Annotated in this window: 47 protein-coding genes and 1 pseudogene (1 of these 48 running past the window's edge); 18 read left to right on the top strand and 30 right to left on the bottom strand. The window is 74.7% G+C overall.

What is annotated here, in order from left to right:
* Positions 1 to 886, top strand: partial view of a cyclase family protein gene (locus IF43_RS0130215; protein ID WP_030208006.1) — the 3' portion only. Its footprint begins 41 nt before the window's first position; 886 of the gene's 927 nt are visible here — the last part of the coding sequence; its start codon lies off the left edge, out of view; its stop codon occupies positions 884 to 886.
* A 49-nt stretch (positions 887 to 935) separates the two neighbouring features.
* Here the strand turns inward: IF43_RS0130215 and IF43_RS0130210 are convergent, their stop codons facing one another.
* Together IF43_RS0130210 and IF43_RS38790 are read right to left on the bottom strand one after the other, a co-directional pair.
* Positions 936 to 1604: a hypothetical protein gene (locus tag IF43_RS0130210; protein WP_030208005.1), complete on the bottom strand. Its 669-nt coding sequence runs from the start codon at positions 1602 to 1604 to the stop codon at positions 936 to 938.
* Positions 1605 to 1713: 109 nt separating this feature from the next.
* The gene (locus IF43_RS38790) at positions 1714 to 2775 is read right to left on the bottom strand and encodes a hypothetical protein (RefSeq protein ID WP_158939562.1); all 1062 of its coding nucleotides are present in this window, start codon (positions 2773 to 2775) and stop codon (positions 1714 to 1716) included.
* A 110-nt stretch (positions 2776 to 2885) separates the two neighbouring features.
* Between IF43_RS38790 and IF43_RS0130200 the strand changes: the two genes are divergently transcribed.
* Positions 2886 to 3389 carry a hypothetical protein gene (locus IF43_RS0130200; RefSeq protein ID WP_030208003.1) on the top strand — a complete coding sequence of 168 codons (504 nt, stop codon included), beginning with the start codon at positions 2886 to 2888 and terminating at the stop codon, positions 3387 to 3389.
* Positions 3386 to 3592 (top strand): DUF5988 family protein, encoded by a 207-nt coding sequence (locus tag IF43_RS0130195; RefSeq protein WP_030208002.1) that lies wholly within the window; start codon positions 3386 to 3388, stop codon positions 3590 to 3592. Before IF43_RS0130200 ends, IF43_RS0130195 begins: the two co-directional genes overlap by 4 nt.
* A 195-nt stretch (positions 3593 to 3787) precedes the next feature.
* Here IF43_RS0130195 and IF43_RS0130190 read toward each other — a convergent pair whose 3' ends face one another.
* The 4 genes from IF43_RS0130190 to IF43_RS0130175 all read right to left on the bottom strand — a co-directional run bounded on the left by IF43_RS0130190 (position 3788) and on the right by IF43_RS0130175 (position 7833).
* Entirely contained in the window at positions 3788 to 4216 is a 429-nt protein-coding gene (locus IF43_RS0130190; protein ID WP_030208001.1) for an ATP-binding protein, read from the bottom strand.
* Positions 4217 to 4517: 301 nt separating this feature from the next.
* Positions 4518 to 5465, bottom strand: a complete 948-nt coding sequence (locus tag IF43_RS0130185; RefSeq protein ID WP_051796442.1) for an acyl-CoA dehydrogenase family protein — start codon at positions 5463 to 5465, stop codon at positions 4518 to 4520.
* A gap of 5 nt (positions 5466 to 5470) precedes the next feature.
* Complete coding sequence (locus IF43_RS0130180) at positions 5471 to 6625, bottom strand: acyl-CoA dehydrogenase (RefSeq protein ID WP_030207995.1); 1155 nt, start codon at positions 6623 to 6625, stop codon at positions 5471 to 5473.
* Positions 6625 to 7833, bottom strand: a complete 1209-nt coding sequence (locus IF43_RS0130175) for an amidohydrolase family protein (RefSeq protein ID WP_030207991.1) — start codon at positions 7831 to 7833, stop codon at positions 6625 to 6627. The genes IF43_RS0130180 and IF43_RS0130175 overlap by 1 nt, the downstream gene beginning before the upstream one ends.
* A 172-nt stretch (positions 7834 to 8005) precedes the next feature.
* Here IF43_RS0130175 and IF43_RS0130170 point away from each other — a divergent pair, with 172 nt between their 5' ends.
* A complete protein-coding gene (locus IF43_RS0130170) occupies positions 8006 to 9553 on the top strand; it encodes a class I adenylate-forming enzyme family protein (protein WP_030207989.1) in 1548 nt (515 codons plus the stop codon).
* 280 nt (positions 9554 to 9833) lie between these two features.
* Here the strand turns inward: IF43_RS0130170 and IF43_RS0130165 are convergent, their stop codons facing one another.
* Positions 9834 to 10352, bottom strand: coding sequence for an EF-hand domain-containing protein (locus IF43_RS0130165; protein WP_030207988.1), 519 nt, complete (start codon positions 10350 to 10352; stop codon positions 9834 to 9836).
* Positions 10353 to 10606: 254 nt separating this feature from the next.
* Here IF43_RS0130165 and IF43_RS0130160 point away from each other — a divergent pair, with 254 nt between their 5' ends.
* Both IF43_RS0130160 and IF43_RS0130155 read left to right on the top strand, forming a co-directional pair.
* Entirely contained in the window at positions 10607 to 11191 is a 585-nt protein-coding gene (locus IF43_RS0130160) for a sigma-70 family RNA polymerase sigma factor (RefSeq protein ID WP_030207987.1), read from the top strand.
* A gap of 227 nt (positions 11192 to 11418) precedes the next feature.
* Positions 11419 to 12612: a zf-HC2 domain-containing protein gene (locus IF43_RS0130155; protein WP_030207986.1), complete on the top strand. Its 1194-nt coding sequence runs from the start codon at positions 11419 to 11421 to the stop codon at positions 12610 to 12612.
* 83 nt (positions 12613 to 12695) lie between these two features.
* Here the strand turns inward: IF43_RS0130155 and IF43_RS0130150 are convergent, their stop codons facing one another.
* Positions 12696 to 14141 carry a PLP-dependent aminotransferase family protein gene (locus tag IF43_RS0130150; protein ID WP_051796440.1) on the bottom strand — a complete coding sequence of 482 codons (1446 nt, stop codon included), beginning with the start codon at positions 14139 to 14141 and terminating at the stop codon, positions 12696 to 12698.
* A gap of 47 nt (positions 14142 to 14188) precedes the next feature.
* Between IF43_RS0130150 and IF43_RS0130145 the strand changes: the two genes are divergently transcribed.
* Positions 14189 to 14713 carry a carboxymuconolactone decarboxylase family protein gene (locus IF43_RS0130145; RefSeq protein WP_030207981.1) on the top strand — a complete coding sequence of 175 codons (525 nt, stop codon included), beginning with the start codon at positions 14189 to 14191 and terminating at the stop codon, positions 14711 to 14713.
* A gap of 117 nt (positions 14714 to 14830) precedes the next feature.
* On the opposite strand, the gene purU is transcribed toward IF43_RS0130145, so the two are convergent.
* On the bottom strand, positions 14831 to 15715 hold the full coding sequence (purU, locus tag IF43_RS0130140; RefSeq protein WP_030207978.1) for a formyltetrahydrofolate deformylase: 885 nt from the start codon (positions 15713 to 15715) through the stop codon (positions 14831 to 14833).
* A gap of 109 nt (positions 15716 to 15824) precedes the next feature.
* The gene (locus tag IF43_RS0130135; RefSeq protein WP_078910572.1) at positions 15825 to 16352 is read right to left on the bottom strand and encodes a hypothetical protein; all 528 of its coding nucleotides are present in this window, start codon (positions 16350 to 16352) and stop codon (positions 15825 to 15827) included.
* Positions 16353 to 16450: 98 nt separating this feature from the next.
* Here IF43_RS0130135 and IF43_RS0130130 point away from each other — a divergent pair, with 98 nt between their 5' ends.
* Positions 16451 to 17782: an ABC transporter substrate-binding protein gene (locus IF43_RS0130130; protein ID WP_030207970.1), complete on the top strand. Its 1332-nt coding sequence runs from the start codon at positions 16451 to 16453 to the stop codon at positions 17780 to 17782.
* Between the two features lie 23 nt (positions 17783 to 17805).
* On the opposite strand, the gene IF43_RS43780 is transcribed toward IF43_RS0130130, so the two are convergent.
* The gene (locus tag IF43_RS43780; protein ID WP_051796438.1) at positions 17806 to 18735 is read right to left on the bottom strand and encodes a hypothetical protein; all 930 of its coding nucleotides are present in this window, start codon (positions 18733 to 18735) and stop codon (positions 17806 to 17808) included.
* Positions 18736 to 19593: 858 nt separating this feature from the next.
* A complete protein-coding gene (locus tag IF43_RS0130120; RefSeq protein WP_030207967.1) occupies positions 19594 to 20976 on the bottom strand; it encodes a hypothetical protein in 1383 nt (460 codons plus the stop codon).
* A gap of 272 nt (positions 20977 to 21248) precedes the next feature.
* On the opposite strand from IF43_RS0130120, the gene IF43_RS0130115 reads away from it, so the two are divergent.
* The 3 genes from IF43_RS0130115 to IF43_RS0130105 all read left to right on the top strand — a co-directional run bounded on the left by IF43_RS0130115 (position 21249) and on the right by IF43_RS0130105 (position 24547).
* On the top strand, positions 21249 to 21926 hold the full coding sequence (locus IF43_RS0130115) for a bifunctional DNA primase/polymerase (protein WP_030207963.1): 678 nt from the start codon (positions 21249 to 21251) through the stop codon (positions 21924 to 21926).
* Positions 21927 to 22052: 126 nt separating this feature from the next.
* Positions 22053 to 22877, top strand: a complete 825-nt coding sequence (locus IF43_RS0130110) for an ABC transporter ATP-binding protein (RefSeq protein WP_030207961.1) — start codon at positions 22053 to 22055, stop codon at positions 22875 to 22877.
* A 95-nt stretch (positions 22878 to 22972) separates the two neighbouring features.
* Entirely contained in the window at positions 22973 to 24547 is a 1575-nt protein-coding gene (locus IF43_RS0130105) for a transporter (RefSeq protein WP_107048623.1), read from the top strand.
* Positions 24548 to 24748: 201 nt separating this feature from the next.
* Here IF43_RS0130105 and IF43_RS0130100 read toward each other — a convergent pair whose 3' ends face one another.
* Positions 24749 to 25651, bottom strand: coding sequence for an alpha/beta fold hydrolase (locus IF43_RS0130100; RefSeq protein ID WP_030207959.1), 903 nt, complete (start codon positions 25649 to 25651; stop codon positions 24749 to 24751).
* A gap of 528 nt (positions 25652 to 26179) precedes the next feature.
* A complete protein-coding gene (locus tag IF43_RS0130095) occupies positions 26180 to 26872 on the bottom strand; it encodes a metal-dependent transcriptional regulator (RefSeq protein ID WP_030207956.1) in 693 nt (230 codons plus the stop codon).
* Between the two features lie 377 nt (positions 26873 to 27249).
* On the opposite strand from IF43_RS0130095, the gene IF43_RS0130090 reads away from it, so the two are divergent.
* Positions 27250 to 28005, top strand: a complete 756-nt coding sequence (locus IF43_RS0130090; RefSeq protein WP_030207955.1) for an SIS domain-containing protein — start codon at positions 27250 to 27252, stop codon at positions 28003 to 28005.
* Between the two features lie 117 nt (positions 28006 to 28122).
* Here IF43_RS0130090 and IF43_RS0130085 read toward each other — a convergent pair whose 3' ends face one another.
* Positions 28123 to 29394: a PAS domain-containing protein gene (locus IF43_RS0130085; protein WP_030207953.1), complete on the bottom strand. Its 1272-nt coding sequence runs from the start codon at positions 29392 to 29394 to the stop codon at positions 28123 to 28125.
* Between the two features lie 390 nt (positions 29395 to 29784).
* Positions 29785 to 30423, bottom strand: coding sequence for a pyridoxamine 5'-phosphate oxidase (gene pdxH, locus IF43_RS0130080; protein ID WP_037890700.1), 639 nt, complete (start codon positions 30421 to 30423; stop codon positions 29785 to 29787).
* A 348-nt stretch (positions 30424 to 30771) separates the two neighbouring features.
* On the opposite strand from pdxH, the gene IF43_RS0130075 reads away from it, so the two are divergent.
* The gene (locus IF43_RS0130075) at positions 30772 to 31878 is read left to right on the top strand and encodes a citrate synthase 2 (RefSeq protein ID WP_030207947.1); all 1107 of its coding nucleotides are present in this window, start codon (positions 30772 to 30774) and stop codon (positions 31876 to 31878) included.
* Positions 31879 to 32058: 180 nt separating this feature from the next.
* On the opposite strand, the gene IF43_RS0130070 is transcribed toward IF43_RS0130075, so the two are convergent.
* From IF43_RS0130070 to IF43_RS0130025, 10 genes are all read right to left on the bottom strand, one after another.
* On the bottom strand, positions 32059 to 32685 hold the full coding sequence (locus IF43_RS0130070; protein ID WP_234332587.1) for a TetR/AcrR family transcriptional regulator: 627 nt from the start codon (positions 32683 to 32685) through the stop codon (positions 32059 to 32061).
* A complete protein-coding gene (locus tag IF43_RS0130065; RefSeq protein ID WP_030207939.1) occupies positions 32682 to 33434 on the bottom strand; it encodes an enoyl-CoA hydratase family protein in 753 nt (250 codons plus the stop codon). The genes IF43_RS0130070 and IF43_RS0130065 overlap by 4 nt, the downstream gene beginning before the upstream one ends.
* Before the next feature lie 115 nt (positions 33435 to 33549).
* The gene (locus IF43_RS0130060; RefSeq protein ID WP_030207935.1) at positions 33550 to 34752 is read right to left on the bottom strand and encodes an acyl-CoA dehydrogenase family protein; all 1203 of its coding nucleotides are present in this window, start codon (positions 34750 to 34752) and stop codon (positions 33550 to 33552) included.
* A complete protein-coding gene (locus IF43_RS0130055) occupies positions 34749 to 36827 on the bottom strand; it encodes a biotin carboxylase N-terminal domain-containing protein (protein WP_078910570.1) in 2079 nt (692 codons plus the stop codon). The genes IF43_RS0130060 and IF43_RS0130055 overlap by 4 nt, the downstream gene beginning before the upstream one ends.
* A gap of 5 nt (positions 36828 to 36832) precedes the next feature.
* The gene (locus tag IF43_RS0130050) at positions 36833 to 38431 is read right to left on the bottom strand and encodes an acyl-CoA carboxylase subunit beta (RefSeq protein ID WP_030207929.1); all 1599 of its coding nucleotides are present in this window, start codon (positions 38429 to 38431) and stop codon (positions 36833 to 36835) included.
* A 66-nt stretch (positions 38432 to 38497) separates the two neighbouring features.
* Entirely contained in the window at positions 38498 to 40294 is a 1797-nt protein-coding gene (locus IF43_RS0130045; protein WP_078910569.1) for an acyclic terpene utilization AtuA family protein, read from the bottom strand.
* A complete protein-coding gene (locus tag IF43_RS0130040) occupies positions 40287 to 41093 on the bottom strand; it encodes a TIGR03084 family metal-binding protein (RefSeq protein WP_051796433.1) in 807 nt (268 codons plus the stop codon). Before IF43_RS0130040 ends, IF43_RS0130045 begins: the two co-directional genes overlap by 8 nt.
* Positions 41094 to 41448: 355 nt before the next feature.
* Entirely contained in the window at positions 41449 to 42450 is a 1002-nt protein-coding gene (locus IF43_RS0130035) for a DMT family transporter (protein WP_030207920.1), read from the bottom strand.
* Positions 42451 to 42505: 55 nt separating this feature from the next.
* Positions 42506 to 44509 carry a serine/threonine-protein kinase gene (locus IF43_RS0130030; RefSeq protein ID WP_234332588.1) on the bottom strand — a complete coding sequence of 668 codons (2004 nt, stop codon included), beginning with the start codon at positions 44507 to 44509 and terminating at the stop codon, positions 42506 to 42508.
* A gap of 197 nt (positions 44510 to 44706) precedes the next feature.
* Positions 44707 to 47541, bottom strand: a complete 2835-nt coding sequence (locus tag IF43_RS0130025) for an FAD-binding and (Fe-S)-binding domain-containing protein (RefSeq protein WP_234332586.1) — start codon at positions 47539 to 47541, stop codon at positions 44707 to 44709.
* Positions 47542 to 47745: 204 nt separating this feature from the next.
* Between IF43_RS0130025 and serC the strand changes: the two genes are divergently transcribed.
* The 3 genes and pseudogenes from serC (at position 47746) to IF43_RS0130010 (ending at position 49607) form a co-directional block, all read left to right on the top strand.
* On the top strand, positions 47746 to 48864 hold the full coding sequence (gene serC, locus IF43_RS0130020) for a phosphoserine transaminase (RefSeq protein WP_030207909.1): 1119 nt from the start codon (positions 47746 to 47748) through the stop codon (positions 48862 to 48864).
* A 109-nt stretch (positions 48865 to 48973) separates the two neighbouring features.
* Positions 48974 to 49153, top strand: a pseudogene (locus IF43_RS0130015) (XRE family transcriptional regulator); the annotation flags it as partial.
* Positions 49140 to 49607 (top strand): NUDIX hydrolase, encoded by a 468-nt coding sequence (locus IF43_RS0130010; RefSeq protein ID WP_030207907.1) that lies wholly within the window; start codon positions 49140 to 49142, stop codon positions 49605 to 49607. The pseudogene IF43_RS0130015 and the gene IF43_RS0130010, both read left to right, overlap by 14 nt.
* A 91-nt stretch (positions 49608 to 49698) precedes the next feature.
* On the opposite strand, the gene IF43_RS0130005 is transcribed toward IF43_RS0130010, so the two are convergent.
* Positions 49699 to 50727, bottom strand: coding sequence for a membrane protein (locus tag IF43_RS0130005; RefSeq protein ID WP_030207906.1), 1029 nt, complete (start codon positions 50725 to 50727; stop codon positions 49699 to 49701).
* 76 nt (positions 50728 to 50803) lie between these two features.
* Here IF43_RS0130005 and IF43_RS0130000 point away from each other — a divergent pair, with 76 nt between their 5' ends.
* Positions 50804 to 51487, top strand: a complete 684-nt coding sequence (locus tag IF43_RS0130000; RefSeq protein ID WP_030207903.1) for a GDSL-type esterase/lipase family protein — start codon at positions 50804 to 50806, stop codon at positions 51485 to 51487.
* 95 nt (positions 51488 to 51582) lie between these two features.
* Here the strand turns inward: IF43_RS0130000 and IF43_RS0129995 are convergent, their stop codons facing one another.
* Together IF43_RS0129995 and IF43_RS0129990 are read right to left on the bottom strand one after the other, a co-directional pair.
* Positions 51583 to 52005 carry a hypothetical protein gene (locus IF43_RS0129995; protein ID WP_030207902.1) on the bottom strand — a complete coding sequence of 141 codons (423 nt, stop codon included), beginning with the start codon at positions 52003 to 52005 and terminating at the stop codon, positions 51583 to 51585.
* A complete protein-coding gene (locus IF43_RS0129990) occupies positions 51998 to 55222 on the bottom strand; it encodes a M36 family metallopeptidase (RefSeq protein ID WP_030207901.1) in 3225 nt (1074 codons plus the stop codon). The genes IF43_RS0129995 and IF43_RS0129990 overlap by 8 nt, the downstream gene beginning before the upstream one ends.
* A gap of 155 nt (positions 55223 to 55377) precedes the next feature.
* On the opposite strand from IF43_RS0129990, the gene IF43_RS0129985 reads away from it, so the two are divergent.
* Positions 55378 to 56367: an aldo/keto reductase gene (locus tag IF43_RS0129985; RefSeq protein WP_030207896.1), complete on the top strand. Its 990-nt coding sequence runs from the start codon at positions 55378 to 55380 to the stop codon at positions 56365 to 56367.
* Between the two features lie 212 nt (positions 56368 to 56579).
* Here the strand turns inward: IF43_RS0129985 and thpR are convergent, their stop codons facing one another.
* Positions 56580 to 57137: an RNA 2',3'-cyclic phosphodiesterase gene (gene thpR / locus IF43_RS0129975; RefSeq protein ID WP_030207894.1), complete on the bottom strand. Its 558-nt coding sequence runs from the start codon at positions 57135 to 57137 to the stop codon at positions 56580 to 56582.
* Between the last annotated feature and the right edge of the window lie 201 nt (positions 57138 to 57338).

Raw genomic sequence — 57338 nt, 5'->3', positions numbered from 1 at the left:
GAACAACTGGGGCCGCTGGGGCGCCGACGACGAGGTCGGCACCCTCAACCACATCACCGCCGACGTGGTGCGGGCCGCCGCCGCCACGGTCACCGGCGGCCGCCGGGTCCCGCTCGCCCTGCCGCTGAAGGAGGACGGCGTCCAGGCCGGCCTGATCCCCGGCCGGATCAACCCGCTGCACACGATGGTGCAGATCAACCAGGAGCTCTTCGGCCCCGGCACGGTGGCCTGCTCCGACGACGCCGTGACCATGGGGCTCCAGGCCGCCACCCACTGGGACGCGCTCACGCACGTCTCCCACTCCGGGCGGATCTACAACGGCCGCCCGGCCTCCACCATCACCCCGCACACCCGCGCGCAGTTCAGCGGCATCGACAAGGCCACGCCGATCCTGTCCCGTGGCGTCCTGCTGGACGTGGCGGCCGCCAAGGGCCTGGACCGGCTGCCCGGCGGCCACGCCGTGACCCCCGAGGACCTCGCCGAGGCGGAGGAGTTCGGCCGCGTCACCGTCCGGGCCGGGGACGTCGTCCTGGTCCGCACCGGCCAGATCCAGGTCTACCTGGCGGGCGACAGGCACGGGTACGGGTTCCCCTCACCGGGGCTGTCGATCCGCACGCCGGAGTGGTTCCACGCGCGGGACGTCGCCGCGGTCGCCAACGACACCCTGGCCTTCGAGATCTTCCCGCCGGAGATCGACGACCTGTGGCTGGGCGTGCACGCGCTGGACCTGGTGGAGATGGGCATGCACCAGGGCCAGAACTGGAACCTCGAGGCGTTGTCCACAGCCTGTGCGGAAGAGGGCCGGTACGCGTTCCTGCTGAGCGCGATGCCGGAGCCGTTCGTCGGCGGCACGGGGACACCGGTGGCGCCGGTGGCCGTGCTCTAGGGGTGTCGATGGCGTCGATGGCGTCGACGGTGTCGATCCGCGGGGTCGTTCACCCGGCCTGCCGCTCCGCCGCCCCGCGCAGCCGGGCCCGGACGTCGCGCCCCGTCCGTGCCATCCCCAGGAGCACGAACCCGCAGTACACGGGCGCGGCGACCGCCAGGGACGGGTGCCACAGGTCGGCCCCGTCCAGGAACACGTACACGACGAACAGGTGCACAAGCCAGGGTCTGAGGTAGAACCCCCCGCCCGGAACGAACCCCGTCAGCACCTGGTGCGCCACCAAGAACACCAGCACGTAGGCCCACAGCGGATCCACGGCGTACGTCAGCCAGGCCACGACCCCGAACACCGGGACCGTGACGAACAGCAGGATGCCCGCCCGCCAGGCCGCCTCCAGCGCGAACCGGCGCCGGACGGAGGCCGCGGAGCGGGCCCTGCCCGATCTCCAGCGCAGGAAGGAGAGGCGGCCGACCCTGATCAGCTCGTAGGTCTTGTCCTCGTCCGTCTCCGGGTCGTACGCCCTCGCGGCCAGACAGCCGTTCCAGCTGCGGAACACCGCCCCTTCCGGAAGCACGTACAGGTACAGGTACGTGCGGGCCAGCATGCCGATCACCACGACGTGCCCCTGAGCGATCAGGAAGAGCAGCACCGCGCCGGCGAGCCAGCCGGCGCTGACCAGCACGCCGGCGGACAACCACTGCCTGAGGTACTCGAACACCGGGGCTCCCCCCGCTCAGGGCCGACGCACGGCCGACGCAGAACCGAGACCGAACCTGCAGTCACAGGCACCGGCCGCCGGGGCGGCCGAGATCGACCGAACACCCCGGTCAGCCGTTGCCGGAGTCGGCGCCCGAGCCGGCGCCGGAGCCGGCGCCGGAGCCGAAGGCCGAGCCGGGACCGGAGTCGAAGGCCGAGGCGGCATCGGAGCCGTCGCGCGCGTGGGACGGAGAACGGAAGGGGAACTCCAGACCGTCACCGCCCACGCCGCCCACGCCGCCCCCGCGCCCGCCGTCGCCCCCGCCGCGCACCTCGTCCGCGATCCACCGCCAGACCCGCTCGGCCAGGCCGGGGCCGTGCTCCGCGGCCAGCGCGGTCAGCGCGCCCGCCCCGAGCAGCCAGCCCAGCACCGCCCCGGCGCCGGCCCGCTGCGGCGGGGACGGCATCCCCGCCGCCAGGGCCAGGGCCGTGAGGCAGGCGCCGGCGCCCCGCGGATCCGCCAGGTCGTCCAGCAGGGCCAGCACCCCGGGCGCGACCTGCCCGCCCGCCAGCGCCCGGACGAGCGCGTCCGGCGCCGCGCGGGTCTCGCGGGCCCGGTCCACCAGCGCGGCGAGCCGGGGCGAGGTGAGCGCGCCGAGCTCGCTGCGCCACTCGGCGGGCAGCCGCGGCGCCTGCACCACGGGCCACAGCGCGAACACCGCGAGGTCGACCACGAGCGCCTCGGGCAGAGGGTCGGCGGACGGCCCGGGCCCGGCCTCCGCCAGGTACCGGGCGGCGCCGGCCGCGATCAGGCGGCGCAGCTGGTCCACGCCGTCCCGCCGGCCCGCCGTACCGGCCAACTGGTCCGCGAGGGCGTCCAGCTCCCGCCGCCGGCCCGCGATCTCGCGCCGGCCGCCGGGCACCTCCCCGGCCTCGACGAGCGCGCGGTAGTCGACGGCCAGCCGATCGATCCACAGCCGCAGCTCGGGCAGCCCGGGCGGGACCGCGCCCCCGCCCCCGTAGTGGTGGTGGTGCTCGACGTGGTGGTGCTCGACGTGGTGGTGCTCGACGTGCTGCGAGCCGCCGACGACCTGGTGGACCTGCGCCCGCCCGCGCGCCCGCGCGACGAGCCGGACCTCGTCGTGCGCCGCACCGGCGTCTTCCGGACCCGACTCGGGCACGCGCTCGCTCATGCGGCCAGTCTGCCCCCGCCGCCTCACCGGATGCAGCCAATCCCGCACAACATCCGTGCACGTGTGCGATGTTGGGTCTCCGACCAGCCCTCTAACCAGGCAGGTGAGCGATGTCGGGTCCGGTGCGCTGGACGCTCGCGGGTTCGGCGTCCGTGGTCGCGTTCGCGCTGGTGGTGTGGCTCGTACGGGCCGCCTCCTGGGGCGCCCTGCCGACCGACGACGGGGACCGCTGGGCGGTGGCCACCGCCGCGGGGGCCGTCGTCGCGGCCGCCGTCCTCTACGCCCTCACCTGGTGGACCTCCCGCGCCGCCGGCACCCCCGCCGCGCCTCCCCGGGGCGTCGTCCAGGAAGCCCGCGCGAGCGGCCGGGCGGTGATCGACCAGGCCGCCCACCGGCGCGGCCCCCGTCCGGGCGACGCCCACGCGGACGACGCCCACGCGGACGACGCCCACCCGGACGGCCGGCGCCCCGGGGGACCGAGCCGCCGGCGTCCCGCGGCGCCGGTCACCCAGCGGGCCACCGCCCGCGGCCGCGCCCGCATCACCCAAACCGGCGGCGACACGGCCGCACCGCCGCAGGATCCGGACCCCGGATCCCTAGGCTCCGCTCCATGAGCGACTCATCGAAGGCCCTCCTGGAGGGCGGCCCCGCCGACCTCGCGGACCGCATCGTCCCCGCCCCCGAAGCCGGCGCCGACCTCAAGCTCGCCCACCTCGGCGGCTACGAGCACTTCCGCCGCACCGACCGCACCCGGTCCACGCCCGAGGGCGAGCTCCCCGTCTACGAATGGTGGGAGCGCACCGAGCTCCCGGGCTGAGCCCCGTCCGACCGGTCCGGACCACGCCCGCGTCGCGGGCGCGCGGAACTGCGGGTGGCGGCGAGCGGTCGTGCTCGCCCCGAGCGCGGCACGGCGGGCCGCCACCCCACGACCCGCACTCGCCAAGGGCATGTCCCTCGGCGTCCCCTCGCGACGAATCGCACGTATCAAGGGTGATCAAGACTTGACGGCCCGTCAACACCTCGTAAGAGGGACGTCCACCGCTTCCGAGGTCTTCTCGCTCCGGTCGACCTCGCACCAGATGCGCTTGCCGGCGCCCTCGGGGGCCCAGCCCCAGCGGTCCGCGAGGCCGTCGACCAGCTCCAGCCCGCGCCCGTTGGTGTCATCGCCCTCGGCGTGCCGGGGGGCGGGTGGCTGGGCGCTGCTGTCCGCGACCTCCAGCCGGACGCCCGGGCCGCCGAAGAGCATCCGCAGCACGGCCGGGCAGCCGGTGTGCACCACGGCGTTGGTGACGAGTTCGGAGATCAGCAGGATCAGCGTCTCGGCGAGCGGCTCGTCGACCCCTATGCCGCACCCGACCAGCCGGGACCGTGCCCATCTGCGCGCGCGGCCCACTTCGGCGGGATCCGCACCGACTTCCAGCTGAACCTGAAGCACCTGCACCGCTCACACCATCCGAACCGGCGGACACTTCGCCTCGCGACCGAACGGGATCACCGACCGTGACCCCCCTGCGGAGCAGCATGGTTGACATACAGTCACCACAACAAGCGCTTCGGGCATATTCCAGCGCGAAGGAGTAGGCGTAGTGCATACTGTGCGACGCGCGCGCCGCTCAACCTGTCGCATTCGTGGGAGCGTACCGGAGCGACCCTGTGACTCCGGGCCGTAACGAGGGGAGCGAAGGACACAAACCGATATCAACTCTCCGTAATCGGACATGCGTCCCGCCCCGTCCCACCCGTTACACCCGTGGCACCGAGGGTGCCGACGACGCCGATTCCGGCGAACCGGCCGCGAGTTCCGCCGCCAGCAACTCCTCCGCCTCCCCCGCCGTCCACCACTGCCGGGCCCGCAACCAGGCCCGCTTCAGGTGCAGGTGGACGTCGGCCTCCCAGGTGAACCCCATCCCCCCGTGCACCTGGAGGCAGTCCCGCGCGTTGCGTACGGCGGCCTCGTCCGCCAGCAGCTTCGCCCCGGCCGCCTCCCCCACCGTGCCCGTCACCGCGGCCGCGTACACCGCGGCACGGGCCAGCTCGGCCCGTACCAGCATGTCCGCACACAGGTGCTTGACCGCCTGGAAGCCGCCGACGGGCTGCCCGAACTGCTCCCGCTCGCCCGCGTACCGCACCGCCAGCTCGCAGCTGCGCGCCGCGCTGCCGAGCTGGAGGGCGGCCGTGAGCAGCGCGCCCTGCGCCCGCCACCGCCCGGGCACCACCGCGCCCCGCACCCGGTGCAGCGGGGTCAGCGGGTCCACCGCGGCCACCGGCTCGCCGCGCACGGGCCCCGGCTCCCCCAGCACCGCGTCGGAGTCCGCGAGATGGGCGGCGTACCCTCCCCCGACGGCCCCGATGTCCACGGCCGTCACGACCGCCTCCCCCGTGGCCGCCCCCGGCACCAGCGCGCCCGCCGCCGCCAGTTCGGTGGCCACGAGCGGGCCCGGCAGCAGTGCGCGGCCCGCCTCCTCGAAGACCAGCACCGCCTCCGGCAGCCCCAGCCCGAGCCCGCCCGCGGCCTCCGGCACGCGCAGCGCGAAGAACCCGGCCTCCCCGAGGTCCCGCCACGGCCCCCGCGGGAACCCGGCACCCCGGTCGAGGGCCGCCCGCAGCGCGTCCGGGCCGAAGCGGGCCGCGAGCAGCTCCCGCATCCCCGCGCGCAGCGCGAGCTGGTCCTCCGACAGCTGGAAGTGCACCGGGCTCACCGTCCCTTCGGGAGGCCGAGGATCCGCTCGGCGACGATGTTGCGCTGGATCTGCGAGGTGCCGGCGGCGATCGTGTACGACAGGGACGACAGCCGGTCCAGGACCCACTCCTCGTCCAGCACCAGCCCGTCCGCGCCCAGCACGTCGGCGGCCGCGTCGTACAGCTCCTGGCGGGCGTGCGAGTAGCGCAGCTTGAACACCGAGCCGCCGGTGCCCGGTACCCCGCCCGAGGCCTCGGCCTCGCTGACGTTCCACTGCGTGAGCCGCCACAGCGCGGCGAACTCGGCCGCCAGCCGACCCAGTCGGCGGCGCAGCACCGGATCGTCCCAGCTGCCGTTCTCCCGGGCCCGCCGGGCCAGTTCGTCCAGCGTCCGGCGGCAGGCCACCACCTCGCCCACGAAGGCGGTGCCCCGCTCGAAGGAGAGGGTGACCATGGTGACGCGCCAGCCGTCGTTCTCGGCCCCGACCCGGTGGGAGACCGGCACCCGCACCTCGTCGAGGAACATCTCGGCGAACTCGGCCGACCCGGCGAGCGTCCGCAGCGGCCGCACCGTGACGCCGGGCACGTCCATGGGCATGGCCAGCCAGCTGATGCCCCTGTGCTTGGGCGCGTCCGGGTCGGTGCGCACCAGCAGTTCGCACCAGTCGGCCACCTCGGCGTGCGAGGTCCAGATCTTGGAGCCGGTCACGACGTAGTCGTCCCCGTCCCGCACGGCGCGCGTGCGCAGCGCGGCCAGGTCGGAGCCGGCCCCGGGCTCGCTGAAGCCCTGGCACCACACCTCCTCCCCGCGCAGCACCGGCGGCAGCCAGCGGGCCCGCTGCTCCGCGGTGCCCTCGGCGGCGATGGTGGGCCCGGCGTGGAGCAGGCCAACGAAGTTCGCACCGACGTACGGGGCGCCGGCGCGCTCGGTCTCCTCCAGGAAGATCAGGTGCTGGGTGGGGGTGGCACCGCGCCCGCCGGCGTCGGCGGGCCAGTGCAGTCCGGCGTACCCGGCGTCGTACAGCCGCCGCTGCCAGCCGAGGTCGTACGCGCGCCGGCCCGGCCAGTCGTCCGGGGAGGGCCGGGGCGGCAGCTCGGGCAGGGACTTGGCGAGCCACTCGCGCAGCCGGGCCCGGAACTCCCGCTCCTCCTCGGTGTAGGTGAGGTCCACTAGCCCACCTTGCGGCGGTCGCGGTCCAGGTCGAGCTCCAGCATGCGGATGGCGTTGCCGCGCATCAGCTTGTAGACCGTCTCCTCGTCGAGGCCCTTGACGTGGTCGAGGGCGACCTCCTTGGTGTGCGGGAAGGTCGAGTCCACGTGCGGGTAGTCGGTCTCGAAGGTGGCGTTGTCCCGCCCGACGACGTCCAGGGAGGCGACCCCGTGCTTGTCGCGGAAGAAGCAGCAGAAGATCTGCCGGTAGTAGTACGTGGACGGCGGCTCCGGGATCAGGTCGCGCACCCCGCCCCAGGCCCGGTGCTCCTCCCACACGTCGTCCGCGCGCTCGAGCGCGTACGGGATCCAGCCCATCTGGCCCTCGCTGTAGGCGAGCTTGAGCCGCGGGAACCTGACCAGCACCCCGCTGAAGAGGAAGTCCATCATCGAGGCCATCGCGTTGTTGAAGCTCAGCGAGGCCTGCACGGCCGGCGGGGCGTCGGGCGAGGCCGCCGGCATCTGCGAGGACGACCCGATGTGCATGTTGACGACCGTGCCGGTCTCCTGGCAGACGGCGAAGAAGGGGTCCCAGTAGCCGGAGTGGATCGAGGGCAGCCCCAGATGGGTCGGGATCTCGGAGAACGTCACCGCCTTGACGCCGCGGGCCGCGTTGCGCCGGATCTCGGCCACGGCCAGGTCGATGTCCCACAGCGGGATGATGCACAGCGGGATCAGCCGGCCGCCGCTGTCGCCGCACCACTCCTCGACCATCCAGTCGTTGTACGCGCGCACGCAGGCCAGGGCCACCTCCTTGTCGTGCGCCTCGGCGAAGGTCTGGCCGCAGAAGCGCGGGAAGGTCGGGAAGCACAGGGAGGCCTCGACGTGGTTGAGGTCCATGTCCTTCAGCCGCTCCGCGGGGTCCCAGCAGCCGCGCCGCATCTCGGCACGGGTGATGCCCTCCAGCGTCATCTCGTCGCGGTCGAAGCCGACGGCGGCGATGTTGCGCTTGTAAGGGAACCTGAGGTCCTCGTAGATCCACCAGTCGGCCGGGGGGCCGTCCGGGTCCATGGTGATCCGGTACTTGCCGCCGACGTACGCCAGCTCCCCGATGCCCGCCGTGACGGCCCGGGGGCCGCGGTCCCGGTACCGGGCGGGCAGCCAGCTCTCGAAGAGGTGGGCGGGCTCGATCACGTGGTCGTCGACGCTGATGATCCGGGGCAGTTCCATGGGTCCCCCTCGGCAATATCTGATGGATCGTCAGAAACAAGCTAGACCCGCGACCCCTGGACCGACAAGCGGCGGCGCCCTACGCTTCCGAGTCGATCTGACACAACGTCAGGTAAGTGCGGGGCGTGCGTCGCCCGCACCATCCGCCACGCCTCGTGGAGGGGTCTCTGCCATGACGGACACCGCGACCGCGCACGCCCTCGCCCAGGCCCCCACCCTGTGGGACCTGGTCACCCGCCGCGCCGCGCTCAGCCCCGACACCCCGGTGCTCGTCGAGGCCGCCGCCGACCCGGCCGACGACCGCCGGCTCACCTTCGGGGAGCTGCGCGACCGCGCCGAGCGCACCGCCGCCGGCCTCCACGACGCGGGGGTGCGGCCCGGGACGGTCGTCGCCTGGCAGCTGCCGACCCGCATCGAGACGGTCGTCCTCTCGGTGGCACTGGCCCGCCTCGGCGCCGTCCAGTCCCCGGTCATCCCCTTCTACCGCGACCGCGAGGTGGGCTTCGCACTGCGCGAGTCGGGCGCCGCCCACTTCGCCGTACCGGGCGAGTGGCGCGGGTACGACCACACCGCGATGGCCCGCCGGCTCGGCGCGCCGGGGGTGTTCGAGGCGTACGCCGACCTGCCCGGGGGCGACCCCGCGGTCCTCCCCCCACCGCCCGCGTCCGGCACCGACGTCCGCTGGATCTACTGGACCTCCGGCACCACCTCCGACCCGAAGGGCGTCCTGCACACCGACCGCTCCCTGATCGCCGGCGGCTCCTGCCTCGCCCACGCCCTGCGCCTGGGCGCCGACGACGTGGGCTCGATCGCCTTCCCGTACGCGCACATAGGGGGCCCCGACTACCTCGTGATGCTGCTCCTCTACGGCTTCCCGGCCGTGCTCTTCGAGAAGTTCGCGATGCCCGACGCCCTCGACGGCTACCGCCGCCACGGCGTCACGGTCGCCGGCGGCTCCACCGCCTTCTACTCGATGTTCCTCACCGAGCAGCGCAAGCACCCGCAGCAGAAGCTCATCCCCTCGCTGCGCCTCCTGGCGGGCGGCGGCGCCCCCAAGCCCCCGGAGCTCTACCACGCGGTGGTCCGCGAACTGGGCTGCCAGCTGACCCACGGCTACGGCATGACCGAGGTCCCGATGATCACCATGGGCGCCCCCGACGACACCGCCGAGAACCTCGCCACCACCGAGGGCCGTCCCCCGTCCGGCATGGAGATCCGCATCACCGACCCGGAGGGCAGGCCGCTGCCCGCGGGTACGGACGGCGAGGTGCGGCTGCGCGGCGAGGCGGTCTGCCGCGGCTACCTCGGCGGCCGGGAGGACCCCTTCGACGCCCACGGCTTCCTCGTCACGGGCGACCTCGGGCACCTGACCCCCGACGGCCACCTCGTCCTGACCGGCCGCAGCAAGGACGTGATCATACGCAAGGGTGAGAACATCTCCGCCAAGGAGATCGAGGACCTCCTCCACCGCCTCCCGGGCGTCGGCGACGCGGCCGTCATCGGCCTGCCCGACCCCGAGCGGGGCGAACGGGTGTGCGCGGTGGTGGAGCAGCCCGCGGGGGCCGAGCCGCTGACGCTGGCGACGGTCACGACCCACCTGCGCACCGCGGGCCTGGCCCCGCACAAGCTGCCCGAGCAACTCGAACTGGTCGAGTCCCTCCCCCGCAACGACGCCTTGCGCAAGATCCTGAAGTACAAGCTCAGGGAGCGCTTTTCCTAGGCTCCGGACACCCCGGCCGGCCGACTCCTCGGCGGTGCCGGTGGGTCGTGTGGTGTGTGGGGGAGGCACTTGACAGGGGTGGCAGGCTGGTCCGGAGGCAGGCCCGGGCCGAGGGTGGCCGAAGGCCAGGGCGAAGCCCCGAAGCCCTCGGGGTGGACCTGCCGCAGGGGCTGCAGGCCACCCCTGTCAAGCGCCGAGGGCACCCACACACCACACGACCCACCCCCGAAGCGAGCCCGCCGGGAGCCCCGGCCCCGCGCCGAGCCCCCGGTACGCGCCCCTAGGCGTCGGGGAGTTCGACGCCGCAGTAGCCCGCGAACGCGGTGAGGATCTCCGCCTCCGAGATCCGCCCGTCCCCGTCGGAGTCCAGGGCCGCGGCCACCTGCTCGGCCAGCTCCGGGTCCGTACCCAGCACCCGCAGCACCCGGGCCGCCGCCTCCGGGCTCGCGCCGCCGCCCTCCGGGGCGGCCACCACCAGCACCGCGTGCAGGAACGGCCGGGCGATCTCGGCGAAGCGGTCGGGGCTGTCCCGCAGCCGCTTCGCGGCTCCGGTCACGAACTCCTCCCGGGTCACCCGCTGGTCGCCGTCCACGTCCGCGATCCCGGCCATGCCCTGCCAGAAGGCCTCCGCGCCCGCGAACACGGCCTGCCCCTGCTCGGAGCGCGCGGTGGTACCGAATTCGGCCAGCACGGCCTTGGCCGCCGTACTGAAGTCCTCACGGTCGATGTAGCCGTTGCCGTCCTGGTCGAAGGTGGCGAATCGGGCGGCGATCTTGCGCTCGTATTCTGCGCTGTCCATAGCGGAGTTCCGCCTTCACATGTGCGGTGGGTGCGTTTCAGTCAGGACGGAGCGTACGGCCTGGGTGGCGTACGCGTTAAGCGAAGGCAGCACCCAAGTGGCCGCACCGGGCCCGCGCACGGGGAGCGCGCCGGGGCGCGCGGGCCCGTGGCTAGCACGAACACTGCCCATACGGGGGAGGTTCGGCCAAAACAGGCGCGGAGCGGCGCGTGGCCGTTACATTCGACAGGTCGACATCTGGGCTGGGGGCCGCCATGGCGAAGGACGCACCACCGCGCTGGGACCGCAGGATGCAGCAGCGGCTGGCGCGCGGCGAAGCGGCCGCGCTCGGGGAGTTGTACGACCGGTTCGCGTCCCTGGTGCACAGCCTGGCACACCGTGTGCTCGGTGACGAGAAGGCCGCCGACCGGATCACCCGCGAGGTCTTCGGCTACATCTGGGAGAACCCCGACGCCTACGATCCCAAGCAGGGCTCGATGCGCTCCTGGATCGCCCGCATCACCCAGGGCCAGGCCGTCGCCCGGCTGCGGCAGGCGGAGACCGCCTCGCTCGCCGAGGGCGGCGGCGGCTCGCGCGAGGAACTGGAGCAGAAACTGCGTACCGCCTCGGCGGCCGCACGGGCCGACTACATCGTGACGTCCATGCCCGCGCCGCTGCGCAAGGCCCTGGAACTGGCCTACTTCCAGCGCCGCGACTACCGGCAGGCCGCCGCCGACCTCGGCGTGACCGAGGACGAGGCCCGCCGCCGGCTGCGGCTCGGCCTGCAACTGCTGTCGACCGCCAACGCCCAGCCGCGCGACGGGTCCGCCCCGCCCTCCGGATTCGGACGCGGCCGGTGAGCGCGCACAGCCGCCGGCGCGGCGAGGACGAGGAGCCCGGGGGCGTGCCGGAGGGCACGCCCGAGGGCGGTACCGGCGACACCCACGGCGGCGCGGGCCACGGCGGTGCGTCCGGAGCGGGCGCCGGTACGGGCTTCCCCGCCGGTACGGGCTTCCCCGCCGGTACGGGCTTCGGCGCCGGTACGGGCTTCGGCGCCGGCGGGCCGGGCGACGGGACCGGCGGCCCCGTGGACCCGCGCCGGGACGGGGGCGGCGGCGCCCCGCGCATACCGGGACCACGGTGGGCCGCCGACGACCTCGACGTACTGCCCACGCCCCCGCCGCCGCCCACCCACGGCGTCCTCAAGTCCCTGCTCGGCGCCTGGGCCCTGGCCGCCTGCTCCGCCGAGGAGACCCAGGCCGTCGAGTCGCACCTCACCGAGTGCGCACCCTGCGCCGAGGAGGCCCTGCGGCTGCGCGACGCGGTGGCGCTGCTGCACCCCGAGGAGAGCCTCGACCTCGACCCGCTGCTGCGCTCGCGCGTCCTGGAGGGCTGCCTCGGCCGGCGCCCGGCCCGCATCCCGGTGCCGACCTGGGCCACCCCGTACGACGCGGAGACCGCCCGGCTCGACGCCCTGCTGCGCGACTTCGGCGAGTCCGAATGGCACGCGCCGGTCCGGCTCAAGTGGTTCGAGGACGAGCGCCTGCAGTCCCGCAAGACCACCGTCGCCGGCGTGATCGGGCACCTGCTCACCGTCGACGGACTGGTCGCCACCGCGCTCGGGCTGGACGACCCGCTGGGCGCGGACGCCCCGCACGACCCCACCGAGCGGACCGAGCGGTACTGGTCCTCGGGCGTCCACCCGGCCACCCGGCGGGTGCGCACGCCCTGGCGCGAGCAGGGCCACACCCTGGTCCGTACGGTCTCCTTCGCGGGGCGGGGCGTCGCGGAACTCGACGTCCGCTACGGCGACTTCTCCCTGCCCCTGGCCGACGCGTTCCTGGAGCGGGCCTTCGAGTGCTGGGTGCACGCCGGGGACATCGCCGACGCGGTGGACTACCCGTACGAGCCGCCGTCCGGGGCGCACCTGCACAAGATGATCGACCTCGCGGCCCGGCTGCTGCCCGCCGTCCTCGCCGAACGGCGCCGGGCCGGCCTCGCGGCGCCCGCCCGCCGGCTCACCGCCGCGGGCGCCCCGGGACGGACCCTGCACCTGGAGATCGAGGGCCTGGGCGGCGGTGCGTGGGAGATCGCGCTGGACTCCCCGGCCGCGGCCACCTCCGAGGACCACACGGTCGCCCGCGTGGCCCTCGACGCCAACGAGCTCTGCCAGCTCGCGGCCGGCCACATCGCCCCGGAGGAGGCCGCCTTCGGCCAGTACGGCGACCGCGAAGCCATCCGCGACGTCCTCTTCGCCACGGCCTCCCTGAGCCGCCTGTGACCCCGGGGGCTGCGCCCCCGACCCCGCGCCTCACCCGTCGGCGGGGCTGGACTTCCCGCCCCGCCGGCGACGAGGAGCCTCCCTCACGCCACCGAAGCCAACGCCGCGCACAGCGCGTCGAGCGCGGCCGGGTAGGCGTGGTCCGCCGGCGTGGCGTACCCGATGACCAGCCCGTCGCGCGCGACCTGCGTCGCCGCCGGGTGCCGGAAGGAGGACAGCGGCTCCACGGCGACCCCGTGCGCCCGGGCGGCGGCCACCGCGGCCGCCTCCGTCCCCGCCGGCAGCGTCAGCACCGCGTGCAGCCCGGCCGCCACGCCCGACACCGAGACGTGCGGGGCCCGCGCGGCCAGCAGGGCCGTGAGCCGGTCCCGCCGCCCCCGGTACCGCTGCCGCATGCGCCGGACGTGCCGGTCGTACCCTCCCGAGGCGATGAACTCCGCCAGCGTCAGCTGGTCCGGCACGCTCACCCAGGCCTCGCGCTCGCCCTTCGCGTCCAGGACCGCGTCCACCAGGTCCTCCGGCAGCACGATCCACCCCAGCCGCAGCGCGGGCGACAGCGACTTGCTCACCGAGCCCATGTGGACCACCCGCTCGGGGTCCAGGCCCTGCAGGGCCCCGATCGGCTGCCGGTCGTACCGGAACTCCCCGTCGTAGTCGTCCTCCAGGATCAGCCCGCCCCCGGCCCGCGCCCAGGCCACCGCAGCCGACCGCCGCTCGCGGTGCAGCGGCCCGCCGGTCGGGAACTGGTGGGCGGCCGTCAGCAGCACCTGCCGCACCCGCGGCAGGTCGGCCAGGGCCGTGGTGTCCGCGCCCCGCTCGTCGATCGGCAGCGGCACGTGCGGCACCCCCGCCCGGTCCAGCAGCTCCCGGTGGAAGGACAGCCCGTACGCCTCCACGGCGAGCGGCCCCGCCAGCACCCCGCCCCCGTACAGCAGCCGCAGCGCGTGCCCGAAGCCCGCCGAGACCACGATCCGCTCGGGGTCGGTCCGTACCCCCCGGGCCCGGCCCAGGTAGTCCGCCAGCGCCCGGCGCAGCTCGGTCCGGCCGCGGGGGTCGCCGGGGCCGAAGGCCTCGTTGGGGGCGCCGTTCAGGGCGCGGCGGGCGGCCGACAGCCAGCCGGCCCGCGGGAACGAACCGGCGTCGGGCTGACCCGGCAGCAGGTCGTGCACGGGCCCGGCGGGGGCGGCCCCGGCCGGGCGGGGCCGCCGAACCGGGGCGGGCGGCGCGGCCCGCTCCGCGACCCGGGTGCCGGAGCCCTGCCGGGCGGTGAGCCAGCCCTCGGCGACGAGCTCGGCGTACGCGTCGGCGACGGTGTTGCGGGCCAGCCCGAGGTCGGCGGCCAGCGAGCGGTACGGGGGCAGCCGGGCCCCCGAGGGCAGCCGGCCGTCGCGGACGGCGGCCCGCAGGGCCTCGGCGAGGGCGGCCCGGCGGCCGCCCCCGGCGGGCAACTCGAGGTGCAGGTCGGCGCCGGTCCGCTCGGCCGAGTCCAGCCATCCGCCGGCGGGAGGATTGACCTTGTTTTTCGGCATGGAAATGCACCCTACTGGCGGTCGCCCGGCCCCGTAGATTGATCTTCATGACGACGAACACGCTGCAGACGCAGAAGGCGGCCACGACGACCACCACCCCCTCCCCCGAGTTCCCCGCCCAGACCCGGCTCGACCTCGCCAGGACCGCGCCGAAGGTCTACCGGGCGCAGATCGCCTTCGACGCCGCGATCCGGGAGGGCCTGGAGCCCTCCCTGGTCGAGCTCGTCCAGATCCGCGCCTCGCAGCTCAACGGCTGCGCCTACTGCCTCCACATGCACACCTCGGACGCCGCGAAGGCGGGCGAGAGCCAGGAGCGGCTGCACATGGTGGGGCTGTGGCGCGAGGCGGAGCACTTCTTCACCGCGGAGGAGCGGGCGGCGCTCGCCCTGGCCGAGGCCGTCACGCTGATCGCCGACGCGGGCGTCCCGGACGCGGTGTACGCGCATGCGGTCGAGGTCCTCGGCGAGGAGAAGACCGCCAAGGTGATCGGCGCCGTGTGCTCCATCAACACCTGGAACCGGTTCGCCCTCGCGACCGGCAAGGTCGCCGGCACGGACGAGCGCAAGCAGTAGCCGGACCACGGCCGGAGAGGCCGGAGAGGCCGGAGAGGCCGGAGAGGCCGGAGAGGCCGGAGAGCCCGGCCGAGGGGCCCGTCCGCGCCCGCGCGGACGGGCCCCTCGGGCTCCGGCTCAGGCGAAGACCACCGTGCGGCTGCCGTTGAGCAGCACCCGGTGCTCGCTGTGCCACTTCACGGCGCGGGCCAGGGCCTGGCACTCGACGTCGCGGCCGATCGCCACCAGGCCGTCGGGCGTGACCTCGTGGCCGACGCGCTCGACCTCCTGCTCGATGATCGGGCCCTCGTCGAGGTCGGCGGTCACGTAGTGGGCGGTGGCGCCGATCAGCTTCACCCCGCGCACGTGCGCCTGGTGGTACGGCTTGGCGCCCTTGAAGCTCGGCAGGAAGGAGTGGTGGATGTTGATGATCCGGCCGCTGAGCTCCTTGCAGAGCGCGTCCGAGAGCACCTGCATGTAGCGGGCGAGGACGACGAGTTCCACGCCCTCGGCGCGGACCAGCTCCAGCAGCTGCGCCTCCGCCGCCTCCTTGGTGTCCTTGGTCACCGGGATGTGGTGGAAGGGGATGTCGTAGGAGCCGACGAGTTCGGCGAAGTCGGTGTGGTTGGAGACCACGGCGGCGATCTCCACCGGCAGGGCGCCGATCCGGGCCCGGAAGAGCAGGTCGTTCAGGCAGTGCCCGAACTTCGACACCATCAGGATGATCCGCATGCGCTCGTCGGCGCGGTGGATCTGCCAGTCCATCTGGAAGGTGTCGCCGATCGCCGCGAAGCTGGCGCGGAGCTTCTCCAGGGTCACCGGCGGCTCGGCCGAGAAGTGCACCCGCATGAAGAAGAGGCCGGTCTCGTGGTCGCCGAACTGCTGGCTGTCCTCGATGTTGCATCCGGTCATGAAGAGGTAACTCGACACGGCGTGCACGATGCCCTGCTTGTCGGGGCAGGACACGGTCAGGACGTACTGCTCGGGCCTCGCAGCCGGGGAGGCGCTCTTCGGGTCGCTCATGACGCCCAAGACTCCCACACCCGGGGCCCCTGCACCCAGCCCGGTCCGAGGGGCGGGAAAGCGGGGGCTCACATGGGGAAACGGGCGCTCGGACGGGCCGCCGGAGCGGTCACGCGGCCCGCGTCATGATGCGCAGCAGCTCGAGGGAGCGCGGCGGCGCGTCCGGGTCCTCGCCGTCGGCCGCCGCCAGCCGTACGTGCGCCTCGCGGGCGGCGCGGACGGCCTCGGGCCAGCCGTGGTGCTCCAGGTACGCGGAGACCGGGGCGTCGGGGCCGACCTGGTGGAGTATGCGCAGCACGCGCAGGACCGCGACGTCGACCAGGGCGGCCTCCTGCGAGTCCCGGAAGATCGTGCCGACGTACTTCTCGGCCGACCAGCTGTCGAGCCAGGTGTCCTCCACCAGCCGGTACACGGCGTCGGTGACGTCTCCGTAGCCCTCCCGGCCGGCCAGCCAGCACTCTTCCTGGAAGGACGGGTCGGAAAGCATGTGGAGCGCCGAGCGCACGTTGCTGCGCCAGCGCCACCAGGGCATGTCGTTGAGCGGCATGCCGCCCATGGTGGAGGAGCGGCGGCCGCGACGGGAAGGGTTATTCGAACCTGGGACGGATGTCACGGTTGTCGATCGTACGTGCCCCATTCGGGCGATCTTGACGCCCCCGTAGTTCATCTTCATGTCACCGTGCGTTGACTGGACATCACTCCTTCGTTACCCATGAGGCGGAATTGTGCATGCCCATGACTGGTAGGCGACGCACCTTCCCTTTCCGCTTGTCCACCTTCGCGGCACGCACCGCACTGTGCACGGCGGTCTGTGCGTCCCTCGTCACCGGATGCGGGGCGCTCCCCGGAAGTTCGGGGGGATCCGGGGAGCCCCTCACCGTCATGACCTGGGCGCCCGACCAGACCAAGGCCACCAACATGCCCGGTATGCCCGCCATGGCCCGCGCCTACGGGCGCTGGGTGAACGCCACCGGCGGCATCAACGGCCGCAAGCTCAACGTCATCACCTGCAACGAGCACAACACCCCTGAGGGCGCCGCCGACTGCGCCCGCCAGGCGGTCAAGGCCGGCGCGGTCGCGGTCGTCGGCTCCTACAGCCAGCACGGCCGCGCCTTCATGGCCCCGCTCGAAGCCGCCGGCATCCCGTTCATCGGCGGCTACGGCGTCTCCGACGAGGAGTTCCAGAGCACCCTGTCGTACCCGGTCAACGGCGGTCAGCCCGTGCTCCTCGCGGGCGCCGGCCGGCAGCTGGCCAACCAGTGCGAGAAGGTCGCGCTGGTCCGCCCCGACACCCTGGCGGGCGACACCATGCCCATCCTGCTCAACGCCGGGCTGCGCTCCGGCAGCGCCGAGGAGGCCGGGGACGTACGGGCCGCCGAGGACGCCACCGACTACAGCCGCCCGGCCCTCCAGGCGCTCGACGAGGCCGGCGCCGACCCGGAGCTGCCCGCCCGGCTCGGCCGGTCCGCGGCCCGGGCCAAGGCCTCGAAGGGATGCGTGACGGCGGTGCTCGGCGAGCGGACCGAGACGTTCTTCGACTCCTTCCGGCGCGTGGAGAACCAGGACCTGAGGGTGAAGGTCGCCTCCGTCCTCGGCAGCGTCAGCCAGAGCCTGATCGACCGCACCGGCGGCAAGGAGGGCCCCTTCGAGGGCGCGTACGTCACCGGCTGGTACCCGGTGGCCACCGACGACAAGTGGGGGCCCATGCAGAGGGTGATCAACGAGCACGCCTTCGGCGACAACCGGATCGACCCGGCCGACATCGGCGTGCAGACCACCTGGATCGCCTACACCGTCTTCTCCGAGATCATCCGGAGCATCGGCGACGAGGACGTCACCGCCCGCCGGGTCGCCCTGGCCCTGGACCGGTCCAACGGCGTGCGCACCGGCGGCCTCACACCCGAACTGCGCTGGCGCTACCAGGACATGCGCGCGGTCGGCGGCTTCCCGCGGATCGTGAACGGCCGCGTGACCTTCCAGCGCGTCACCGGCGGCCGGCTGGTGGCCCAGGGCGCGGGCGCGATGGACATGACGGCGACGCTGGAGAAGGCCCCCGCGGCCGGCTGAGCGACGGCCCGGGGCCACCGCCCTCAGAGCTTCGTGCGGTCGCGCTTGGTCAGGTCGTACTTGGCCGCGATGCGGTTCCACAGCACGGCGGCCTGCTCCTTGTACGCGCTCGCCTGGCCGCTGGCCTTGTTCCCGTCACGGGTGTTGCCGGTGGTCCGGGCGTGGCCGCCCTTGCAGTACTTCTTGCTGCCGTCGACCTGGTCGGCCCACTCCGCGTAGTTCTTGTCGGCGGAGGCCGAGTACTTCCACGCCTTGGTCAGCGCGGACGCCAGCTTGTCGTGGTCCGGGAGCTGGTCGACCTTGAGCTCCTCCAGGCGCGTGATCAGCTCCTCCCGCTGGCGGGCCGCGTCGCGCAGGTCGGAGCCCGCCTGCTCCAGGTCGTCGCACTTCTTGATGTTGTCGACGGCGGCGATCACCTGGTCGCGGCTGCCGCCGCTGTCCTCCAGCAGCTTGTCCAGCTGGACCGCCTGCGCCCGGGCCGGGTCGACCGGCTGCTCGCCGGTGTCCGCACTGGCGGACGGCTTCGCGGTGTCCGACATGGCGCTGGTCGGGTCGTTGGCCTTGGAGTTGCCTCCGTTGCCCATCATCGCGCCGACGCCGAGGCCGACCACGGCGAGGCCGAGGACGCCGGCCGCGATCAGCCCGACCGGGGCCCGGCGGCCCTCGGGCTCGTCGCCGTAGTACGGCTCCTGCGGCGGGGGCGCGTGGTGGTACCCGGGCTGCGGCGGCCGGCCCTGCTGCGGGTGCGGACGGGGCGCGGGCGGGCCGGGGGCGACGGGCTCGTCGATCTTGGGGAGCTGCTGAGTGGAACCGGGGGCGTCGCTCGGGTAGCCGTAGCCGCCGGTGGCCCCACCGGGGCCGCCCGAGGTGCGGAACAGCCCGTCGAACTCGGCGGGCGGACCTCCCGGGGCACACGGGCGGGATGTACTGCGTCGCCGCCGCGTCCGAGCCACCCGGCACGGGCGGGATGTACTGCGTCGCCGCCGCGTCCGAGCCACCCGGCACGGGCGGGATGTACTGCGTCGCCGCCGCGTCCGAGCCACCCGGCACCGCGCCCGGGGCCGGTACGCCCTGGTCGACGGGCGGGATGAGGGCGGTGGCGTCCGCGTCGGAGCCCATGTGCTGGGCCTGCGGGTCGGCGAAGGGGTCCGCGAACGGGGCGCCGTAGGACTGGCCCCCGTACGACGGGTCGGCGACGGGCGGCTGCGGCCGGCCCGGGGCGCCGTACCCGGACGCCTGTGGGGCGCCGTACGCGTCGTAGCCCTCGTACCCGGTCTGCTCGTAGCCGGCCTGCTCGTACCCGGTCGGCTCGTACCCGGTCGGCTCGGGATAGGGCTGCGGGTAGCCGTACGCCGCGGGCTGGTGCGGCTGCTGCGGGAGCGGCGGCATCGGCGGGACCTGCCCGCCGAACCCCTCCCCCTGACCGGTGAAGCCGTCGGACTGCGGGGCGAAGCCGTCCGGGGCCGGCGGCTCCGCACCCGGCCGGGCACCGCTCTGAGGGCCCCACTGGCCGCCCCACGGGGTACCGCCGACCGGCGCGCTCTCGCGCTCCTCGGGGGCTCCCGGCAGCCACGGTCCGGACCCGTCGGCGGGCAGCACGATGCCCTCGTAGGCGGGCCGCGCGGACTGCTGCTGCGGCTCGCCCCCCTGTCCGCTCTGCGTCACCGGGACTCCCTCTCGACCTACGGAATCGTCGGTTTACGCTACCGGGTCGGTTCCGCGGCCTGCCACGCGCCCATGATCGAACTCAAGGCGACACGCGGCAGGACCTGCGGTGAACTGAGATCCCGTCACGGCGGTCAGGAAGGCGCTCAGGCCGCCTGGAGCTCCAGCCGCGCGGTGAACTCCCGGACGGCCGCCTCCTCCCTGTACGGCTCCAGCCTGCGCCGGAAGTCCTCCAGGTACTCCGCGCCGCGGTTGCTGCGCAGGGTGGCGAGCAGTTCCACGGCCTGCCCGCCGGTGGCGCAGGCCTGCTCCACCTCCCGGGCCTGGACCTGCGCCGTCGCCAGCAGCAGCAGCCCGATGGCCCGTCTGCGGGCCTTCGACTCGGGCAGGGTCCGCAGGAGTTCCTCCGCCCGCCGGCCGGCGGCCTCGGACTGGCCCAGGTCGCGGTGGCAGTGGGCGAGCTCGTCGGCGAGGTAGGCGTGGTCGAAATGTCGGATCCACACCGGATCGTCCCCCGATTCGGGTTCGGCCCGGTCCAGCGCCGAGATCGCCCGGGTGGCCAGCACCTGGGTGGCCCGGGAGTCCCCGAGCAGCGCGTGCCCCCGCGCCTCGGCCGCGAAGAACATCGCCTGCACCCGCGGGGTGACCTGGCCGCGGGTGCCCTCCTGCGCCGCCCGGGCGAGCTGGGCGATCTCACGCGGGTTGCCGAGCTCGGCCGCGAGGTGGCTCATCGACGCGGCCAGCACGTAGCCCCCGTAGGCCCGGTCGCCGGCCGCCTGGGCCAGCCGCAGGGCCTGGATGTAGTACCGCTGGGCGAGGCCGGGCTGGCCGGTGTCCACCGCCATGTAGCCCGCCAGCTCGGTGAGCCGGGCCACGGCCGCGAACAGGGAGCGCCCCACGGGCTCCCGGTACGAACCGCCGAGCAGCCCGGACACCACGCTGTTGAGGTAGTGCACGACCACCGGCCGCACGTGCCCGCTGCCGAAGCGGTGGTCGAGCTCGACGAGGGCGTCCGTGGTGGCCCGTACGGCCTCGACGTCGGAGGTGCCGACCCGGGCGCCCGCGGTCCGGGCGACCTGGGAGTCGGCCTGGGTGATCAGCCAGTCGCGGCTGGGCTCGACCAGCGCGGAGGCGGCCACCGTGGAGCCGGAGAGGAAGTCGCGCCGGCCCACGTCGCTGCGCCACAGCTCGCAGACCTGCTCGATGGCGCCCAGAACGGTGGGCGAGAACTGCAGGCCGACGCCGGAGGCGAGGTTCTTGCCGTTGGCCATGCCGATCTCGTCGATGGTGACGGTGCGGCCTAGTTTGCGCCCGAGGGCCTCGGCGATGATCCCGGGGGCTCGGCCGCGGGGCTGCTGGCCGCGCAGCCAGCGGGCGACGGATGTCTTGTCGTACCGGAGATCCAGTCCGTGTTCGGCGCCGGTCATGTTGACGCGGCGGGCCAGTCCGGCATTGGAGCACCCGGCTTCCTGGATGAGCGCCTGGAGCCGTTCGTTCGGCTGACGGGCGACGAGAGGCCTGGCTGCCATGGAAGAAACCCCCTGTGGCCGCGGGTGATCGTGCGTACGATCACTTCCCGGCTGATTGGCGGAGAATGCGGAACTTGCCCGGAACGTGGTGCTCTTGCTCTGCCTCGCCTGGGATTGTCGCGCTTTCACGACACTCGCTACCCCGCCCCCGCGTCCCCGTCCCCTACGCGCCCCCGCCCATGCATCCATGCGCCCCGCGTGCAGGATCGATGCTCCTCCCGCCCTTGGGTTTACCCCCGTAACCCCAGGTCCTACCGGGAGTTGTGAAGGGCGTGGAAGAGACCAAGGGAGTCACGGAAGCCGCGCCCATCCCCAAGCAGCGCGGCGAGCAGCTGGTGGATCACGCCGTGCGGTACGCGGAGGAACGGCACTGGGACGTGTTCCCCGGCACCTGGCTGGAGGCCGAGGACGGCCGCGAGCTGTGCTCCTGCGGGAACACGGACTGCCCCGCCCCCGGGGCGCACCCGGTGATGCAGGGCTGGGCGGCCTCGGCCACCGGCTCCGCGATGCAGGTGCGTCGGATGTGGCAGAAGCAGCCGAAGGCCGGGATCCTGCTGCCGACCGGGCGGACCTTCGACGCGATCGACGTGCCGGAGGCGGCCGGCTTCCTGGCCCTGGCCCGCATGGAGCGGATGGAGCTCACCCTGGGACCGGTCACGCTGACCCCCAACCGCCGGATGCTGTTCTTCGTGCTGCCGGGGGCCACCGCCAAGGTGCCGGACCTGGTGCGCAGGCTCGGCTGGTCGCCCGCTTCGATCGACCTCGTCGCCCGGGGCGAGGGGGAGTACGTTGCGGCCCCGCCGACCCGGTTCGGCGGGCGCGGCGCGGTCCAGTGGGCGCGGCGGCCCACGCCGGCGAACCGGTGGCTGCCGGACGCGGAGGAGCTCATCAACCCGCTGGCGTACGCGTGCGGGCGGGAGGCGGCCTCGGCCCGGGCCCGGCGCGACTGACCCCGGCACCCGACACGGTCGACGGGGTCGACGCGGCCCACGACATTTGTCACTACTGCGCCGCGCGCGGCGCCTCGTATGGTGAACCGACCACACGGGGTGACACGCACGAAAGGTAGGCGCACGGTGCCTGACCAGGTGTTTGCGGCCGAGGCGGGCGGGGCGCGACCGGCGCCGCCCGCGGCCGTACGGATAACGGGACTCTGGAAGCGGTTCGGCGAGCAGATCGCCGTGGCCGGTATCGACCTGGAGCTGCCCGCCGGGAAGTTCATCGGCCTGGTCGGCCCGAACGGGGCGGGCAAGACCACCACGCTGTCCATGGTCACGGGCCTGCTGCGGCCCGACCAGGGCCGGGTGGAGATCTCCGGGTACGACGTGTGGGCCGACCCGGTCCAGGTCAAGTCCCGGATCGGCGTGCTGCCCGAGGGCCTGCGCCTGTTCGAGCGCCTCTCGGGCCGCGAACTGCTCGGCTACATGGGCCGGTTGCGCGGGCTGCCGGGCGCCGAGGTCGACAAGCGGGCCACCCAGCTGCTGGACGTGCTGGACCTGTCGGGCTCGCAGCACAAGCTCGTGATCGACTACTCGACCGGCATGCGGAAGAAGATCGGGCTGGCGGCCGCGCTGCTGCACAACCCCGAAGTGCTCTTCCTGGACGAGCCGTTCGAGGGCGTCGACCCGGTGTCCGCGCAGACCATCCGCGGGGTGCTCGAGCGCTACACCGCATCCGGCGCCACGGTCGTCTTCTCCAGCCACGTGATGGAGCTGGTGGAGTCGCTGTGCGACTGGGTCGCCGTGATGGCCGCCGGGCGGATCCGCGCGGCCGGCCCGCTGGCGGACGTCCGCGGCGGGGCCTCCTCGCTGCAGAACGCCTTCCTCGAGCTGGTCGGCGCCCAGGGCAAGGACGCGGGCGAATCCCTCGACTGGCTCGGCGGAGGGGCGGCGGGCCGGTGAGCACCGTCGGATCCGCCACGGCGGAGGCGGGCACGGGGCCCGGCGCGGGCGGGGCCGGCGGCTCCGCGGACTCCCTCGTCCCGGTCTTCGTCCGGCTGAAGCTCGCGCTGCTGCGCAACGGGCTGCGCCAGAGCTCCAAGCGCAAGGCCGCGTACGTCACCTCGCTCGTGTTCACGGCCGTCGTCGCGGCGTTCATGACGCTGCTGCTGGTCCTGCTGCGCGGGCACCCGGACGCCGCGCCGACGGTGGTCGTGCTGCTCGGCGCGGTCACGGCTCTGGGCTGGGCCGTGATGCCGCTGTTCTTCTCGAGCGGCGACGAGACCCTCGACCCGACCCGGCTGGTGATGCTTCCGCTGCGGCCGCGGCCGCTGGTCGGGGCGCTGCTGGTGGCGTCGCTGGTCGGCATCGGGCCGTTCTTCACCCTGTGCATCGCCGTCGGTTCGGTGGTGGCGGTGGCGCACGGCGCGGCCGGCATCGCCGTCGGCGTGCTCGCGGTACCGCTGCTCCTGCTCGGGTGCGTGGCGCTGGCGCGGGCCGTGGCCACCGCCAACGTCCGGCTGCTGACCAGCCGCAAGGGCCGCGACCTGGCTCTCCTGAGTGGTCTGCTGATCGCGCTCGGCGCCCAGGTGGTCAACTTCGGCAGCCAGCGGCTGTTCAAGCAGGGCGGTCTCGACACGCTGCTCCCGGTGGCCGACGTGCTGCGGTGGCTGCCGCCCGGGTCGGCGGTCGGGGCGGTCGACTCCGCGAGCAAGGGCTCGTACGGGGCCGCGGCCGTGCAGCTGCTGGCGTCCGCGGCGGCGGTGGCGCTGCTGCTGTGGGCCTGGCAGCGGTCGCTGACCAAGCTCATGGTGACGCCGGACGGTTCGACGGTCGCGGCCGCCGACTCGGGCGGCGCCGCGCGGAACGCGGGGCGCGCCGAGCACGGGCTGTGGCGCGTGCTGCCGAGCGGCCGGTCGGGCGCCGTCATGCAGCGCACCCTGCGCTACGTGATGCGCGACCCGAAGACCAAGGCCGCGTGGGTGACGGCGCTCGCGATCGGGCTGATCGTGCCGGTGTTCAACGCCCTGCAGGGCACCGGGTCGATCTACCTGGCGTGCTTCGGCACCTGGATGCTGGGCGTGCAGATGTACAACCAGTTCGGCCAGGACACCTCCGCCTTCTGGATGGTCGCGCAGACCATCGCGACGCCGCGGCAGGCGTACGAGGAGCTGCGGGCCCGGGCCTGGGCGCTGCTGTTGGTGACCGCGCCGTACACGGCGCTGGTGACGGTCGTGACGGCCGCCCTGGTCCACGACTGGGGCAGGCTGCCCGAGGTGCTCGGCCTGGCCTGGGCCCTGCTCGGGGCGATGCTCGCCACGGGCGCGATCTGCTCGGCGAAGTTCCCGTACTCGATCCCGCAGGACGGGGCCTTCAAGAACGCGGCGCCCGGGCAGGGCGGGCTGGCGTGGCTCAGCGTCTTCGGGGGCGTGGTGCTCTCGCTGCTGATGTGCGTGCCGCTGATCGTGGCGACGGTCTGGCTGCACGTCGCGGGGGCCGACGGGCTGCTGTGGCTGCTGCTGCCGGCCGGTACGGCGTACGGCGCGCTGATCTGCTGGGCCGGCCTGCGCTTCGCGGCGCCGCGGACCGCCGCCCGCCTCCCGGAGATCATCACGGCCGTCAGCAAGGGCTGACGCCCTCCCTCCGGTACGAGCGGCCGCGCGCCGCTCCTCCGCCGCCGCCCCGCCCCCGCGAGACGCGTTCTCGCGGGGGCGGGGCGTTTCGGCCCAGAGACCCGAAGCCAGCCCCGGCCGAACGCATCGCGGCCCCCACACACCACGGGGCGGCCGCCCGATGCGGGCAGCGCCGAAGCCCCGGGCCCGACTCCCCAGCCCCTACTCCCGGACCGGGGCCGGGAGGGAGGCGAGGAAGGGTTCGACGGCGGCGCGCCAGGCCGCCGGCTGGTCCCAGTGGACCAGGTGGCCGGCGTCGGGGATCTCCGCGTACGCGCCCAGCGGCAGGACGCGGACCATCTCCTGGGCCTCGGCGCGGCCGAGTTCGCCGTCGAGGCCGCGGACGACGAGGGTGGGGCAGCGGACCTGGCCCAGCTCCTCCCAGTGGGCGTCGTACACCCACGTCTCGCGCGCCATGAGCATCTGCCGCCGCGAGAAGACCGGCCGCCAGCCGTCGGCCGCCTCCGCCATCACCTCGGCGAAGAACTCCCCGCGCGCGGGGCTGGGCCGCTCGACCCAGGGGTCGTCCTCGCCGAACCAGCGGCGCACGTCCCCGAGGGTCGCGAACGGCAGCGGCCAGCTGCGGAACCAGTCCTCCCACTCCCGCTGGGAGGCCGCCCCGAGGGCGGTGGCGCGCATGTCGCAGATGACCAGGGCCTGGACGAGGTCCGGACGGCGGGCGGCCAGTTGCCAGGCGGTGAGGGCGCCCATCGAGTGCCCGATGAGGACCACCGGCCCGAGCCCGAGCCGCTCGATGACGGCCTCGGCGTCGCGCACGAAGGCGTCACGGGTGTACGGGCCGTCCGCCGGGGCTTCGCTCTGGCCGTGCCCGCGCTGGTCCAGGGCCACGGCACGGCGCCGCTCGGCCAGCCAGCGGGCGGTGCCGGCCCAGTGCGAGGCGCGGCCCATCAGCCCGTGGAGTAACAGGACCGGGCGTTCGGCCGGTTCGGCGCCCGTGTCGGCGCCCCCGGCCGGGTCCGTGTCGGTGTCCTTGGGCGGGTCCGTGAACTCCCAGGCCGCGAGCCGCACGCCGTCGGCTCCCGTCACATCGAAGCGTCGTACCACTCGATGCACCCCCTTCGATCCCGGCCAGACTATCGAACCTGCATTCGAAAACGGCCGTCTCCCCGGCAAGACCCCACTTTCGAGTGACCTTGCTCAAGGATTGGCGGCCGCTGCCGAGGGGAGGATCTTCATCGGGAGGCGGGCCGCTCGGGGAAGACGGTCCGTGGGGATTGACCCTGAGAGCTCGGGGCTCCGGGTCAGCAAAGGGGAGGACCGGTCCCGGTGCCGCGAGGCGCCGGGACCGACCCATGTCGGGACGACCCGCGCGGGGCCGGCGCCGGGTCCGACCCGCGCGGGGCCGACCGGACCGGGCCCGCCGGCGCGGGCGCCGGGGCGCGCGTCATCCGCGCCGGAGCGTGCCGGGCCGGGCACATGACATCGCCCCCTCCCGCAGTTGCCTGGGGCAAGCCTGACACGCACATCGCGCGGTCGCTCCCCTTCCGACGGATTAGCCGGAATTCGACGGGAGGGATGTGACGGACGAGGTCAAAGGGGCGGAACGTGACGCCCGGGGGTGACCCTGAGCCGTCAGCGCTTGGCCACGAAGACGTGGCTGGCGATCTCCGCGTCGAGCTCCGCCGCCTCGCCGCCGCTGCCGACCAGCACGCCGCCGGGCGACTCCGTCACGCTGACGACCGCACCGGGCTGCACGCCCGCGCGCCGCAGGGTGTACATGAGCTGCGCGTCGGTCTGGATCGGCTCGCCGATGCGCCGGATCACCACGGTCTTGCCGTCGTGGCCCGGGTCGAGCTCGGAGAGGCTGACCATGCCCTCGTCGATGAACGGGTCGGCCTCGGCCTTCTCGCCGAGCTCCTCCAGACCCGGGATCGGGTTGCCGTACGGCGACTCGGTCGGGTGGCGCAGGAGCTCGAGCACGCGCCGCTCGACGGCCTCGCTCATCACGTGCTCCCAGCGGCAGGCCTCGGCGTGGACCTGCTCCCACTCCAGACCGATCACGTCCACGAGCAGGCACTCGGCGAGCCGGTGCTTGCGCATGACGCGGGTCGCCAGCCGGCGGCCCTCCTCGGTCAGCTCCAGGTGGCGGTCGCTGGCGACGGCCACGAGCCCGTCGCGCTCCATGCGGGCGACCGTCTGGCTCACCGTGGGACCGCTCTGGTCCAGCCGTTCGGCGATACGGGCGCGCATGGGGACCACACCTTCCTCTTCCAGCTCGAGAATGGTGCGGAGGTACATCTCCGTAGTATCGATCAGTCCGGACATCGTGCCCCTCATCATCGTGCGCTGGCCCTGTCACCAATTCTGACGCATCACGCCGACAACCGTCCCGAGCCGAGGCGGGCCAAGGCGTACCGCGGGCACGGGCGGGTTCCCGCCCGATTGACGCACGCCCGGCTCACCGCGCGCTGGAACGTCCATGTTTCGGTCGCCGGAGGGGGTGGCCGGCTGGTACGCGGGCCACCCGTACGGGGTCGCCGGGCGGCCGCCACGGGATCGGCGGGGGCGTGCGAGGACCCGGCGCGCGCGTATTGACAGCCCTGTGGTCCAGACCGCACGGTGAGCGGCGGACACGGACGACCACCCGACTTCCCCCTGACTTCTCCCTCACCCTCCCCGACTTCTGGAAGGTCCCTCGGCGCATGAGCGAGAGCAAGCTGGCCGGTCAGTTCTTCGACGCCGCGATCGGTCTCCTCCAGCGGGTGCGCGACGAGGAGGCCGCGAGCATCGCCGCGGCCGGCGCCCTCGTCGCGGACGCCGTCGCGGCCGGCAACCGGCTGTTCGCCTTCGGCGCCGGGCACTCCTCGCTGCCCGCGCAGGACGTGGTCTACCGGGCCGGCGGCCTGGCCCTGATGAACTTCCTCGCCGTGCCCGGCACCGCCGGCGTCGACGTCATGCCGGCCACCCTCGGCAGTGCCCTGGAGCGGGTCGGTGGCCTGGCCGGGGCGGTCCTGGACAGCAGCCCGGCCACCACGGGCGACGTCCTGGTGGTCGTCTCCCTCTCGGGGCGCAACGCGCTCCCGGTGGAGATGGCCCTGAAGGCCCGGGAGCTGGGCATGAAGGTCGTCGGCGTGACCTCGGTGGCGTACGCGACCGAGACGACCTCGCTGCACGCGTCCGGGACCTTCCTGAAGGACCACTGCGACGTGGTCCTCGACAGCAAGATCGCGGTCGGGGACGCGGAGCTGGGCCTGGACGGCATCGACGCGCCGTTCGCCCCCGCCTCGACCGTGGTCACCAGCGCGGTCATGCAGGCGGTCATGGCCACCGCCGCCGGGGAGCTGGCCGCCCGCGGCATCGAGCCGCCGCTGCTGCGCTCGGGCAACGTGGACGGCGGGCACGAGTGGAACGCGCGGGTGCTGCGCGAGTACGGCGACCGGATCTTCTTCCGGCACTGACCGGACGTCCGGCACCAGCGGACACCCCCAGCCCTTGGCCCTTTGGCTCCCGGGCCGCGCGGCGCGCGAGCCGCGCGGCCTTCCGCACCCGTGCCGCGCGGTCGCGGCAGCAGCCGGCTACTCCGCCGCGACACCCGCCAGGGAGAGGTCGGCGGCGACGCGGGCCGCGACCTCCTCGGCGTACACGGCGTCGGGGCGCTCGAAGGCCGGGCGGGACTGCGTGCGCAGGAAGGTGAGCACCCCCAGGGTGCGGCCCCGGCTGCGCAGCACGGTGCACAGTCCGTGCGCCACCCCGTCCGGCCAGCCCGCCGGCAGTTCGGCCGGGGCGCTCAGGCGCACCGAGCCGACCCGCTCCAGCGCCTGCAGCGCCGGGTGCCCGGTGGGGTACCGGGCCGGGAGCCCGCCGGTCGGGGAGAGCGCCGGCGGCGAGACCACCGAGCGGATCAGCCGGTCCCCCACGGCGACGTCGACCAGGGCGTGGTCGGCGTACCCGGCGAGGGCGAAGTCCAGCCGGACCGCCACCGCCTCGGCCGGGTCCTCGCACTCGGCCGCGGCGCGGGCGGCCCGGTGCAGCTGGTTGGTGCGGAAGCGCAGCTGGGCGGTGTCCAGCTCGGCCTGTCGGGCCTCGGTGATGTCCTGGAACAGCCAGGCCACCCCGAGCGGTACGGGCTCCTCCCCCAGCGGCGAGGCCAGCCGCAGGAACCCGGAGCGCCAGCACCGCCGCCGCACCCCCTCGGGCGAGCGGACGGAGACCCACAGCTCGACCGGCGCGGGCGGTGCGCCCTCGGCGAGCACGTGCTGGAGGGCGCCCTCCAGCTCCTCGACCCCCTGGGTGATCAGCTCGCCCAGCGGGCGGCCGAGCAGCACGGTCCGGCCGGCCCCGAAGGCGTGGGCGGCGTGCGCGTTGACCACCGCCGGCCGCAGGTCCACGTCGACCAGCACCACGCCCCACGCGGCGTCGTCGAGCAGCGCCTCGCTGAGGGCGATCGAGCGCTCCAGGTCGATCTGGGTGTGGACCTCGCTGAAGGCGCAGTACACGCCGGCGGGCCTGCCGTCGGCGCCGGGGACCCGGGCCGACTGGGTCCGTACGAGCACCCGGCCGCCGTCCTTGGTCAGCAGGGCGAACTCGTGGACGAGCCGGCCGGGCGCGTCCTGCGCGGCCATGAGGCGGCGCTGGACGTCCTCGGCGTCCGCGGGGCGGGCGGCCCAGCCCGCGAACCCGCGACGGCCGACCGCCTCGGCGGCGGACCAGCCGAGTATCCGCTCGGCCTCGCGGTTCCAGTGGGTGACCACACCGTCCGCGTCGAACGCGCACAGTGCGGCATCCATGCCGTCCAGTAGCGCGGCGAGCAGGTCGTCGGCGGTCTCACTGCGTCCGGAAGCACTCACCTGGCACCCCCTGCAGGTGTTCGCATGTGCGGCACGTCAGATCATTCAACTGCAACGTGACGCAGCACACACGGGGTTCCGGGAAAGAGGCCGGGCCTATTAATCGCTTGCGGCCCGCCGGGGAGGCTCCTAGCGTGTGGGGCACACGAGAAGGGAGGTGGTTCCGGAAATGTACGACAACCGGACGCGTGAGGTGACTGCGGGCTAGCGCCCGTCGTCGCAACGCACCCAGTGTGCTTGCCGGCGCCTGACGCCGGCCAAAACCCAAGCAGTCACCCGACCCGCGGTCTCGCCGGCACGTCCGGCCGGCTTCTCTTACCTGCAGGAGAGAACCCGAGGCCGCGGGTCGCCTGCGTTCGGGGACGTCCGTCGGCGTCCCCCGGCGTCCGCTCAGGGGCAGAGCCGCTCCAGCCGCCACGCATCGGCGCCGTGGCCCTCGGCCACGCGCACGTACCGCAGCCGGTCGTGCAGGCGGTTCTCGTGGCCCTGCCAGAACTCGACCTCGTCGGGCGCGACGCGGAAGCCGCCCCACTCCGTCGGTACCGGCACCTGCTCCCCCTCCGGGTAGCGGGCCTCCAGCTCGGCGTAGCGCCGGTCCAGCTCGGCCCGGGAGTCGATCACCTGCGACTGGTCGCTGGCCCAGGCGCCCAGCTGCGAGCCGTGCGGGCGGGAGCGGAAGTAGGCGGCGGTCTCGTCGCGGCCCACGCGCACGGCCGTGCCGGTGACGATCACCTGGCGGGCGATGGGGTGCCAGGGGAAGAGCAGCGCCACCTGCGGATTGGCGGCCAGCTCGCGGCCCTTGCGGGAGCCGTAGTTCGTGTAGAAGACGAAGCCCCGCGAGTCGAACTGCTTCAGCAGGACCGTACGGGAGCTGGGGCGCCCCTCCGGCGTGGCGGTCGAGACGACCATGGCGTTGGGTTCGAAGACGTGCGCGGCGGCGGCCTGCCGGAACCAGCGGGCGAACTGGTCCATCGGGTCGTCGGCGAGGTCGGCCTCGGCGACGATCTCGGAGCGGTACTGCTTGCGCATGACGGCGGGATCAAGGTCCTGGTTCGGCACACGGCCATCCTGCCGCAGCGCGGGCGCGGCGCCCCCGCGGGCACCGGACCGGGTGCCCGATGTGCGGCACGTCACGCTTCCACGCGCCCCCGTGACCGTACAGACTCGTACGGCTGGGCCGCCGGGAGACCGCCGCCCCCGAGGCGGGTCGTCACCGCGAACGCGGTGGGTGACCTTCCGCCGCACGGGGCATGACGGGGATGCGCCCGCGCCGCACCGCGTGTCGTACGCGTACAAAGGTGTACGCATCCAACCGTTTCCACTTGTTCTTGACGCCTGGTCACAGCCGTACGCCGCACTAATCTGAGGAGCCGCCTGATGTCCGACTTCGTACCCGGACTCGAAGGGGTCGTCGCGTTCGAAACGGAGATCGCCGAGCCCGACAAGGAAGGCGGGGCCCTTCGCTACCGGGGTGTCGACATCGAAGACCTGGTCGGCCACGTGTCCTTCGGGAACGTGTGGGGCCTGCTGGTCGACGGTGCCTTCAACCCCGGCCTGCCCGCGGCCGAGCCCTTCCCGATCCCGGTGCACTCCGGTGACATCCGTGTGGACGTGCAGTCCGCGCTCGCGATGCTGGCCCCGGTGTGGGGTCTGAAACCGCTGCTCGACATCGACGAGCAGACCGCCCGCGACGACCTGGCCCGGGCCGCCGTCATGGCACTGTCGTACGTCGCCCAGTCCGCCCGCGGCCAGGGCCTGCCCATGGTGCCGCAGCGGGAGATCGACAAGGCCGAGTCGGTCGTCGAGCGGTTCATGATCCGCTGGCGCGGCGAGCCGGACCCCAAGCACGTCAAGGCCGTGGACGCGTACTGGACCTCGGCGGCCGAACACGGCATGAACGCCTCGACCTTCACCGCCCGCGTCATCGCCTCCACCGGCGCCGACGTGGCCGCCGCCCTCTCGGGCGCGGTGGGCGCCATGTCCGGCCCGCTGCACGGTGGCGCGCCCTCGCGCGTCCTCGGCATGATCGAGGAGATCGAGCGCACCGGCGACGCCGTGGCGTACGTGAAGAAGGCCCTGGACAAGGGCGAGCGCCTGATGGGCTTCGGGCACCGCGTGTACCGCGCCGAGGACCCGCGCGCCCGCGTCCTGCGCCGGACCGCCAAGGAGCTGGGCGCGCCCCGCTTCGAGGTGGCCGAGGCGCTGGAGAAGGCGGCGCTGGAGGAGCTGCACGCCCGCCGTCCGGACCGGGTGCTGGCCACGAACGTGGAGTTCTGGGCGGCCATCATGCTGGACTTCGCCGAGGTCCCGGCGCACATGTTCACGTCGATGTTCACCTGCGCCCGTACGGCGGGCTGGTCGGCGCACATCCTGGAGCAGAAGCGCACCGGGCGGCTGGTCCGGCCCTCGGCCCGCTACATCGGCCCGGGCCCGCGCGACCCGCGTTCCATCGAGGGGTACGCGGACATCGCCTCCACCGCCTGATCCGTACCGCCAGGGCGGCGGGGACCGCCCACCGCCGTCGAGCGCGCCGTGCCCCGTGCGGGGGTGCGGCGCGTTCGCGCGTTCGCGCCTTCGGTGGGGTGGGTGCGGTGCGGTGGGTGGGCGGTGGGTGGGCGGTGGGGGTGGGGGCTGCGGTGCGGCGGGGTGGCGGGGTGGCCGGCGTCAGCGGGACGGCTCGGGCGGGTGCGGGGCGCCGAGGGCCGTGTCGAGGACGAGCGACCACTGGGCGACGACGCGGGCGCGGCGGGCGGCGTCGTCCGTCAGGAGGTTGGCCAGACCGAGACCGCGGGCCATGTCGAGCAGGCCCTGGACGGTCTCGCGGGTGCCGGGCCGGGACTCGTCGGCCCCGAGGAGCTCGACGGCGATGCGGTGGGTCTCGCGGCCCACGCGGGCTTCGAGTTCGGTGACGCGGGGGCGCAGCTGGTCCTCGTTGGAGGCGGCCACCCACAGCTGGAGGGCGGCCCGGAAGAGGGTGCCGGTGTAGAGGTCGACCAGCGCGCCGACGACGGCGGGGCGGGCGGCCCGGCCGGCGCCCTCCGCGAAGAGCCCGCGCAGGGCCGCCGAGCGCTCCTCCGCGACGTACTCGACCGCCGCGGTGAAGAGGTCCTCCCGGGTGGGGAAGTGGTGCTGGGCCGCCCCCCGGGAGACCCCGGCGCGCTCGGCGACCACGGCCACGGTGGAGCCGGCCCAGCCGTGGTCGGCCAGGCAGGCGACGGCGGCTTCGAGGAGCCGCTGCCGGGTGGCGCGGCTGCGGTCCTGCTTGGGGTGGTGCTTGGGGTGGTGCGTCACGACGCCCATGATGCCCAGGACGGGTCGCGGCGCTCGAAGCGGGCGGTGATGCCCTCGCGGGCCTCGGGCGAGGCGAAGACGCGGGCCGACAGGGCGGCGAGGTCGGCGCCGTCGCGCGCGAGGGCCTCCCGGACCGGCGCGGTCAGCAGGCGTTTGGTCTCCGCGAGGGCGAGGGGGCCGGCCTTGCGGAGGCCGTCGAGGACGGGCGCGAGGGCCGCGTCGACGTCCTCGGCGTGCAGCGTGAGCAGCCCGATGCGGGCGGCCTCGGCCGCGTCGAAGGCTTCGGCGGTGAGGAGGTAGCGGGCGGCGGCGCGCGGGTCGAGCCGCGGCAGCAGGGGCGCGGAGATGACGGCCGGGACGACGCCGAGGTGGGTCTCGGTGAAGGCGTACGAGGAGCCCGGCCCGGCGGCGGCGATGTCGCAGGCGCCCAGCAGCCCCAGCCCACCGGCCCGGACGTGCCCGGTGACGCGTCCGACCACCGGCCTGGGGTGCTCGGCGAGCTCGGTCAGCAGCGCGAGGAAGTCGGCGGGGTCGCACGGGGACTTCAGGTCGGCGCCCGCGCAGAAGGTGTTGCCGGTGTGGGTCAGCACGACGGCCCGGACGGCCGGGTCGGCGGCCGCGGCCGCGAGGCCGGCACGCAGCTGGGCCACGAGGCCCGCGGAGAGCGCGTTGCGGTTCTGCGGCGAGTCGAGGGTGAGGGTCGTGATGCCGTCGGCTTGCGCGGTGGCGACCAGGGGGGCCGGGTCCATGCGGCTCCTTCGGGGGTGTGGGTCGGGGGTGCGGTTCGTAGGCCTACGGGGGCTTCGGGACGTGGGAGCGGTGTCCGGCGGCGGCGCGGACGGGCCGCCGCCGGACCCGTCGCCCCTAGTAGGACTTGGGCAGGCCGAGTGTCTGGTGCGAGACGAAGTTGAGGATCATCTCCCGGCTGACCGGGGCGATCCTGGCGACGCGGGAGGCGGTGATCAGGGCGCCCAGGCCGTACTCGCGGGTGAGGCCGTTGCCGCCGAGGGTGTGCACCGACTGGTCCACGGCCCTCACGCAGGCCTCGGCGGCGGCGTACTTGGCCATGTTGGCGGCCTCGCCCGCGGCCAGGTCGGCGCCGGCGTCGTAGAGGTGGGCGGCCTTCTGCATCATCAGCCGGGCCAGTTCGAGCTCGATGTGGGCCTGGGCCAGCGGGTGGGCGACGGCCTGGTGGGCGCCGATGGGCTCCTTCCACACCTGGCGGGTCTTCGCGTAGTCCACGGCCCGGGCCAGGGCGTAGCGCCCCATGCCGATCGCGAAGGCGGCGGTCATGATGCGCTCCGGGTTCAGGCCCGCGAACAGCTGGAGCAGGCCCGCGTCCTCTCCCCCTACGACGTCGTCGTGGGAGGCTCCCCCACCCACGAGGGCGTCGGCGGGCAGCCGTACGTCGTCCAGGACCAGCTCGAACTGCTTCTCCGCCGCCTGAAGTTCCATGGCGATGGGCGAGCGCACGAAGCCGGGGGCGTCCCGGGGGACGATGAACAGGCACGGCTTGAGGCGGCCGGTGCGGGCGTCCTCGGTGCGGCCGACGATGAGCGTGGCGTCGGCGATGTCGACACCGGAGATGAAGACCTTGCGGCCGGTGAGGACCCAGTCGTCCCCGTCCCGCCGGGCGGTGGTGGTGATCCGGTGGGAGTTGGAGCCCGCGTCGGGCTCGGTGATGCCGAAGGCCATGGTGCGGCTGCCGTCCGCGAGGCCGGGCAGCCAGGCGCGCTTCTGCGCCTCGGTGCCGAAGCGGGCGATGACCGTGCCGCAGATGGCGGGCGAGACGACCATCATCAGCAGCGGGCTGCCGGCCGCGCCCAGTTCCTCCAGCACGATGGACAGTTCGGCGATGCCGCCGCCCCCGCCGCCGTACTCCTCGGGCAGGTTCACGCCCAGGTAGCCGAGCTTGGCGGCCTCCGCCCACAGCTCGTCGGGGTGGCGGCCCTCGGTGGCGATCCGGGTGAGGTACTCCCGGCCGTAGCGCTTGCCGAGAGCGGCCACGGCGGCGCGCAGGGCATGGTGTTCCGGGGTTTCGAGGGCGGTGCTGGGGGCGTGGCTCATGGCTGCGGTTCCTCCTGTACGACGGCCAGTAGGGCACCGACCTCGACCTGTCGGCCGGGGGCGGCGTGGAGCGCGGTGAGCGTGCCGGAGGCGGGCGAGAGGACGCGGTGCTCCATCTTCATGGCCTCCAGCCAGAGCAGGGGCTGCCCGGCGGTGACGGCGGTGCCGGGGGCCAGCCCCTCGGCGACCCGGACGACCGTGCCGGGCATGGGGGCGAGCAGGGATCCGGGTTCGGTGCGGTCCTGGGGGTCGGCGAAGCGGGGCAGCGCTTCGAGGGTGTGGGAGCCGGGGGTCGGGGTGCCGGTGCCGAAGACGGGCGGGGAGTCGACGTAGATGCGGTCGGGGCCCCCGGCGGGGTCGGTGTTCGATTTTTGTTTCACGTGGAACGTCCGCCGGACGCCGTGCACTTCGAGCACGACGCGGTCCGGGGCGGCCGTCAGGACGCGGACGCCGGGGTGGTCGAGCGGGCTGAGACCGTCCCGGGTGTGGTGGTAGCGGACCTCGTGCTCCGTGCCGTCGGCGGCGGACCGGTAGCGGCGCAGCTGCGGCTGGGCGGGCAGGTTGCGCCAGCCGCCGAGCCGGGCCGTCACGCCCCCGGCCCGGCCGGCGGCCGCGGCCTGGGCGAGCCCGGCGGCCAGGGCGGCGAGCGACGCGTCCGGGGCGCCCTCGGTGAGGGCGGGGAGGTGGCGCTCGTAGAACCCGGTGTCGAGCCGGGCGGCCGTGAACTCCGGGTGGCGCAGGGAGCGCACGAGCAGGTCGCGGTTGGTGGCGAGGCCGTGGACCCGGGCCCGGCCGAGGGCGTGGGCGAGGGCCCTGATCGCCTCGGCGCGGGTGGGCGCGTGCGCGATGACCTTGGCGAGCATCGGGTCGTAGTGGACACCGACCCGGTCGCCGTCGGCGTAGCCGGCGTCGACGCGGAGGGTGGTGCCGGCCGGGTCGGCGGGTGCGGCGGGGATGTCGAGGGTGTCGAGGGTGCCGGCCTGGGGCCGCCAGTCGCGGGCGGGGTCCTCGGCGTACAGGCGGGCCTCGACGGCGTGGCCGCGCGGGGCGGGCGGGGTGAGCGGCAGCGGGTGGCCCTCGGCGATCCGGATCTGGAGGGCGACCAGGTCCAGCCCGAAGACCGCCTCGGTGACGGGGTGCTCGACCTGGAGGCGGGTGTTCATCTCCAGGAAGTACGGGCGGCCGTCGGCCGAGACGAGGAACTCCACGGTGCCCGCGCCCCGGTACGAGACGGCCCGTGCGGCGGCGGTGGCGGCCTCGTGGAGCGTGCTGCGCAGGGAGGCGGGGAGCGCGGGGGCCGGGGCCTCCTCGATCACCTTCTGGTGGCGGCGCTGGAGGGAGCAGTCGCGGGTGCCCAGGGCCCAGACGGTGCCGTGCGCGTCGGCGAGGACCTGCACCTCGACGTGGCGACCGCGTTCGACATACGGCTCGGCGAACACCTCGCCGTCACCGAAGGCCGAGGCGGCCTCGGCGGCGGCCGCCGCCGCCTCCTCCTTCAGGTCGGCGAGGTCGCGTACGACGCGCATGCCGCGGCCGCCGCCGCCCGCGGCGGCCTTGAGCAGCAGGGGGAGGTCGGCCGGGGTGGCCGCGGCCGGGTCGACGGGCTCGAGGAGCGGCACGCCGGCGGCGCGCATGAGGTCCTTGGCGCGGGTCTTGGAGGCCATCGCCTCGATGGCGGCCGGCGGCGGGCCGATCCAGCGCAGGCCGGCGTCCTCGACGGCGCGGGCGAACTCGGCGTTCTCGGACAGGAAGCCGTAGCCGGGGTGCACGGCGTCGGCGCCGGCCGCGAGGGCGGCCTTGATGACCAGGTCGCCGCGCAGGTACGTTTCCGCGGGCGCGGCGCCGGGCAGGCGTACGGCCGCGTCGGCCTCCCGTACGTGCAGGGCGTCGGCGTCCGGGTCGGCGTACACGGCGACGGTGCCGAGGCCGAGGGCGCGGGCGGTGCGGAAGACGCGGACGGCGATCTCGCCGCGGTTGGCGACGAGGACGCAGGCCAGGGGGGCGGGGGCGGTGGGCCGGGTGGCCGCCGTGGGCTCGGAGGGCTCGGTGGGCTCGGAGCGGGGTGTCGTGGTCATGGGGCTCACATCCGGAAGACGCCGAAGCCGCCGCGGGCGCCCTCGACGGGGGCGTTGTGGAGGGCGGACAGGCACAGGCCGAGGACGGTGCGGGTGTCGCGGGGGTCGATGACCCCGTCGTCGTAGAGCCGGCCGGAGAGGAAGAAGGGCAGGGACTCGGCCTCGATCTGCTGCTCGACCATGGCGCGCAGCCCCGCGTCGGCCTCGTCGTCGTACGGGGCGCCCTTCGCGGCCGCGGACGCGCGGGCCACGATCGAGAGGACGCCGGCCAGCTGCTGCGGTCCCATGACGGCCGACTTGGCGCTGGGCCAGGCGAAGAGGAAGCGGGGGTCGTAGGCCCGGCCGCACATGCCGTAGTGGCCGGCGCCGTAGCTGGCGCCCATGAGGACGGACAGGTGCGGGACGCGGGAGTTGGAGACCGCGTTGATCATCATGGCGCCGTGCTTGATGATGCCGCCCTGCTCGTACTCCTTGCCGACCATGTAGCCGGTGGTGTTGTGGAGGAACAGCAGCGGGATGTCGCGCTGGTTGGCGAGCTGGATGAACTGCGCGGCCTTCTGCGACTCCTGGCTGAAGAGCACGCCGTGGGCGTTGGCGAGGATGCCGACCGGGTAGCCGTGCAGCGAGGCCCAGCCGGTGGCGAGGCTGGTGCCGTAGAGGGGCTTGAACTCGTCGAAGTCCGAGCCGTCGACGATGCGGGCGATGACCTCGCGCGGGTCGAAGGGGGTCTTGAGGTCCGCGGGTACGAGGCCGAGGAGTTCGTCGGGGTCGTACGCCGGGTCCTCGGCCGGACCCGGGTCGGGGTGCGCCTTGCGGTGGTTGAGGCGGGCCACGATCCGGCGGGCGTGGCGGATGGCGTCGGCCTCGTCGAGGGCGAAGTGGTCGGCGAGGCCGGAGGTGCGGGCGTGCATGTCGGCGCCGCCGAGGGACTCGTCGTCGCTCTCCTCGCCGGTGGCCATCTTGACCAGGGGCGGGCCGCCGAGGAACACCTTCGACCGGTCCTTGATCATCACGGTGTGGTCGGACATGCCGGGGACGTAGGCCCCGCCGGCGGTGGAGTTGCCGAAGACCACGGCGATGGTGGGGATGCCGGCGGCGGAGAGCCGGGTGAGGTCCCGGAAGATCGCCCCGCCCGGGATGAAGATCTCCTTCTGGGAGGGCAGGTCGGCACCGCCGGACTCCACGAGGCTGATGCAGGGCAGCCGGTTGCGCAGGGCGATCTCGTTGGCCCGCAACGCCTTCTTGAGGGTCCAGGGGTTGCTGGCGCCGCCGCGGACGGTGGGGTCGTTGGCGGTGATCAGGCACTCGGTCCCCTCGACGACGCCGATGCCGGTGACCATCGAGGCGCCGACGGGGTAGTCGCTGCCCCAGGCCGCGAGGGGTGACAGCTCCAGGAACGGCGTGTCGGGGTCGAGCAGCAGCTCGATGCGCTCGCGGGCGAGGAGCTTGCCGCGTCCGCGGTGCCGCTCGGTGTACTTCGGGCCGCCGCCGGCCAGGGCCTTCGCGTGCTCGGCGTCGAGCGCGGCGAGCTTGTCCAGCATGGCGTCGCGGTTCGCGGCGTACGCGGGGGCGAGGGGGTCGAGGGTGCTGCGGAGCCGGGTCACTGCTGGGGCCTCCTGGGAGGGTCCGGGAGCGGGCGGGGCTTGCTTGGTCCGGGGTGCGGGGGCGGCCTACGGTGCCGTCGGTCCGGCGGCGGGCTCGGCGGCTCCCGCCTGGGGCGCGGCGGCTCCGGCCGGGGGCGCGGCGGCTCCGGCCGGGGGCGCGGCGTCGAGCAGGTGCGCCGGTACGTCGACGTGACGGGAGCGCAGCCATTCGCCGAGGGCCTTGGCCTGCGGGTCGAAGCGGTGCTGGGCGGCCACCCCCTCGCCCAGGAGGCCCGGCACGACGAAGTTCAGGGCGCGGAGGTGGGGCAGTTCGTGCCGGGTGACGGGGAGCGGTGCGGTCTCCGGGAGCAGGCGCTTGAGGGCGTCCACGGTGAGGGTGTCGCGGAGCCAGGTCCAGGCGGGGGCGGTCTCGACCCAGACGCCGATGTTCGCGTCGCCGCCCTTGTCGCCGCTGCGGGCTCCGGCGATCCGGCCCAGCGGCACCCTGCGGGTGGTCCCGCCGGGGGCTCCGCCCACGGACCCCCGCGCCTGGGACGCCGCCGGGGCCGGACGTGGCACGTCCGCCCCGGGGGCGCGGCCCTGTGCCCGGATCGGGACGCGGGTGCCGTCGGGCAGGACGGCGGTGTGGGGAACGGCCGCCGCGGGGACCGGGGCGGCGGAGAAGACGCCGTAGGGGGTGGGGGCGGCGGGCGGGGCGGTGACGTGGAAGCCGGGGTAGCTCGCCAGGGCCAGTTCGATGGCGCGGGAGGTCACCGGACGGCCGACCGGGTCCGGGGCCGGATCCCGGACGACCAGGCGGAGCAGGGCGCTGGCCGTCTCCTCCGTCGGGGCGTCGGCGTGGTCCGTGCGGGAGAGCTCCCAGCGGACGGAGGCGATGCCGGCGAGGGTGTCGGCGAGCTGGTCCCGTACCAGGGCCGCCTTGGCCTCGATGTCGAGGCCGGTGAGGACGAAGACCACCTCGTTGCGCCAGCCCCCGATGCGCGTCAGGCCCGCTTTGAGGGTCGGGGGCGGTGCCTCGCCCCGCACGCCCGAGATCGCGACCCGGTCCGGGCCCGCGTCGGCCAGCCGCACCGTGTCGAGGCGGGCCACCGCGTCCGGGCCCTCGTACCGGGCGCCCTGGGTCTCGTACAGGAGTTGGGCGGTGACGGTGCCGGTGTCGACCACTCCGCCCGTGCCCGGATGCTTGGTGATCACCGCGCTGCCGTCGCGGGCGATCTCCGCGAGCGGGAAGCCCGGTCGGCGTACGTCGTGCCGGGTGAAGAAGGCGTAGTTGCCGCCGGTGGACTGGGTTCCGCACTCCAGGACGTGGCCGGCCACCACCGCCCCGGCCAGCGCGTCGTAGTCGTCCGGTGCCCAGTCGAAGAACCACGCCGCCGGCCCGCTCACCAGCGCCGCGTCCGTGACCCGCCCCGTGACGACCACGTCCGCGCCGGCCCGCAGGCACGCGGTGATGCCCCAGCCGCCCAGGTAGGCGTTGGCGGTCAGGGCGTCCGGCACCGGTGCGTACGGCATGAGGTCGTCGCCCTCGACGTGCGCCACCGACACCGGCACCCCGAGCCGGGCCGCCAGCTTGCGGATGGCGTCCGCGAGGCCGGCGGGGTTGAGGCCGCCCGCGTTCGCGACCAGCCGCACCCCGCGCTCGTGGGCCAGGCCGAGGCCCTCCTCCAGCTGGCGCAGGTAGGTCTTGGCATAGCCGAGGCCCGGGTCCTTCAGGCGGTCCTTGCCGAGGATGACCATGGTCAGCTCGGCCAGGTAGTCGCCGGTCAGGACGTCCAGCGGGCCGCCGGTGAGCATCTCGCGGAGGGCGGAGAACCGGTCCCCGTAGAAGCCCGAAGCGTTGCCGATGAGGAGCCGGTCACGCATCGCGCGGCTCCCGGCCCTGCCCCGCCGGGCCCGCGAAGGCCTGGGCGATGTCCAGCCAGCGGTCGGCGTCGGCGCCGGTGGCCACGAGGGCCAGGTCGGTGCGGTGCGCCCGCTGGGTCACCAGCAGGCAGAAGTCGAGGGCCGGGCCCGTCACCCGCTGGGCGGCGTCCGCGGGGCCGTACGCCCACACCTCGACGCCGTCGGGGGCGACCAGCTCCACCCGGAACTCCGCCTCCGGCGCGGGCAGCCCCCGCACCGCGAACGCGTAGTTCCGGGCCCGCACGCCGATGCGCGCCACGTGCCGCAGGCGGGCGGTCGGCGTCCGGGCCGCGCCCAGGGCGTCGGCCACGTCCTGACCGTGCGCCCAGGTCTCCATGAGGCGGGCGCTCGCCATGGAGGCGGCCTTCATCGGCGGCCCGTACCAGGGGAAGCGCTCCCCCGCGTCGGCCGCCGCCAGCGCCTCGCCCAGGGCGGTGCGCCCCGCCCGCCAGCGGGCCAGCAGCTCGCGGGGCGGCAGGGCGGCGCCCTCGGCCGCGCCGTCGTCGACGAAGGAGTCCGGGGCGGCGAGGGCCGTCTCGACCTGCTTCGCGAACGCGTCCGCGTCGGTCAGGGCGAGCAGCGCGGCCCGGTCGGTCCATGCGAGGTGCGCGATCTGGTGGGCCAGGCTCCAGCCCGGGGCCGGGGTGGGTCGGGCCCACTCGGCCGGGTCGAGGTCCCCGACCAGGGCGTCGAGCTCCTCTCCCTCGGCACGGAGATCGGCGAGCAGGTCGGCGGGTACCGACGACGACGGATCTGACACGGCGCACTCCCCACGACGGCGGCGGCTGGACGGCGCGACTCAGCGGCGTGAGACCGAAGCGTGGCAGGGGCGGGAAAAACAATCAAGCATGCTTGCATGATTTTTCGGCCAGGTCGGGAACGGGCAATCCGCCCGGAGCGGCGCGGAGTTCACCGGGAGGGTGCGGGGTGCGGGGTTCGGCCCCCGGGACCAGGCCCCCCACCCAAGAGCCCAGGGCCCAGAGCCCCGAGCGCCGAGCCCCGAGCCCGGAGCCCCGACCCCCGAGCCCCGAGCCCCGAGCCCCGAGCCCCGAGCCCGGAACCGGTGAAGGCCCGGATCCGGTGGTGGATCCGGGCCTTCACCCACGACCGCGACGTCAGGGGGCGTCGACCGGGGGCAGCCGCCTGGCCTGTGTGCGGACGGCTCCCATGCTGGCCGCGATGACGAGCCCGATCGCGAGGGCGTCGGTGAGGGAGAGCCCCTGGTGCAGGACCAGCAGGCCGGCCAGGGTCGCGATGGCCGGTTCCAGGCTCATCAGCACGGCGAAGGTCGGGGCCGGCAGCCGCCGCAGCGCCAGGAGCTCCAAGGTGTACGGGAGCACCGAGGACAGCAGCGCGACGCCCAAGCCGAGCGCCAGCGTGCTCGGCACCAGCAGCTTCGCGCCCGCGTCGGCGATGCCGAGCGGCAGGCTGAGCACCGCGCCGATGGCCATGGCCAGGGCGAGCCCGTCGGCCTGCGGGAAGCGCCGGCCGGTCCGGGCGCTGAAGACGATGTACGCCGCCCACATCGCGCCCGCGCCGACCGCGAACGCGGCGCCGGCCGGGTCCAGCGACCCCACCCCCGACCCGCCGACCCCGCCCAGCAGGGCGACACCGCACAGCGCCAGGCCGGCCCACAGCAGGCTGGACAGCCGCCGGGAGGCGATCACCGACAGCACGAGCGGGCCCAGCACCTCCAGCGTGACCGCGGGCCCCAGCGGGATCCGGTCGACGGCCTGGTAGAAGAGTCCGTTCATGCCGGCCATCGCGACGCCGAAGGCGGTCACGGTGACCCAGTCGGCGCGGGAGTAGCCGCGGATCCTGGGGCGGCAGACCAGCAGCAGCACGACGGCGGCGGCCAGCAGGCGCAGCGCGACCACGCCGGCGGCACCCGCCCGCGGCATCAGCGTGACCGCGACGGCGGCGCCGAACTGGACCGAGACGCCGGCCGCGATCACCAGCGCGACCGGCCCGAGTCCACCGCTCCCTGCGGCCCCCGGGAGCCGCCGGCCGAACCGGCCGCCGGCGCGCCGCGGCGCGGCGGCGGCCGTACCGGAGGCGGCTCCGGCGGCGGCGGAGGCGGTCACGGCGGGCTCGGCGGCAGGGGCGGAATGCGTCATTCCAACAGGATAGTGCCGCGGTAAGGAGTGTTCCTGCGCGTTTTCCCTTACAGGGTCAGCCCTCCTCGGGCTCCAGGGCGCCGCGCCAGACCGTCACGTCGACGGTGGTGTGCTGGCTGGGGTCGTTCTGGCCCGACATCCCCTGGTACGTGACCAGCGCGATGTTGCCGGACTTGGTGTGCAGGCAGATCTGGGCGCCCTTCGAGAGCGTCTGGACCAGTATCTCGTTGGTGAACCGCGTGGCTGTGCGGCAGGTGTCCAGGGAGCCCTTCTCGGCGGAGTCCAGCAGCACCAGCTTCGTGCTGTACGAGCGGAAGCGGCAGCCGTCGCTGCTGAGGCACTGGAGGCTGAGGTCGTCGGCGAACGGCGAGTCGTGCGGGGTGAGCGGATCGTCCCCGAGTTCGAGGTGGTAGCCGGCCGGGAACTCGAAGCCCGGGTAGTCCGCCGGCTTGGGGTCGGTGCGCGGCCGCGCCGTGCCCGAGGCGGTGCCGCCCCCGGCGGCCGAGGTGGAGCCGCCGGAGGCCGTGCCGCCGGACCGGTTGCCGGCGGCGGAGCGGTGGGACTTCGAGTCGGAGGCACCGTTGAAGGCGCTCGAGAGCACGGCGCAGCCGCCGGCCAGCAGCAGGATCGACCCGAAGACCGCGGCGAGGACCACCCCCGCGCGGTTCCTGCCGCCCCCGGCGCCCGGGCCGGGGACGCCCGGCGGGGGCACGGGTGCGGGCGTCGCGTAGGGCCCGCCAGCGGTCGGGTAGCCCGCGGTCGGATAGCCCCCGGTGGGGTGGCCCGCGGCGGGGTGGCCCGCGGTCGGGTAGCCGTAGCCGCCGCCCGCGGTCGGGTGGCCGGCGCCCGGCGGGGCGTACGCCGCGTTCGGCGGGTACGGCGTCTGGTACGCGGGGTGCGGCGCCGGGGTCACCGGAGCGGCGGCGGGCACCGCCGCCACCGTGGGCACGGCCCCCGTGCCCGCCACCGGCGCCGCGGCCGGCATCGGCGGCGGCGTGGCGGACCCCACCGCGGTCGCCGGCGCGGTCGGCGGCGGCGTGGCGGACCCCACCGCGGTCGCCGGCGCGGTCGGCGGCGGGGCCGCGGGGCCGCCCGGGTGCGCCGGCACCGTCGGCCGGTAGCCGTCCTTGGCCGCCCCCGCGGGGCCTCCGGCACCCGCCGGGGCCGCCGGGGCCGCCGGATCCAGGCCCGTCGGCACCGGACCCGGCACCACCGCCACCCGCGACGTGATGCCCGCCGCGAGCCCGCCGGGCAGCCAGTCCTCCGGGCGCCGCAGCTGCGTGCCCCCGTCGGCGGCCCGGCACAGCTCCAGCACCTCGGTCAGCGTGGCGCGCCCCTCCGGCTCCTTCACCAGGCAGCGCTCGACCAGCGGCCGCAGCTCCTCCGGCAGGCCGTCCAGCCGCGGCTCCTCGTGCACGATCCGGTAGAGCACGCCGTGCGAGGGCCCCTCGCCGTACGCGGGCGCGCCGAGCGCGGCGTACGCGGCCACCTGGCCGAGCGCGAAGATGTCCGTCGCGGGCCCGATCCGGCTCCCGGAGGCCTGCTCGGGCGCCATGAAGGAGGGCGTGCCGACCGCCACGCCGCTCGCGGTGAGGGACGTCCCGTCCGCGGCGCGCGCGATGCCGAAGTCGATGACCCGCGGGCCGTCGGAGGCCAGCAGGACGTTCGAGGGCTTGAGGTCGCGGTGCACGATGCCGGCGCCGTGGATCACCTGGAGCGCCTCGGCGATGCCCGCCACGAGCATGAGGACCGTGTGCGCGGGCAGCGCGCCGTGCTCCGCGACCGCCGCCGCGACGGTCGGGCCGGGCACGTACGCCGTGGCCAGCCAGGGGGTGGCCGCCTCGGGGTCGGCGTCGATCACCGGCGCGGTGAACAGGCCCTGCACCCGCTGCGCGGACTGCACCTCCTGCGCGAACCGGCGCCGGAACTCGGGGTCCTCGGCGAACTCGGGCCGGATCACCTTGATCGCCACGGGCCGGCCGCCCGGCGTGTGCGAGAGGTACACCTTGCCCATGCCGCCGGCACCGAGCCGGGCCGCCAGCCGGTACCCCGCGACCATCCGCGGGTCGTCCGCCGCCAGCGGCTGGAAGATCCCCTCGGCCGAGGGGGCACCCCCGCCCGCGGCGGCCGCAGCGGCCCCGTCCGCCGTGGCGCCGCCACCCGCGGACTCCGGTGCCGCACCACCGAACTCGCCGTCCCTGCCGACCCCGTTGCCCATCCCGCGCCCTTTCGCCCCGTCCGCTGAACCGGGCCACCCTAACCGGGTCCGGTGCCGCGCTCCGCAGCGGCTCGGTCCAGCCCCTCGGCCAGCAACTGGGCGGTGTGCAGCCCCGGTCGACCGCCGCGGCCGGCCAGTTGGGCCAGTTGCGTACGGCAGGAGAACCCGTCCGCCAGCACCGCGGCCGACGGCCCCGCCCCGCGGACGGCCGGCAGCAGCCGCTCCTCGGCGCAGGCCACCGAGACCGCGTAGCGCCCGGCGCCGCGCTCGAAGCCGAAGTTGCCGGCCAGCCCGCAGCAGCCCGCGCTCAACTCGCCGACCAGGCCGGCCCGTTCCCGGAGCCTGCGCTCGGCCGCGTCGCCGAGCACGGCGTGCTGGTGGCAGTGCGTCTGCCCGACCACGGCCCGGTCCAGCCGGGGCGGGCGCCACCGGGGCGCGTACTCCTCCAGCGCACCCGCGAAGGTCCGCACGGCCGCGGCGAGCCGGGCCGCCCGGGGGTCGTCGCCGAGCAGGTCGGGCAGGTCGGTGCGGAGCGCGGCCGCGCAGCTGGGCTCCAGTACGACGACCGGCGCACCGGAGTCCAGGACCGGCCCGACCGCGTCCAGGGTGCGGCGCAGCACGGTCCGGGCCCGGTCGAGGCGGCCGGTGGAGACGTACGTGAGCCCGCAGCACACCGGGCCGTCGGGCAGCCGTACCGCCAGCCCGGCGTCGCGCAGCACCCGGACCGCCGCCCGGCCCACCTCGGGGTCGAGGTACTCGGTGAACGTGTCGGGCCACAGCACCACTTCGGGGCCGCCGGCCCCGACCCCGCCCTCCCCGAACCCCTTCGAGAACGGCACCCGCGCCAGCCGCGGCAGGTCCCGCTCCGGCGTCACCCCGGCCACCCGCTTGGCCAGCGCCGCCAGCCCCGGCGTCCGCCCGACCGCGTTCACCAGCGGCCCGAGCCCGGCCCGCGAGACCAGCCGCAGCCAGTCCGGCAGCCCGCCCATCGAGTAGTGCGCGGCCGGCCGCACCCGTCCGGCCCAGTGGTGGTGCAGGAACTCGGCCTTGTACGTGGCCATGTCCACCCCGACCGGGCAGTCGCTCCGGCACCCCTTGCAGCCCAGGCACAGGTCCAGCGCACCGCGCACCTCGGGCGAGCGCCAGCCGCCCGTCACGACGTCCCCGGCGAGCATCTCGTGCAGCAGCCGGGCCCGGCCCCTCGTGGAGTGCCGCTCCTCCCCCGTCACCCGGTACGAGGGGCACATGACGTCCGGCCCGGGCGCGTCGGCCCGGCACTTCGCCACGCCCACGCAGCGCCGTACCGCGGCCCCGAAGTCCCCGCCGTCGTCCGGGTACCCGAAGGCCACCGGCACCGACCGGGCGGCCGGCAGCACGGCGAACCGCAGCCCGGCGTCCAGCGGCAGCGGCCGCACCAGCATGCCGGGGTTCATGCCCCCGGCCGGGTCCCAGACGTCCTTGTAGGCGCCGAACAGCCGCACCACCTCCGGCCCGTACATGCGCGGCAGCAGCTCGGCGCGTGCCTGCCCGTCCCCGTGCTCGCCCGACAGCGAGCCGCCGTGCGCGACCACCAGGTCGGCGAGTTCCTCGGAGAAGGCCCGGAAGCGCGCCACGCCCGCCGGGCGGACCAGGTCGAAGTCGATGCGGACGTGGATGCAGCCCTCGCCGAAGTGCCCGTACGGCGTCCCGCGCAGCCCGTGCGCGGCGAGCAGCGCCCGGAACTCCTTCAGGTACCCGCCCAGCCGCTGCGGCGGCACCGCGCAGTCCTCCCAACCGGGCCAGGCCTCCGTTCCGTCGGGCATCCGGGTCGCCGTGCCGGCCGCGTCCTCGCGGATCCGCCACAGCGCGCGCTGCCCGCCCGGGTCGGCGATCACGGCCGTGTCGAGGGCGTCGGCCGCCCGCACCAGCCGGCCCGCGGCCGCCTGCGCGGCCCCCGCGTCCGCCCCGCCCACCTCCACGAACAGCCACGCCCCGCCGCGCGGCAGCAGCTCCGCCGCGCGCGCCCCGCGGACCAGGTCCCGGGCCATGCCCTCCACCGTCAGCGGACCGTACGGCAGCAGGCCCGCGGCCGCCTCCGCCGCCGCGCTCTCGTCGGCGTACCCCAGCACGGCCAGCACCCGCGCCGCGGGCACCTCCACCAGCCGCAGCTCCGCCTCGGTGACGACGCCGAGGGTGCCCTCCGCGCCGCAGAACGCCCGGGCCGGCTCCGGTCCGCGCTCGGGCAGCAGCGCGTCGAGGGCGTAGCCGGAGATCCGGCGCGAGAAGGCCGGGGGCATCCCGGTGCGCAGCACGGCCAGGTGCCCGGTGACGAGCTCGCGCAGGCCGGCCGGGGCGCCCTCCCAGCCGGTGCCGATCCGGTGCGCCGTACCGCCGTACGTGCGGACCTCCAGCGCGCGGACGTTGTCGGCGGTGGTGCCCCAGGCCACCGAGTGGGCCCCGCACGCGTTGTTGCCGATCATCCCGCCGAGCGTGCAGCGGCTGCGGGTGGAGGGGTCGGGGCCGAACGTGAGCCCGTACGGCGCCACCGCGGCCCGCAGCGCGTCGAGGACCAGGCCCGGCTGGACGACGGCGGTCCGGGTCCCGGGGTCCACCGCGACCAGCCGGTCCATGTGCCGGGTGAAGTCGAGCACGACGCCGGTGCCGGTGGCCTGGCCCGCGATGGAGGTGCCCCCGCCGCGCGGCACGACCGGCACCCCGGCCTCGCGGCACACGCGCAGGGCCTCGGCCGTGTCCTCGGCGTCGTACGGGGCGACGACCCCGAGCGGGACGCGGCGGTAGTTGGAGGCGTCCATGGTGGCCAGGGCCCGGGCGGCGGGACCGAAGTCGACCTCGCCGCGGACCGCGCGGCGCAGGGCGTGCGCAAGATCCGTCACCCGGCCCATCCTCGCGGCAGTCCCCGCCCGCGGTCGAGGACCCGCCGGGACGGGCCGCGGGGCCGGGACGGGCCCGCGGGGCCGGATCGGGGCCCGCGCGCGGTCGCGAACCGCTCGGCAACCCCTCGCGCCGGTGTCCACAGGATCGTCTCACCGGGTGGACGTGTGCCGGACGGGGCGCGCAGGACCCGATACGCTCCGCCCGTGGCTGAGATCCAGATTCCCGCTGACATCAAGCCCGCCGACGGACGATTCGGCGCGGGCCCCTCCAAGGTGCGGACGGAAGCGCTGGACGCGCTGGCCGCCACCGGAACCTCTCTGCTCGGCACCTCCCACCGCCAGGCCCCGGTCAAGAACCTGGTCGGCTCGGTACGGGACGGCATCCGCGCGCTCTTCTCGCTGCCCGAGGGCTACGAGGTGATCCTGGGCAACGGCGGCTCCACCGCCTTCTGGGACGTCGCGACCCACGGCCTGATCGAGCGCAAGTCCCAGCACCTCACCTTCGGCGAGTTCTCCTCGAAGTTCGCCAAGGCCGCCAAGCTCGCTCCGTGGCTGGACGAGCCCACCGTGGTCTCCTCGGAGCCGGGCACCCACCCGGAGCCGGTGGCCGAGGCCGGCGTGGACGTGTACGCGTTCACCCACAACGAGACCTCCACCGGTGTCGCCGCGCCGCTCAAGCGGGTGGCGGGCGCGGACGAGGGCGCGCTGGTGCTCGTCGACGCCACCTCCGGCGCCGGCGGCCTGCCGGTCGACATCACCGAGACGGACGTCTACTACTTCGCCCCGCAGAAGTCCTTCGCCTCCGAGGGCGGCCTGTGGCTGGCGGCCTTCTCGCCGGCCGCGCTGGAGCGCGCCCAGCGCATCCACGCCTCCGGACGCCACGTCCCGGAGTTCTTCTCGCTGCCGACCGCGATCGACAACTCGCTGAAGAACCAGACGTACAACACCCCGGCCCTGTCGACCCTCTTCCTGCTCGACCAGCAGCTGAAGTGGATCAACGGCCAGGGCGGTCTGTCCTGGGCCACCGAGCGCACCGCGGCCAGCGCCCGCGCCCTGTACGGCTGGGCGGAGGAGTCCAAGTACGCCACCCCGTTCGTGGCGGACGCGGCCAAGCGCTCCTCGGTCATCGGCACGATCGACTTCTCGGACGAGATCGACGCCGCGGCGATCGCCAAGGTGCTGCGCGCCAACGGCATCGTGGACACCGAGCCGTACCGCAAGCTGGGCCGCAACCAGCTGCGCATCGCGATGTTCCCGGCGATCGACCCGGCGGACGTGCAGGCCCTGACGGCGTGCATCGACTACGTGATCGAGAAGCTCTGACCACGCCCTGACGCCGCTCCCGGCGGGGCCCCGGCGACCTCCCACGTCGCCGGGCCCCCCGAGAACCCCCTGCTCAAGCGCCGGCCCGGTGGTCGGAGACCACCACCCCGACGACGAGATGCTCGTGACACCCCACCTCGCCCGCAGAGTCGGTCACGACTCGCCGATGATGCACCTGCGACGCAGCCCGCGGGACGGGATGTTCGACCGCTTCGCCGAGCACGTCGAGGAGCTCCGGAGCCGAGGCCGGGACATCGGCGAGGAGGCAGTGGCGCATGGCGAGGCGTGACTACGAGGACGATCCGGAGGCACCGAAGGCGAACAGCCTCGTCCCCGCGGCGTCCGCCGTCGTCGTGGACGACGGCGGCCGGATCCTGTTGCACCGTCGCAGCGACAACGGAATGTGGGCCCTGCCGGGCGGAAAGATGGAGCTGGGCGAGTCGATCGGCGAGTGCGCGGTCCGGGAGACGCTGGAGGAGACCGGTCTGACGGTGGAGATCACCGGCCTCGTGGGGACGTACACCAACCCCGGGCACGTCTTCGCCTACGACGACGGCGAAGTGCGCCAGGAGTTCTCCATCTGCCTCCTGGCCCGGCCGACCGGCGGCACCCTCCGCACGTCGGACGAGTCCTTCGAGGTCGACTGGTTCACTCCTGACGAGGTGGACGACCTGCCGATGGTGCCGAGCATCCGCAAGCGCATCAGCGACTGGCGGGCGGGTTCGGGCCCCGTCGTCCGATAGCCGCCGCGCGCCGGCCCGCGGCCCCCGCCGGCCCGCGGCCCCAGCCGACCCGCGGCCCCCGCCGACCCGGGGGCCTCCGCCGGCCCGGGGCTCAGGCGCTGCCGCCGCCGCCCTTGCGCAGCAGGCGCTTCGCGCCGAGCACCACCGCGGTGGCCACCGCGAGGACGACCGCGCCGACCGTGAAGCTCCCGTCGTCCGCCGCGGCCCGGGCGCCCGCCGCCCCGGCGCCGCCCGGCTCGGGGGTTGCGGTCGAGGTGCCCGGCCCGGCGGCGTCCGCGCCCGCCTTCGGCACCGGTACGGCGACGACGCGGCTGCCCGCCCCCTCCGAGCCGAACATCAGGGTGGACCCGTCGGGCGAGTACGTCACCGACTCCGCCTGCGCCTGCAGCGGCGCGCCGATCCGCTCGCCGTCCCCCACCGGCCTCCCCGCCTTCCACGGGTAGGCGCGGGCGAAGAAGTAGCCGCGCAGCGCCAGCTGCTTGCCGTCCGGGGAGAACGCCCCGTCCGTCACCCACGGCACGTCCGCGACCCGCCGGAACAGGTTGGTCCCGGAAGCGCTGAGCCGCTGCGGGCCTTCGTAGAGGTGCCCGGCGTCCTCGCTCTTGCTGGCGATGTAGACCCGGCCCGTCACCGGATGCACCATCAGGGCCTCGGCGTTGCGCGGCCCGTCCTCGTAACGCACCGTGTACTGCACGGCCTTGACCGTCCGGTCGCCCAGTGCGTCCGGCTCGGGCAGCTCGTAGATCCACACGTGCCGCCACGAACCGATGTTGTCGCCGATGTCCCCGACGTACAGGTGACCGTCCGGCCCGAGCGAGACCGCCTCCACGTCGCGCGGCCGGCCGACCCCCGTCATCGTGATCCGGGCGACGGTGCGGCCGGTGGCGGAGTCGACGGCGTACAGGTAGGGACCGTCGTCGGAGTCGTTGTGGGTCCAGTACACGCCGGGGTGCTTGCGGCTGGCGGCCAGGCCGCTGGACTCGGTGATGCGCGGGTCGGCGATCGTGAAGGAGGCGGTGCCCGGCCCCTCGGCGGCCGCGGCGGCCCCGGCCGCCGGCCCGGACAGGGCCACCGCCGCCAGCACGGCGGCGCTCGGGAGGGAACGCAAGAAGAGGCGCATCCTCCCAGCCTGCCATCCGCGCGGGGGTGGTCAGGCTCACAGCACCGGCGCGGGCGTGATCCGCGATGATGACCGGATGCGTTTCATGTTCGTCGGCGACTCCATGACCATCGGACGCGCGGGCGACTTCACCTGGCGCTACCGGATGTGGCAGCACCTCAACGCGACCTTCGGCGGCCCCTACAAGATCGTCGGTCCGCGCAGCGAGGTGTACGACACGTTCGCCGACGCGCCCGTCTCGCACGAGTACGCCGACCCGGACTTCCCCGCGCACGCCCGCCGCCATCTCGCGGGCTGGGGCGAGGGCTGGCTGCACATGCACCCGCTGATCGGCGCGGCGGTGGCCGCGCACAAGGTCGACGTGCTGCTGGTCTCGCTCGGCCTGATCGACCTCGGCTTCTACACCGACGCCGACCAGACCGCCGAGAACGTCCGCCGCTTCGTCACCGCCGCCCGCGAGGCCCGGCCGGGCGTACGGATGGTCCTGCTGCCGGTGATCCCGAACGTCCGGGCCGAGGCCGACGCGCCGTTCGCCGCCCAGTGCGCCCGCTTCAACGAACTGCTGGCGAAGGCCGTGGCGGACCTGGACACCCCCGCCTCGCCGATCCTGCTGGGCGCGCGCCCGCAGGCGTACGACATCCACCGGGACACCTACGACGGCACCCATCCGAACGCCTCGGGCGAGCACCGCCTGGCGGGCGAGTTCGCCGACGCCATGCACCAGGCCTGGGGCCTCGGCGGGCCGTACGCGATGCCGTAGCGGCACCGCGTACGGGGACCGCGCGCGCCGGCCGCGTCCGCACCTACCGGACCCGCGTCCGCACGTACGGGCCCCGCGTCCGGGGCCGCACGCGGTCAGCCGACGACGAACGTGAGCACCGCCGGGTCCCCGTCGGCGCGCGGTAGGCGGACCTGCGCGGTGCCGGGCCGGACCGCCCGGACCTCCCACTCCTCGTACCCGGCGCCGGTGGCGTCCGCGCCCCGGAACACGATCACCGCGTCGCCCCGCACGCTCGGCTCCGGCAGCCGCCGACCCACCCGCGCGCGGCGGAGCAGTGCGGTCTCCCCCACCCTCAGGGAGCCGGTGAAGCCGTCGTCCGCGGCCGTGAGGACCCGGCCGCGGACCGACGGCACCGACGGCCCCGACGGCACCGACGGCACCGAGGCTCCCGCGGACGCGCTCGCCGAGGCCGGCGGCGCCGGGGCCCGGGACACGCCGCCCCCGCACCCGGTGAAGAGCGCGAGGGCGGCGAGGCAGGCCAGGCGGCGGTCAGCCACCGTCCCGCACGTTGAACGCGAGGAGCATCTTGGTCCGCCGGTCCAGCTGGAGCGCGGTGGACGCCGCGTTCCGGTAGACCGCCTCGGCGTCCGCCACGGCCGCGCCGAAGGTGGAGTCCTTGATCCAGTTCCCGTCGGTGTCCACGGGGGTGGACAGGTCGTACGAGCCGTTCGCGAAGTTCAGCCACGCGGCGAGCAGTTGCGTCGACGTCGTCCGCCGCGGGTCCGGCGAGCCGTTGCTCAGGATCCCGTACGCCTCCGCGCGGGTGAGCGGCCCGTACACGGAGCTCATGAACGAGACCACGCTCAGCAGGCAGTCCAGCTGCGCCGCAGGGAGCCGGCCGATGACCGCCCGCCCGCCGAACTGGTTCATCCAGTAGGCCTGGTCGTGCGCCTGCTTCGTGTTGCCGGTGGTGATCACGGCCGCGGTGTCGGAGGCGGTGCCCCCGTCGTCGTCGCGGCCGGTGAACGTCAGCGTGGACAGGCAGGCCCGCCCGTACGCGTGCGAGCGGGTCGCCGTGACGTTCCGGGGCTGGACCGACGGGCTCAGCGGCGGGTCGGCGGCCGGCGGGTTCACCAGCGACAGGAGGCTGTCGGAGGTGCCGTCGCCCCAGGCCCAGGTCAGCGTCAGGTCGTCGCTGCCCGGGTCGGTCGAGGAGCCCTTCACCGCCACCGGGACCCCGGCGTGCGCGACGTACGCCCGCCGGCCGTTGTACGTCGTCCGGCCGTCCGGGGCGATGACCGCCGTCGGGCGGACGTTGCCCGTCACCACGCTGGTGCTCGCGCAGGTGGTGGTGTCGTCGTCGCCGCCGCACACCTCGATGCGGAAGGTGCCGTCGTCCCCGTACGTGTGCGGCTGCGAGAAGGTCAGCGTCCCGTCGGGGCGGACGTGCTCCTCCGTGCCGGACACCGACTGCGGACCGTTGCCGTCACCCCAGTCGACGGTGACGGACAGCGGGTCGAGCCAGCCCGGGTCGGTGGTCTTCCCCGTGAGGGTGACCTCGGTGTTCTCCGGTCCGCCGGCCACCGGATCGAGGGACACCGCCGGGGCGACGTTCGTCACGGTGACGCTGGAGGTGTCGGTGTCGGTGTTGCCGGCGGCGTCGGTGACCTTCAGGCCGATCGGGAACACGCCGTCCTGCCCGACCGCGCGGAAGGTGGGCCGCAGGCCGGTGGCGTCGTCGTGGTCGCCGTCGCCGTCGAGGTCCCAGGCGTAGGACACGAGGGCCCCGGCCGAGGCCGCCGTGCCCTTCGTGGAGGCCGACCCGTCGAGCTGGACGTCGGTGCCCTCGGCCGTGGTGTACGGGCCGCCGGCGCGGGCGGTCGGGAGGCACTCCGCCGGGACGGTCGTGCTGGTCGTCACCGTCATCTGGTCCGAGCTGGACGTGGCGCCCTGCCCCATGCCCCGGGCCGCGAAGACCCGCCACAGCAGGCACTGGTCGGCCCCGCCCGTGTTGGTCCGGTCGGCGGCGAGCACCGCGTCGCGGGCGTCGAGGAAGCTCGGCGAGGACGGCGTGTTCTTCAGCCCGTCGACCAGGAGCTGCTGCGTGTACGCGATGCCCTTCGCCTTGCGGACGTCGTACATCGTGGCGGCCCAGATCTCGCCGTTGTCGTGCACGTCCTTGGCGGCGTCGTAGGTGGCGTAGGTCCAGGGGTGCCTGTCGTACGCGGCGTGGCGCAGGCCCCGCGTCGCGTCGCCGCTGTCGTACTCGCCCACCACCGCGTCGCCCCACTTCAGGAACGAGACCACGTCGCTCCAGCCCTCGCCGAGGGAGTCGGTCTGGGGACCGCCGCCGAAGGTGCCGCCGCCGACCAGGCGGCTGGACAGGCCGTGCCCGTACTCGTGCGCGATCACGTCGCCGTCGAAGTCCCCGTCGCGCCAGGCGTACCGGGGTGCCGTCCACATGTACATCTGCATGCGGGGGCTGTTGCCGTCCGGCGGGGTGTAGAAGTTGGCGTTGTTCAGGCAGCGGATCGTGTTCGGCGGGGTGGCGTCGTCCGTGCAGCCGTCGTCCCAGCCGTCCTGGGCCTCCGCCAGCACCGGGTCGTTCTGCGCCCCGCCGCGGCCGAAATTGTCCGCCTGGAAGTTCCCCGCGGCCTCGTCGAACCCGAGGCCGTACAGGTAGTCGTGCATGACGTTGGTGTAGTAGAAGAGCTGCGTGACCGCGGCGTCCAGGTCGGCGTCGAGGTTGGCCTGCGTATGGCTCCGGTTGGTGCGCCAGGTGTCGCCGAACGCGTAGTCGAAGTGCTGGAAGTCCGGGTCGCCGGAGGCCGGCGACCGCGGCCTCGCGGCGTCGGCGCTGTTGTCGTTGTCCTCGTCCCGGTAGGCGTTGACGTTGTTGCCCTGGGTGAGCCGGTCGGCCACCCACGAGCCGTCCCGGCCGGTGAACGGGGTGACCGTACGGGCGGCGCCCGCCGCGTCCGGGTGCTGGGTCGTGAACACCGTGCCCCGGGGGCCCGACCTGCGGTAGAGGTTCTCGCGGCTGAGGATCGCGCCGCTCTCCGCGTCGACCACGGTCTGGTACCAGGCCTGGCCCGAGGCCTCGATGTCGGTGAGCCAGGCCGCGCGCAGCGTCCGGCCGTCCCGGGACGGGAACCAGACCAGTTCGGCCGTGACGTCGCTGGGCTTGTGCAGCTGCTCGGCGTAGCGGTTCCTGAAGCGCTGCTTGCCCTTGTCCCGGTTGTCGGCGCCGGGCAGCACGTGCCTGACCCGCAGGCCGTGGGCACCGGCCGACTCGTCGAGGGCGTCCTGCGCCGTCAGCTCCACGGACCCGGCCGGGGCCCCCGTGGCGGCCCGGCCACCGACCAGGACCAGCCGGCCCCGGCTGTCGACGGTGGCCGTCAGCAGACCGCCGTGCACCCGCATCCCGTCCACGACCTGACCGATCGTCACCTGGTGGGCGCCGTTGTGCTTCGTGAGGTACGAGGCGGCCACGACCAGCTGCCCGGCCTGCTCCTCCGAGAGGCCGAACTCCGTACGGTGGTCGCGCACGTACTGCAGCACGATCCGCTCGGCCGGCATCCGGGAGGGCCCGGTCAGCCAGCCCTGCGGGTCGTAGACCATCCGGGCGTGACCGCTCGCCGGGTCCTTGCGCACGAACGGCCCGACGGACCCCTCCGGATGCGGGGCCGCGGCCGGCGCCGGGGCGAGGGCCAGCAGTATCGCCGCGGTCGTGGCCGCGGTCAGGAACCTCGTACGGAATCGCCTACTGGTCACCGACTGGCCTCCCGAGAGCCGACGCACCCCCCGGGTCCGCAGTCCGGACCCGCGCGCTGCCCCTGTGAAGTAACCCAGCCGCGATCAAGGGTCAACGAGCCCCGCCGGGCACGGGGACTTGATTGGAGCGGACTCCAACCAGTTGGCTGGGGACCATGAAGTACACGCAGCTCGGACGCACCGGACTCAAGGTCAGCCGACTCGTACTCGGCACCATGAACTTCGGCCCGCAGACCAACGAGGCCGACAGCCACGCGATCATGGACGCGGCCCTCGACGCGGGTCTCAACTTCTACGACACGGCGAACGTATACGGGTGGGGCGAGAACAAGGGCCGCACCGAGGAGATCATCGGCACCTGGTTCGCCCAGGGCGGCGGCCGCCGCGACAAGGTGGTCCTGGCCACCAAGGTCTACGGCTCCATGTCGCGCGAGGGCGACACCTGGCCGAACGAGGACCGGCTCTCGGCGCTCAACATCCGCCGGGCGGTCGAGGCCAGCCTGAAGCGGCTCCGGACCGACCACATCGACCTGTACCAGTTCCACCACGTCGACCGCCGGACCCCCTTCGAGGAGATCTGGCAGGCCGTCGACGTCCTGATCCAGCAGGGCAAGATCCTCTACGCGGGCTCGTCCAACTTCCCCGGCTACAAGATCGCCCAGGCCAACGAGAAGGCCGCCCGGCGCGGGATGGTCGGCCTGGTCAGCGAGCAGTGCCTGTACAACCTCTCCGAGCGGCGGGCCGAGATGGAGGTCATCCCGGCGGCCCAGGAGTACGGCCTCGGCGTGATCCCGTGGTCCCCGCTGCACGGCGGGCTGCTCGGCGGGGTCATCAAGAAGGAGGTCCAGGGCGGCCGCCGGGCCTCCGGCCGGTCCGCCGACGCACTCGCCGTCACCTCGGTGCGCGCGCAGATCCAGGCCTACGAGGACCTGCTCGACAAGCACGGCCTGGAGCCGGGCGAGACCGCCCTGGCGTGGCTCCTCACCCGGCCCGGCGTGACCGGTCCGATCGTCGGCCCCCGGACGGTGGAGCAGCTGGAGTCCGCGCTGCGGGCCGTCGAGCTGGAACTCGGCGAGGAGGTCCTGGCCGGGCTGGACGAGGTCTTCCCCGGCCCGGGCCCGTCCCCGGAGGCCTTCGCCTGGTAGCACCCGGCACCGGGCACCGGGTACGACGCGACCGCCGGGCGGCCTACGGCCGCCCGGCGGTCGGCGGGTCGGTGCGGTTCACGGGGGCCGGGCCGCCCGCTACTTCATCGCCGCCGCCACGATGACGACGACGAACATCAGCGCGAGCACGCCGGCCATGACACGGTTCCTGGTCTTGGGGTCCACCCATCGAGCGTAACCGGAGGCGCGGCTCACCCCGTCAGCGGCCAGGAGGCGACCGTCTCGTAACGGGGCTGCTCCCCGGGCACACCACTGACCGGAAGCCGGCTGCGCACCAGGTGCACGTCCCCGACCTGCCAGTACGCCCCCTCGAACGCACCGAGCTCGGCGGTGTAGGGACGCATGTCGGCCCGGTTGCGGCTGCGCGCGACGGTCAGGTGGGGGGTGTAGCGGCGGTGCTGCTCCATCGGGATCCCGGACCGCCGGGCGGCGGCGTCGGCCCGGTCGGCCAGCAGCCGCATCGTGTCGATGCCGCCCGCCGCCCCGATCCACAGGGCGTGCCCACTGAAGTGTCCGGCACCGTGCAGACGGAGCCGGAACGCCTCGGTCCGCTCGGCCGCGCGGGCGAGGCGGGCGTGCAGCTCGGGCAGGAGGTGCTCCTCCACGTCGCCCATGAAGGCCAGCGTGAAGTGCCATCCCTCGTGCGGGGTCCAGCGCAGCTCGCGGCCGGTCCGGGCCAGCGGGTCCACGACCCGGGCCAGCTCGGCGACGGCCTCCGGGGGCGGAAGCACGGCGACGAACAGTCTCATACCGGCGACGATAGCCGGGGGCGGGGCGGGCAGGGGGGTAGACGGGGACGGACGGGGCTGCGTGGGCGCATCGGTGTGGGAGTTGGCTCGCTTCGGGGGGCGGTCCCGTGGTGTGTGGGTCCCCTCGCCTCTTGACCCGGTATGGCCTGCAGGCCTCCCCCAGCTACCGCTGGGAGGTGCCCCCAGCGGCAGGCCCACCCC

Source organism: Streptomyces sp. NRRL S-87, assembly GCF_000719335.1.
Classification (GTDB): domain Bacteria; phylum Actinomycetota; class Actinomycetes; order Streptomycetales; family Streptomycetaceae; genus Streptomyces.
Note: the sequence above shows the minus strand (reverse complement) of the source record. Positions and strands in the feature narration are given on the sequence as shown.

Coding starts and splice junctions, on each gene's coding strand:
- IF43_RS0130030 (WP_234332588.1), bottom strand. CDS start 44,509: ATGGTCGCGGGGTACCGGCTGGCGGCCCGGCTCGGTGCCGGCGGCATG.
- IF43_RS0130000 (WP_030207903.1), top strand. CDS start 50,804: ATGCGTTTCATGTTCGTCGGCGACTCCATGACCATCGGACGCGCGGGC.
- IF43_RS0130150 (WP_051796440.1), bottom strand. CDS start 14,141: ATGCCGAAAAACAAGGTCAATCCTCCCGCCGGCGGATGGCTGGACTCG.
- IF43_RS0130170 (WP_030207989.1), top strand. CDS start 8,006: ATGACGGACACCGCGACCGCGCACGCCCTCGCCCAGGCCCCCACCCTG.
- IF43_RS0130035 (WP_030207920.1), bottom strand. CDS start 42,450: ATGACGCATTCCGCCCCTGCCGCCGAGCCCGCCGTGACCGCCTCCGCC.
- IF43_RS0130090 (WP_030207955.1), top strand. CDS start 27,250: ATGAGCGAGAGCAAGCTGGCCGGTCAGTTCTTCGACGCCGCGATCGGT.
- IF43_RS0130095 (WP_030207956.1), bottom strand. CDS start 26,872: ATGTCCGGACTGATCGATACTACGGAGATGTACCTCCGCACCATTCTC.
- IF43_RS0129985 (WP_030207896.1), top strand. CDS start 55,378: ATGAAGTACACGCAGCTCGGACGCACCGGACTCAAGGTCAGCCGACTC.
- IF43_RS0130005 (WP_030207906.1), bottom strand. CDS start 50,727: ATGCGCCTCTTCTTGCGTTCCCTCCCGAGCGCCGCCGTGCTGGCGGCG.
- IF43_RS0130200 (WP_030208003.1), top strand. CDS start 2,886: ATGTCGGGTCCGGTGCGCTGGACGCTCGCGGGTTCGGCGTCCGTGGTC.
- IF43_RS0130045 (WP_078910569.1), bottom strand. CDS start 40,294: ATGCGTGACCGGCTCCTCATCGGCAACGCTTCGGGCTTCTACGGGGAC.
- IF43_RS0130120 (WP_030207967.1), bottom strand. CDS start 20,976: ATGGCAGCCAGGCCTCTCGTCGCCCGTCAGCCGAACGAACGGCTCCAG.
- IF43_RS0130010 (WP_030207907.1), top strand. CDS start 49,140: ATGGCGAGGCGTGACTACGAGGACGATCCGGAGGCACCGAAGGCGAAC.
- IF43_RS0130175 (WP_030207991.1), bottom strand. CDS start 7,833: ATGGAACTGCCCCGGATCATCAGCGTCGACGACCACGTGATCGAGCCC.
- IF43_RS38790 (WP_158939562.1), bottom strand. CDS start 2,775: ATGAGCGAGCGCGTGCCCGAGTCGGGTCCGGAAGACGCCGGTGCGGCG.
- IF43_RS0130145 (WP_030207981.1), top strand. CDS start 14,189: ATGACGACGAACACGCTGCAGACGCAGAAGGCGGCCACGACGACCACC.
- IF43_RS0130165 (WP_030207988.1), bottom strand. CDS start 10,352: ATGGACAGCGCAGAATACGAGCGCAAGATCGCCGCCCGATTCGCCACC.
- IF43_RS0130065 (WP_030207939.1), bottom strand. CDS start 33,434: ATGGACCCGGCCCCCCTGGTCGCCACCGCGCAAGCCGACGGCATCACG.
- IF43_RS0130055 (WP_078910570.1), bottom strand. CDS start 36,827: ATGACCACGACACCCCGCTCCGAGCCCACCGAGCCCTCCGAGCCCACG.
- IF43_RS0130135 (WP_078910572.1), bottom strand. CDS start 16,352: ATGGGGCACGTACGATCGACAACCGTGACATCCGTCCCAGGTTCGAAT.
- pdxH (WP_037890700.1), bottom strand. CDS start 30,423: ATGCGCAAGCAGTACCGCTCCGAGATCGTCGCCGAGGCCGACCTCGCC.
- IF43_RS0130195 (WP_030208002.1), top strand. CDS start 3,386: ATGAGCGACTCATCGAAGGCCCTCCTGGAGGGCGGCCCCGCCGACCTC.
- purU (WP_030207978.1), bottom strand. CDS start 15,715: ATGAGCGACCCGAAGAGCGCCTCCCCGGCTGCGAGGCCCGAGCAGTAC.
- IF43_RS0130160 (WP_030207987.1), top strand. CDS start 10,607: ATGGCGAAGGACGCACCACCGCGCTGGGACCGCAGGATGCAGCAGCGG.
- IF43_RS0130075 (WP_030207947.1), top strand. CDS start 30,772: ATGTCCGACTTCGTACCCGGACTCGAAGGGGTCGTCGCGTTCGAAACG.
- IF43_RS0130130 (WP_030207970.1), top strand. CDS start 16,451: ATGACTGGTAGGCGACGCACCTTCCCTTTCCGCTTGTCCACCTTCGCG.
- thpR (WP_030207894.1), bottom strand. CDS start 57,137: ATGAGACTGTTCGTCGCCGTGCTTCCGCCCCCGGAGGCCGTCGCCGAG.
- IF43_RS0130060 (WP_030207935.1), bottom strand. CDS start 34,752: ATGAGCCACGCCCCCAGCACCGCCCTCGAAACCCCGGAACACCATGCC.